The organism is Vibrio sp. 10N.261.45.E2 (genome assembly GCF_002875705.1).
In the GTDB taxonomy this organism is placed as follows: Bacteria; Pseudomonadota; Gammaproteobacteria; order Enterobacterales; family Vibrionaceae; genus Vibrio.
Genome location: NZ_MCZZ01000142.1, coordinates 1 through 57,671, shown reverse-complemented (window position 1 = coordinate 57,671; position 57,671 = coordinate 1). Strand labels below are relative to the sequence as shown.

The 57,671-nt window shown below is 42.6% G+C and carries 48 protein-coding genes, 3 tRNA genes and 3 pseudogenes (1 of these 54 running past the window's edge); 29 read left to right on the top strand and 25 right to left on the bottom strand.

Annotated elements, in window-relative coordinates:
* The 3 genes in view from BCT34_RS17370 to BCT34_RS17360 are tightly spaced (at most 46 nt apart) and all read left to right on the top strand, a layout consistent with a single transcriptional unit that may run on beyond the window.
* Positions 1-534: the 3' portion of an NAD-dependent epimerase/dehydratase family protein gene (locus tag BCT34_RS17370; protein WP_076657077.1), read on the top strand. It extends 387 nt beyond the left edge of the window; 534 of the gene's 921 nt are visible here — the last part of the coding sequence; the start codon falls outside the window, past its left edge; it ends in the stop codon at positions 532-534.
* A 15-nt stretch (positions 535-549) separates the two neighbouring features.
* Entirely contained in the window at positions 550-2,898 is a 2,349-nt protein-coding gene (locus tag BCT34_RS17365; RefSeq protein WP_076657076.1) for a rhamnan synthesis F family protein, read from the top strand.
* A gap of 46 nt (positions 2,899-2,944) precedes the next feature.
* Positions 2,945-4,864 carry a hypothetical protein gene (locus tag BCT34_RS17360; RefSeq protein WP_076657075.1) on the top strand — a complete coding sequence of 640 codons (1,920 nt, stop codon included), beginning with the start codon at positions 2,945-2,947 and terminating at the stop codon, positions 4,862-4,864.
* A gap of 300 nt (positions 4,865-5,164) precedes the next feature.
* On the opposite strand, the pseudogene BCT34_RS17355 reads toward BCT34_RS17360, so the two are convergent.
* A pseudogene (locus tag BCT34_RS17355) lies at positions 5,165-6,022 on the bottom strand (IS5 family transposase).
* Between the two features lie 128 nt (positions 6,023-6,150).
* Between BCT34_RS17355 and BCT34_RS17350 the strand changes: the two are divergent.
* Positions 6,151-6,692: pseudogene (locus BCT34_RS17350) on the top strand (ISAs1 family transposase); the annotation flags it as partial.
* Here BCT34_RS17350 and BCT34_RS24675 read toward each other — a convergent pair.
* The 5 genes from BCT34_RS24675 to BCT34_RS17325 all read right to left on the bottom strand — a co-directional run bounded on the left by BCT34_RS24675 (position 6,674) and on the right by BCT34_RS17325 (position 10,490).
* Positions 6,674-7,381: a transposase gene (locus tag BCT34_RS24675; protein ID WP_241902794.1), complete on the bottom strand. Its 708-nt coding sequence runs from the start codon at positions 7,379-7,381 to the stop codon at positions 6,674-6,676. The pseudogene BCT34_RS17350 and the gene BCT34_RS24675 sit on opposite strands and share 19 nt — an antisense overlap.
* 26 nt (positions 7,382-7,407) lie before the next feature.
* A complete protein-coding gene (locus BCT34_RS24670) occupies positions 7,408-7,644 on the bottom strand; it encodes a helix-turn-helix domain-containing protein (RefSeq protein WP_241902793.1) in 237 nt (78 codons plus the stop codon).
* A 630-nt stretch (positions 7,645-8,274) separates the two neighbouring features.
* Positions 8,275-9,192, bottom strand: coding sequence for a lysylphosphatidylglycerol synthase transmembrane domain-containing protein (locus BCT34_RS17335; RefSeq protein ID WP_076657074.1), 918 nt, complete (start codon positions 9,190-9,192; stop codon positions 8,275-8,277).
* A gap of 12 nt (positions 9,193-9,204) precedes the next feature.
* Positions 9,205-9,630 carry a divergent PAP2 family protein gene (locus BCT34_RS17330; RefSeq protein WP_076657073.1) on the bottom strand — a complete coding sequence of 142 codons (426 nt, stop codon included), beginning with the start codon at positions 9,628-9,630 and terminating at the stop codon, positions 9,205-9,207.
* 14 nt (positions 9,631-9,644) lie between these two features.
* Complete coding sequence (locus BCT34_RS17325; RefSeq protein ID WP_076657072.1) at positions 9,645-10,490, bottom strand: decaprenyl-phosphate phosphoribosyltransferase; 846 nt, start codon at positions 10,488-10,490, stop codon at positions 9,645-9,647.
* Positions 10,491-10,581: 91 nt separating this feature from the next.
* Between BCT34_RS17325 and BCT34_RS17320 the strand changes: the two genes are divergently transcribed.
* From BCT34_RS17320 to BCT34_RS17305, 4 genes are read left to right on the top strand one after another with little or no spacing between them, the layout of a single operon-like run.
* The gene (locus BCT34_RS17320) at positions 10,582-10,983 is read left to right on the top strand and encodes a GtrA family protein (RefSeq protein WP_076657071.1); all 402 of its coding nucleotides are present in this window, start codon (positions 10,582-10,584) and stop codon (positions 10,981-10,983) included.
* Between the two features lies 1 nt (position 10,984).
* Positions 10,985-12,274, top strand: coding sequence for an FAD-binding oxidoreductase (locus BCT34_RS17315; RefSeq protein ID WP_076657070.1), 1,290 nt, complete (start codon positions 10,985-10,987; stop codon positions 12,272-12,274).
* A 5-nt stretch (positions 12,275-12,279) separates the two neighbouring features.
* Complete coding sequence (locus BCT34_RS17310; RefSeq protein ID WP_076657069.1) at positions 12,280-13,017, top strand: SDR family oxidoreductase; 738 nt, start codon at positions 12,280-12,282, stop codon at positions 13,015-13,017.
* A 37-nt stretch (positions 13,018-13,054) separates the two neighbouring features.
* Positions 13,055-13,939, top strand: coding sequence for a glycosyltransferase (locus BCT34_RS17305; protein ID WP_076657068.1), 885 nt, complete (start codon positions 13,055-13,057; stop codon positions 13,937-13,939).
* Here the strand turns inward: BCT34_RS17305 and BCT34_RS17300 are convergent.
* Positions 13,928-14,680, bottom strand: a complete 753-nt coding sequence (locus tag BCT34_RS17300) for a glycosyltransferase family 2 protein (protein ID WP_076657067.1) — start codon at positions 14,678-14,680, stop codon at positions 13,928-13,930. The two genes, BCT34_RS17305 and BCT34_RS17300, sit on opposite strands and share 12 nt — an antisense overlap.
* Positions 14,681-16,555: a nucleoside-diphosphate sugar epimerase/dehydratase gene (locus BCT34_RS17295; protein ID WP_076657066.1), complete on the bottom strand. Its 1,875-nt coding sequence runs from the start codon at positions 16,553-16,555 to the stop codon at positions 14,681-14,683. It abuts the gene before it with no gap.
* Positions 16,556-16,729: 174 nt separating this feature from the next.
* Between BCT34_RS17295 and BCT34_RS17290 the strand changes: the two genes are divergently transcribed.
* From BCT34_RS17290 to BCT34_RS17245, 10 genes and pseudogenes are all read left to right on the top strand, one after another.
* Complete coding sequence (locus BCT34_RS17290) at positions 16,730-17,674, top strand: SDR family oxidoreductase (RefSeq protein ID WP_076657065.1); 945 nt, start codon at positions 16,730-16,732, stop codon at positions 17,672-17,674.
* Between the two features lie 114 nt (positions 17,675-17,788).
* Positions 17,789-18,337 (top strand): sugar transferase, encoded by a 549-nt coding sequence (locus tag BCT34_RS17285; RefSeq protein ID WP_102300666.1) that lies wholly within the window; start codon positions 17,789-17,791, stop codon positions 18,335-18,337.
* A gap of 330 nt (positions 18,338-18,667) precedes the next feature.
* Positions 18,668-20,392 carry an SLC13 family permease gene (locus BCT34_RS17280; RefSeq protein WP_076657093.1) on the top strand — a complete coding sequence of 575 codons (1,725 nt, stop codon included), beginning with the start codon at positions 18,668-18,670 and terminating at the stop codon, positions 20,390-20,392.
* Between the two features lie 17 nt (positions 20,393-20,409).
* Positions 20,410-21,324: a sulfate adenylyltransferase subunit CysD gene (gene cysD, locus BCT34_RS17275; protein ID WP_076657063.1), complete on the top strand. Its 915-nt coding sequence runs from the start codon at positions 20,410-20,412 to the stop codon at positions 21,322-21,324.
* Between the two features lie 6 nt (positions 21,325-21,330).
* Complete coding sequence (gene cysC, locus BCT34_RS17270; protein ID WP_076657062.1) at positions 21,331-21,978, top strand: adenylyl-sulfate kinase; 648 nt, start codon at positions 21,331-21,333, stop codon at positions 21,976-21,978.
* Positions 21,978-22,940 carry an acetyltransferase gene (locus tag BCT34_RS17265; protein WP_076657061.1) on the top strand — a complete coding sequence of 321 codons (963 nt, stop codon included), beginning with the start codon at positions 21,978-21,980 and terminating at the stop codon, positions 22,938-22,940. The genes cysC and BCT34_RS17265 overlap by 1 nt, the downstream gene beginning before the upstream one ends.
* 142 nt (positions 22,941-23,082) lie before the next feature.
* Positions 23,083-24,492 (top strand): sulfate adenylyltransferase subunit CysN, encoded by a 1,410-nt coding sequence (gene cysN, locus BCT34_RS17260; protein WP_076657060.1) that lies wholly within the window; start codon positions 23,083-23,085, stop codon positions 24,490-24,492.
* A 169-nt stretch (positions 24,493-24,661) separates the two neighbouring features.
* Positions 24,662-24,906 (top strand): annotated as a pseudogene (locus tag BCT34_RS24665) (NAD-dependent dehydratase); the annotation flags it as partial.
* Between the two features lie 110 nt (positions 24,907-25,016).
* Positions 25,017-25,565, top strand: a complete 549-nt coding sequence (locus BCT34_RS17250; protein WP_102300670.1) for a sugar transferase — start codon at positions 25,017-25,019, stop codon at positions 25,563-25,565.
* Positions 25,565-26,800 carry a hypothetical protein gene (locus BCT34_RS17245; protein WP_083702864.1) on the top strand — a complete coding sequence of 412 codons (1,236 nt, stop codon included), beginning with the start codon at positions 25,565-25,567 and terminating at the stop codon, positions 26,798-26,800. The genes BCT34_RS17250 and BCT34_RS17245 overlap by 1 nt, the downstream gene beginning before the upstream one ends.
* Here BCT34_RS17245 and BCT34_RS17240 read toward each other — a convergent pair.
* The 3 genes from BCT34_RS17240 to BCT34_RS17230 are packed head-to-tail and all read right to left on the bottom strand — an operon-like array spanning position 26,797 to position 29,732.
* Positions 26,797-27,510, bottom strand: coding sequence for a methyltransferase domain-containing protein (locus BCT34_RS17240; protein WP_076657058.1), 714 nt, complete (start codon positions 27,508-27,510; stop codon positions 26,797-26,799). The two genes, BCT34_RS17245 and BCT34_RS17240, sit on opposite strands and share 4 nt — an antisense overlap.
* A 12-nt stretch (positions 27,511-27,522) precedes the next feature.
* A complete protein-coding gene (locus tag BCT34_RS17235) occupies positions 27,523-28,632 on the bottom strand; it encodes a hypothetical protein (RefSeq protein ID WP_076657057.1) in 1,110 nt (369 codons plus the stop codon).
* Positions 28,632-29,732, bottom strand: a complete 1,101-nt coding sequence (locus BCT34_RS17230) for a sugar transferase (protein WP_157934858.1) — start codon at positions 29,730-29,732, stop codon at positions 28,632-28,634. The genes BCT34_RS17235 and BCT34_RS17230 overlap by 1 nt, the downstream gene beginning before the upstream one ends.
* 836 nt (positions 29,733-30,568) lie before the next feature.
* Here BCT34_RS17230 and gpmM point away from each other — a divergent pair.
* Complete coding sequence (gene gpmM / locus BCT34_RS17225; RefSeq protein ID WP_076657056.1) at positions 30,569-32,101, top strand: 2,3-bisphosphoglycerate-independent phosphoglycerate mutase; 1,533 nt, start codon at positions 30,569-30,571, stop codon at positions 32,099-32,101.
* 231 nt (positions 32,102-32,332) lie between these two features.
* On the opposite strand, the gene BCT34_RS17220 is transcribed toward gpmM, so the two are convergent.
* Positions 32,333-32,815 (bottom strand): methylated-DNA--[protein]-cysteine S-methyltransferase, encoded by a 483-nt coding sequence (locus BCT34_RS17220; protein WP_076657055.1) that lies wholly within the window; start codon positions 32,813-32,815, stop codon positions 32,333-32,335.
* 60 nt (positions 32,816-32,875) lie between these two features.
* Positions 32,876-34,213: an MATE family efflux transporter gene (locus BCT34_RS17215; RefSeq protein ID WP_076657054.1), complete on the bottom strand. Its 1,338-nt coding sequence runs from the start codon at positions 34,211-34,213 to the stop codon at positions 32,876-32,878.
* A 378-nt stretch (positions 34,214-34,591) separates the two neighbouring features.
* On the opposite strand from BCT34_RS17215, the gene BCT34_RS17210 reads away from it, so the two are divergent.
* Both BCT34_RS17210 and groL read left to right on the top strand, forming a co-directional pair.
* Entirely contained in the window at positions 34,592-34,882 is a 291-nt protein-coding gene (locus BCT34_RS17210) for a co-chaperone GroES (protein ID WP_004741353.1), read from the top strand.
* A gap of 51 nt (positions 34,883-34,933) precedes the next feature.
* Complete coding sequence (groL, locus tag BCT34_RS17205; RefSeq protein WP_076657053.1) at positions 34,934-36,580, top strand: chaperonin GroEL; 1,647 nt, start codon at positions 34,934-34,936, stop codon at positions 36,578-36,580.
* A gap of 168 nt (positions 36,581-36,748) precedes the next feature.
* Here groL and BCT34_RS17200 read toward each other — a convergent pair whose 3' ends face one another.
* Complete coding sequence (locus BCT34_RS17200) at positions 36,749-39,157, bottom strand: ATP-binding protein (RefSeq protein WP_076657052.1); 2,409 nt, start codon at positions 39,155-39,157, stop codon at positions 36,749-36,751.
* A 452-nt stretch (positions 39,158-39,609) separates the two neighbouring features.
* Between BCT34_RS17200 and BCT34_RS17190 the strand changes: the two genes are divergently transcribed.
* Together BCT34_RS17190 and BCT34_RS17185 are read left to right on the top strand one after the other, a co-directional pair.
* Entirely contained in the window at positions 39,610-40,167 is a 558-nt protein-coding gene (locus BCT34_RS17190; RefSeq protein WP_017068001.1) for a hypothetical protein, read from the top strand.
* Positions 40,168-40,424: 257 nt separating this feature from the next.
* A complete protein-coding gene (locus tag BCT34_RS17185) occupies positions 40,425-41,903 on the top strand; it encodes a diguanylate cyclase (protein ID WP_076657051.1) in 1,479 nt (492 codons plus the stop codon).
* Positions 41,904-41,968: 65 nt separating this feature from the next.
* Here BCT34_RS17185 and BCT34_RS17180 read toward each other — a convergent pair whose 3' ends face one another.
* Both BCT34_RS17180 and epmB read right to left on the bottom strand, forming a co-directional pair.
* Positions 41,969-42,457 (bottom strand): MgtC/SapB family protein, encoded by a 489-nt coding sequence (locus tag BCT34_RS17180; protein WP_076657050.1) that lies wholly within the window; start codon positions 42,455-42,457, stop codon positions 41,969-41,971.
* 203 nt (positions 42,458-42,660) lie between these two features.
* Positions 42,661-43,683 carry an EF-P beta-lysylation protein EpmB gene (gene epmB, locus BCT34_RS17170; RefSeq protein WP_076657049.1) on the bottom strand — a complete coding sequence of 341 codons (1,023 nt, stop codon included), beginning with the start codon at positions 43,681-43,683 and terminating at the stop codon, positions 42,661-42,663.
* A 33-nt stretch (positions 43,684-43,716) separates the two neighbouring features.
* Here epmB and efp point away from each other — a divergent pair, with 33 nt between their 5' ends.
* A complete protein-coding gene (efp, locus tag BCT34_RS17165; protein ID WP_076657048.1) occupies positions 43,717-44,283 on the top strand; it encodes an elongation factor P in 567 nt (188 codons plus the stop codon).
* A gap of 236 nt (positions 44,284-44,519) precedes the next feature.
* On the opposite strand, the gene frdD is transcribed toward efp, so the two are convergent.
* From frdD to frdA, 4 genes are read right to left on the bottom strand one after another with little or no spacing between them, the layout of a single operon-like run.
* The gene (frdD, locus tag BCT34_RS17160; protein ID WP_076657047.1) at positions 44,520-44,924 is read right to left on the bottom strand and encodes a fumarate reductase subunit FrdD; all 405 of its coding nucleotides are present in this window, start codon (positions 44,922-44,924) and stop codon (positions 44,520-44,522) included.
* Positions 44,925-44,936: 12 nt separating this feature from the next.
* The gene (gene frdC, locus BCT34_RS17155) at positions 44,937-45,320 is read right to left on the bottom strand and encodes a fumarate reductase subunit FrdC (RefSeq protein WP_004741336.1); all 384 of its coding nucleotides are present in this window, start codon (positions 45,318-45,320) and stop codon (positions 44,937-44,939) included.
* Between the two features lies 1 nt (position 45,321).
* A complete protein-coding gene (locus BCT34_RS17150) occupies positions 45,322-46,101 on the bottom strand; it encodes a succinate dehydrogenase/fumarate reductase iron-sulfur subunit (protein ID WP_076657046.1) in 780 nt (259 codons plus the stop codon).
* Positions 46,101-47,924: a fumarate reductase (quinol) flavoprotein subunit gene (gene frdA, locus BCT34_RS17145; RefSeq protein WP_076657045.1), complete on the bottom strand. Its 1,824-nt coding sequence runs from the start codon at positions 47,922-47,924 to the stop codon at positions 46,101-46,103. The genes BCT34_RS17150 and frdA overlap by 1 nt, the downstream gene beginning before the upstream one ends.
* A gap of 451 nt (positions 47,925-48,375) precedes the next feature.
* Between frdA and epmA the strand changes: the two genes are divergently transcribed.
* A complete protein-coding gene (gene epmA / locus BCT34_RS17135; protein ID WP_076657043.1) occupies positions 48,376-49,347 on the top strand; it encodes an elongation factor P--(R)-beta-lysine ligase in 972 nt (323 codons plus the stop codon).
* A gap of 58 nt (positions 49,348-49,405) precedes the next feature.
* Here the strand turns inward: epmA and BCT34_RS17130 are convergent, their stop codons facing one another.
* From BCT34_RS17130 to rsgA, 5 genes are all read right to left on the bottom strand, one after another.
* Positions 49,406-50,293 carry a DMT family transporter gene (locus tag BCT34_RS17130; protein WP_076657042.1) on the bottom strand — a complete coding sequence of 296 codons (888 nt, stop codon included), beginning with the start codon at positions 50,291-50,293 and terminating at the stop codon, positions 49,406-49,408.
* Positions 50,294-50,454: 161 nt separating this feature from the next.
* Positions 50,455-52,335, bottom strand: a complete 1,881-nt coding sequence (locus BCT34_RS17125; protein ID WP_076657041.1) for a methyl-accepting chemotaxis protein — start codon at positions 52,333-52,335, stop codon at positions 50,455-50,457.
* A gap of 295 nt (positions 52,336-52,630) precedes the next feature.
* Positions 52,631-54,046: an SLC13 family permease gene (locus BCT34_RS17120; RefSeq protein WP_076657040.1), complete on the bottom strand. Its 1,416-nt coding sequence runs from the start codon at positions 54,044-54,046 to the stop codon at positions 52,631-52,633.
* Between the two features lie 296 nt (positions 54,047-54,342).
* Complete coding sequence (asd, locus tag BCT34_RS17110) at positions 54,343-55,254, bottom strand: archaetidylserine decarboxylase (RefSeq protein ID WP_076657038.1); 912 nt, start codon at positions 55,252-55,254, stop codon at positions 54,343-54,345.
* 125 nt (positions 55,255-55,379) lie between these two features.
* Positions 55,380-56,435 (bottom strand): small ribosomal subunit biogenesis GTPase RsgA, encoded by a 1,056-nt coding sequence (gene rsgA, locus BCT34_RS17105; protein WP_076657037.1) that lies wholly within the window; start codon positions 56,433-56,435, stop codon positions 55,380-55,382.
* A gap of 150 nt (positions 56,436-56,585) precedes the next feature.
* Here rsgA and orn point away from each other — a divergent pair, with 150 nt between their 5' ends.
* The 4 genes from orn to BCT34_RS17085 all read left to right on the top strand — a co-directional run bounded on the left by orn (position 56,586) and on the right by BCT34_RS17085 (position 57,641).
* Complete coding sequence (gene orn / locus BCT34_RS17100) at positions 56,586-57,131, top strand: oligoribonuclease (protein ID WP_010434065.1); 546 nt, start codon at positions 56,586-56,588, stop codon at positions 57,129-57,131.
* 180 nt (positions 57,132-57,311) lie between these two features.
* Positions 57,312-57,387: transfer RNA gene (locus tag BCT34_RS17095), tRNA-Gly, on the top strand.
* A 53-nt stretch (positions 57,388-57,440) separates the two neighbouring features.
* Positions 57,441-57,516, top strand: a tRNA-Gly gene (locus BCT34_RS17090).
* Positions 57,517-57,564: 48 nt separating this feature from the next.
* Positions 57,565-57,641, top strand: a tRNA-Met gene (locus BCT34_RS17085).
* Positions 57,642-57,671 lie beyond the last annotated feature (30 nt).

The window sequence follows — 57,671 nt, the reverse complement described above, 5'->3', positions numbered from 1 at the left end:
ATTCCCGAAAGTACCCCTGAAAACCCTATATCTCCTTACGGGGTTAGTAAGTCTTCGATCGAAAAGTATATTAAGTTATATGAACATCTTTACGGGATAAAAGCTGTAATACTAAGACTGTCTAATCCATATGGCCCGTTCCAAACAGGAAGAAACCAACAAGGAGTGATTGGCACTTTTATTTCAAAAGCTCTATCAGGAGTTGGAGTAGAAATATGGGGTGATGGGGAGGTAGTAAGGGATTATATTTATATAGATGATGTAATTGAGGCGATTATGATGTCTGCCGAATATGAAGGGAGTCACAATACTTTCAATATTGGTAGTGGTAAGGGAGTATCGTTGTTAGAGATTATTCATGCTATTGAGAACGCTTTAGGGAAAAAAATAGAGGTCAGTTTTAAAACTAGTCGTAGCATCGATGTGCAAAAAAGTGAGCTAGACTGCAGTAGAGCAAAGTCTGAGTTTGGTTTTGAAGCTAGCATAGATATATCAGTAGGTGTCAAAAACACTATTCAATGGTTCAGAAAGTAATTAGGTTAATTATAAATGAGATATGTAATATTGCTGCGAAATATTTATCATTACATTCGTAGTGGTTACAAATTAGACCCAGAGTACTATTTAGATACTAACCCTGACCTAAAGGATGTTAAGTCTCCCTTACAGCATTATATTGTACATGGTAGACAGGAAGGAAGAACTTGCTGCGAAAGACAGTTGTACGATTACCATGTAAGATTAGGGGAAATAGAGTATGACAAAAATAAAGAAACAGTCATAATAGTTTCTCACGAATCTTCCGGTACTGGAGCTCCGCTTGTTGGACTTAACCTAGCGAAGGAGTGGTTAGAGAGATATAACGTTATTTCCGCAGTGCTTAGAAAATCAAATATACATGATGATTTTGTTAAAAATAGCTTTCTCGTATTAGAAAACTGCCAGGATAATTCCAAGTTATGTGAAGCTTTGCTATCAAATATACAATCAAAGTACAAGATCAAGGGGATTATTTGTAACTCAGTTGAAACGCTGCCAATGCTAATTGCTAGCCATACGTTAAATATTCCTTCAGTTTCATTAGTCCATGAGTTCAAGGATTACACTCGACCAGTTGGAAAGTTGGTTAATACAGTGTTGCTAGCAGATAATGTGGTTGTTCCTGCTAACATTATAAAAGAGTCTCTTCTCGAAGAGATTGAGTCAGTAATGGGAGCCAATAAGATTCCCAACAACATAAATATACTACCTCAAGGTAAATTGAAGTACCTGCCAACTTCTTATGGAGAAAACTTATCTCCCGAAAAAATCAGAAGCAAACTAGGGCTTAAAAAAGGCACTAAAATTGTCGTTGGTGCCGGGTATGTGCAACCAAGGAAAGGCGTTGACGTATTCATCGAGATAGCAAAGATAGTTAAGGATAAATATGCTGATGAGTTTGCCTTTATATGGATTGGAGGGGGGTATGACCCTGAGTTTGACCTTAGTTACTCAGTATGGTTAAAAAAACAGCTCGATGAATATCAACTATATAAAAACTTCTTCTTCTTAGAACATCAACAAAGTATAGATCCACTTTTGGAACTGGCAGATGTATTCCTTTTGACTTCTAGGCTAGATCCTTTCCCAAATGTGGTTATTGATGCGCTGAACAAGAATAAACACGTAGTTTGTTTTAATCACTCGACTGGATTTGCGGATTTCTTCCGTGAGAATGAGTGTGATGCTACGGTTGTTGACTACTTAGATGTTTCTAGCGCTTCTGATGTAATAGTTAGACAGTTTGAAATGGGGGCTAGATCTGATCTTAATAAGCGTCTGGTTGATGATGTTTTGGACTTTGCTGATTACAGTTATAAGTTAGAAGCCCTGCTAGGGGAGTCACATGATCTTGTTCGAGAACAAATCAGTATGTGTGACGAAATCAAACTATCGGGTATGTTCGACGTAGATTATTTTAATCCAAGTCAAAGCTTGGATGACGCCATAAAGTCATACGTAAACTACTCTAGAAAAGGACTACATGTTAGCTCGCCATTACCTGGATTTTCTAATTTGGAGTGGATTAGCAAGAATAAATCCTCGGTCTACTGCGTGCCATTGTATGAGCAATTAAAGCTTAATTCTAACGTCACTACCCACAACTGTCATATAGTCGACACCAACAAAGAGAATAGCTTCAGCGAAAATAATATTGCAGTTCACCTACACCTTTTTTATACCGAATTGGCAGGAGAGTTCGCGTCATACTTTGAGAATATTACGTCTAGTTTTGACCTGTATATAACTGTTTGCAAGGATGTTGACGAGGATGAAATGAGAAAGACTTTCTCTATCACAAAAGTTAATAATCTTGTAATTAAGAAAGTAGCAAACAAAGGTAGAGATATAGGTCCACTGTTTATAGATTTAAAGGATGAATTGTTTAATTCAAATTATGACATGATTGGACATTTTCATAGTAAAAAATCTTTCGATGTCGACGGTGACGGAGTTGGAGATCGTTGGAGGAAGTATTTAATGGGTAGTCTCGTTGGTAGTCCTGCTCATTTCGACCAGATTCAATCTATCATGGAAGATAAAAATGTAGGTTTAATTTTCTCTGAAGATGTTCATGAAGTTTGTGCCGGTAAAAATCAACTTTTTATTGATGCATTGTCTAAGGACCTCGGTATTCAAGAAGGCGTAACTAGTGTGTTTCCCGTTGGGACAATGTTTTGGGCAAAACCATGCGCATTGCTGCCCTTAGTTCACTCTGACTTTTCAATCTATATTCAACCAGAGCCGCTACCTTATGATGGCTCATATATGCATGCGATTGAGCGACTTCTACCAACGGTTGTTAAGAGCGCTGGTATGACATTTTCTACTGTTTATACTGAGAATACTCGCTGGTAAAAATAGCTAATTCTGTTCAATTTTATATAACTAAACGGATTCCCCAATGGTCAATAAGTATATCGATTACACTGTGTTGGTGTTGCTTTTTATATTTAGTGTGGTTTATTTTCTTCTAGGTACATTTGAAATAGGTGGTCTAGATGACGCCTATATTACCTATCAGTTTTCCAAAAATTTTGCTGAAACAGGACAGATTTTGTGGTCATTGCAGGATGCGAGCCCTGTATATGGTTCGACGACCTTTATCTATACTTCTATTTTGGCTTTCTGTAGTTTACTCGGTTTTGATATACCAACATCAAGTGTAATTTTAGGAGCTGTTTTTTGGGCTCTGTGTAATACTGTTATATATCTGATTCTTAGGAAAAATAATAGTATTTCTATATCTTCACTTGTTATTTGTATGCTGGCGCCCCTGTCTATACAGGTGTACCTATCTTATGGGATGGAGACCTCCCTTTATACATTTCTTTCACTGTTGTGCTTTTATTTCTATAGTTTAGATAGACTTAAACTACTTTCATTCTGCGCTGTATTACTGCTCTTTACTCGACTGGATGGTATACTTGTCCCATTTTTGATAACCTGTCATTACCTTTTTATTTGTCAGCAAAACAGTTTGAAGGAACGGTTTTGGAATATAGTAAATAGTACAAAGTATGCATTTGCTTTGTTTTTATTTGTTTGTATATTTTTGTATGCTCACTTCGACTCTTTATTGCCTAATAGTTTCTATGCGAAAAATTACTTTGGCTCTGAAGTCTCGGGATTATTTAATGTGACGCACTATTTGGAACTCATGAGGTTCCATGATCATCCAATTTTGAGTGGTACATTATTAATCTTGTTTCTTGTTGGATTTACTTTTAGTATATTTAATATCAAACAGCGAGGTTCGTTGGTTTTTCTCTGGAGCGTATTCTATGTTTTAATGTTTCAGTTTAAAGGTATGCCTCATTCGCCTTGGTATTATGCTCCAATAATACCGGTTTTCTATGCTTTAGTTTATTACACTAGCATTAAACTACTTAGTTTTTCCTTTGGTAAAATTGTTGCCAAGCAAAGTATGAAGAATAAATTATATTTTGCGTCTACTGTCGTTTTACTAGTGTGCTGTTTGTTCTCTGCATACATTGAGGTCAAGAATAACGTAAATCGATTTGAGTCTGACTTTTTGGGAGCAAACACATATTTAAACGAAGAGCGCCGAGTAATGTCGGATGTTATATTATCTGATATGAACGATTCTGGAATGACTGAGGCATCCGTTTATGCGTTTGAAGTCGGTTATCTCGGATACGAAATTCCAGGTAAGGTTTATGATATACTAGGTTTAGTTACACCCGAGGTCGTTGACAATGGAGGTTATAGGAATTACTCGGTTGAATTACTTGAAAAGTATAAACCTGATTACGTAGTAATAGTAGACACACCATATTATCTTCCAGTTACGAAAGTTCTTACAAGTAAAAGCTTTTTAATTGGTTATGAGCCTATATTCACATTGCCTCGTATTTTTGGTCACAATTATGTAGTGTATAAGAAATTAGAAAACCAAACTACTTTAGTTGAAGAAACCATCATCAATTTCGATTTAAGTAATATAGAAGTTAACTCGCAAGTTCAAGGTTTCAGTGCAGATGGCTCTAGTGTTATCGCTAAAACGAGTGGAGATGATCCTTTTTTCTACCTTCACAACCAGGACATTCAACTAAGTGGGAATATGTTGCTAAAGTTGAAAGTAAAAAGCTCTGAGAGTGGTTTATTTGAGATGATATTCGATGTCGGTTCCGGCTACGACTTCGAGAATAGTGTTAAGCTTCCAGTCAGTAAAGGACTAGAGTTTGTCGAGATGTATTGGCCTCTCAATTTGGAAGGAAATGTTCGGAATATAAGAGTAGACATTCTTGATAGAGAAGGAGAGATAGCTATTGAACAAATTTCACTTATAAACCTTCGATAGCCTTACTCGAACCAGCTCTGGGAGGCATTCATTTGATGTCTCCCAGAGTTTCAAAGACACCGAGTAAAGGTCGTTTACACATAGTGGCTCAGGAGGTGTTGCGAATTCGATACTAGTGCTTGGTTTGTCTTAGGTTTAAAATTCGACTACCTTAAGTTAAGACATATTGTAGATTATTAAATCGTCTCCTAGATAATACAGAAACCTGAGTATGAGTGATTCAAGCAACTCATTTATACTGTTCCGGGTTTTGTTCCGTGATTAAATTTAGAGATAGAGCCATCCCGCTTCGTGTGTTTCTTAGTCAATACTACAAGTTTCAGGCACGCCTAACCCAGTAAGCTGGTTCAATGCTTTTATCATTGCGTATGTTTCACCCACCTAAGCATTGTGATTTCTTAACTACAGTCGTCCTCCTAGCAACTGTTTAACTCGATACATCGCGGTTTCTGACAGTGATCGTCTGTGGTGTCCATAACGCTCTTTCCAATAATTATTTGAGCCGTATAACTTCTTGCAACCCATGGCTAGATTTCGAGGGTGACCACACTCTCAGAATGTTGCCCCTTCTCTTAGAGGAATAAGCGCATCGGTTCGCTTAACCTTAAAGCAGTGCGACAACGCTCTCGTTTCGTAAGCGCCTTCACCAGACGCCTCAAGGGTACACCCGCGTGTTTTTTTCAATAAGTTCGGAAGTACTTCCCCATCTGTAACCGTCGATTAACTTAGTTCGGCTGCAATAATTTCATGAGTGTTTATATCGACGACAATATGCAGCTTTCGCCATACTCTACGCTTGCCATCTGTCCCGTGTTTTTTGACTTTTCATTCAGCTTCGTCATAAGCCTTAAAGTCAGTCGCATCAATGGCTAGGTGCTGTATTACTCCTCTCCTTTTAGTGTTAAATGAGACCTTAGCTTTCTTGGATCTACGACTGATGCAAGTGAAATTCGGACAACTTAATGAAACATGGAGAAGTCTAAACATTGAGTCGATAAATCCTGGCAGGAATCTCCGTGGCATAGAAAAAACTCGTTTCACCATGAGCGCTGTTCTGATAACTGAATCGACGTGGCCTTCCGCGCTTATTCTGTTTGCTTTGCGCCCAACGTTTATCACCTCTTCATCGATCCAAAAGGTCTGAGAGTCACGATTAATGAGTGACTGCTTTTATTGCTCCCAGTTAGTTGTTTTGTAACAAAGTCTAGGCATAGGGCTACGAAATGTAGCTGATTAGGTCGTAGGTTCTTGATTTAGTCTCGCTGAATTACGCAACAAAGCCAGAATGGATGAAGGATTGCACTGAGCTTACTAAAGGTGAAGTGATTGCCATTGACGGTAAGCCGTTAGAAGCTCTTATGTTGAGTCTCGCGGTCTTGGTGCTATTCACATGGTAAACGCTTTAGCGACTGAAAATGGTGCTAGTATCGGATAACGTAAAGTTCACGAGAAACCGCATGAGATCACCGCTATCCCAGAGTTGCTCGAGCTGCTTGATATATCAGGTTGTTTGGTCACTATTGATGCAATGGGACGTCAAAAGAACATTGCTCAGAAAATACGTAATAAGAATGCTGATTACTTACTGGCGGTTAACGGTAATCAGGGGCGTTTAGATCAAACGTTTAATGGTTATGTTACAAAAACACGATCGTGATTCACATAGCACGCTAGAAAAATCTCGTGTTCACCAGGATACGAGACTGGCCTCAACGAATACTGATTTGATTGTTTTAGGTGATATTAGACTTGAATGGCCAGAGCTAAAAAAGGTTCATCGCAGCTTTCCGGTGAAAGCCGCTTTTATCTTCAAGAAGAAGTAAGCGTATCTCGATACCCACCCCCCATTCGCTTGATTAGCTTTATCTTGTTGTTTATCCCTTCCAGTGTGCTGGTATTTAGTGGATAACTTTCCGATGCGATAATACCGTGAAGATAAGGACCTAGTTTTCGTACGATCTCTTTCAATGGCTTAATCCCACTCCCTTTTACTTTTTCCCACCACGCCTTTCGGAGCCCTTTAGCATGTACTTCTGATTCACAATACCAAAGCTCTTTGAGTTGTGCACCGAGTATATAAGTGGTCATTAAGTCCTTATTGATATTCAATATTTCTGTAAGATAGCTGTCTTGATGTGCATTTAAGTTGCCTCTATTTTTCAGCAACACCCAGCGTGAGCGCTTGACCCATAGCCTCGCTTTTTTATCTTGCTTGAGTTTGTTGGCTTGGTCGACTCTGACTCTATCCATCACCTCTCGACCGAACTTGGCAACAACATGGAATAAGTCGTAAAAGATTTTTTCGTTCGAGCAATGAGCTTGGACTTCAAGGTCAAACGCCGTATTCATATCCATCGCGCCCGCTTCGGTATTGTAGCCATGTTTGTCTATCTGTTCGAAAAGCGGTCGTATGCCTTTGCGACTACGGCCTAGTCCTATCCAAATGACTTGGTGAGTCTTAGTGTAAGCAATAGCAGTTGCATACCTATGTTCCTTAAAGATAGCGAACTCCTCCATGACGAATTGCTTTAGCCCCTACCATTTCACTGGCTAAGTTGGCGTTTATATATTTCTTTAATGGTGTGCCAATGAATGCTCGTTAACTGGGAGATATGCTTAATGGGAAGAACAGGCAGTAGTTGTTCTATATAATTTCTTAGGCGCTTCGTTATACGCTCATAAGGCCCCAACCAAGATAGAGGCTCTGTTCTTATACCGCATTGACGACACTTAATTCTTTGTGTTTGAACAGAAAGTTCAGCAGGAACAACGAGCAACATGGCCTATTTTACATGACACCATTGATCCTATGGATAGCCTCGGCCTCTATACCACAAAAGCATTTAGCCTCAGAGTTAGGTTTAAGAGTCAGGGTAATAAGTGATGCTGTTTGATGAGATTTTGCTATTTGAAAGCCTTCCCAGAATGAAGATAGGAAAGTATGGACCTGCATGAAAACGGTAGTTTGTGTTTGGCGACTAAATCATATCACTTACTATCGTTTTTGTTTTTAGTTCCCACGAACCCGCGATGAACCAAAAAATGGATATCGTTGTTTCTTTATGGCAAAAAGAGAGGTCGCGAAAGAGTCAGAATTAACGGTGAGATACTACATTATCTCGAAGGAATTAAGTGCTAAAGAATTGTTAAATGCCACGCGTTCAAGCTGGTTGGTTGAGTCGATGCGCTGGTCGTTAGACACTGCGTCGAAAACGAGCAGAGGAAGGTGCAGAAAACTACGCAAGGTTCAAGCAGATGTGCTTAAACGTGTTGAAGAGTGAAACGACGCTAAAAGCGAACATCGAACACAAAAGAGCAATGTGTGCGATGAATTGTGGGTACCTTTAAAGGTTCTGGCAAGCTTTTATTGACGCAGATGTTCATGATTTTTCCGTGGTCTATGGGACTCGTTAAGTAGAAACAGCATCTTTTGGTTTTCTAAGGATAAAAGCGCAAACCAATCCAGTTAACATAGCAGGCCATAAAGTCAATATTCTAGTTACAACTGAACCAATAGTCGCTATTTCGATACTAACGCCAACCTGAGTCAAGAGCCAAATCATTCCAACCTCCGTTGCCCCGATACCGCCGGGTATTAATGATGCAGCACCTATCAACAAGCCTAGACAATAAATACTTACCGCCATTGCTATGTTGATCTTAACATCTAAGTTAGCCAATAATAGGTACAAGATTACTCCCTGAGCTGTCCATGCTAATAATGTAAGAAGCTGACTTTTGAACGCTATTGGCATTCTCCATAAATCAATAAGCATCGTTATTGACTCAAACCTTCGGTTAGTTGAAAGAGAATTCAGCAACACATTGAGAGCGGGGACAACAATGAAAGGCAAAAAAAAAGTAGCTAACGACGCTAAGCTAAGCGTACGATTGCAATGCTCGATAAGGAAATATGTGCCTAAGAGTGAAACGACCATAACATCAAGTAATCGTTCTGATATAAAGCTTACAAACGTGTAGCGAAAGGGTACCCCTAGATCATCTAGGTATGTTCCGCGCATTAGCTCCCCAGCTTTTCCCGGAGATGCAGTAAAAGCAAAACCTGAAAGGTATATGATGATATGCCGAGTTATCGAAGCCTTGCGTTCTGTACGGCGTATATACCCCAGCCAGCGGAGTGAACGGCACAAATAGCTCAACCCGGATAGGCATAAACACAGGCCCATGAGCGCTATAGAGAGCGAATGTGCTGACTTTAATGTAGTGGTTAATTCTGATGAATTGTTCCAGGCGATATAGATGACAAATCCTATAGCCAACCATAAATACAGACGTTTCAAGCCTTGTATATAGATGTTATTGCCCATTAGTTTTCTTGCTTAGTTTAGATAGTAGGTGAATGCATAATGCACACACCAAGCAGAAGCGATGCCAGTAACAACCCCAGCCAAAATCTCAACGCGAGTATGTCCCATTCGCTCCCTTAATGGCTTCCTTTCTTTGTTTTTGTTCAACAAATTTATAGCCTTAGCGTGCTTGCCTACTTGCTGGCGCAAACTGTTCGCATCAAGTATGACAATAAACGCTAAAGCTAATGCCACGACTAAAGCTGGCTCTTGAAGCCCTTCATTTAAAGCAATAATCGTTGCGGCACTACTCACGATACTACTATGGTTGCTTGGCATGCCGCCGTAGCCAATCAAATCAAAAGCTAAACGTTTTGCTTGAATAGTATTGAACGCAAACTTTGTACAGCCAGCCACTAACCACGCAAAAAAAGGTGTAATAAGGTAACTAAGATCCATAACGTTTTCCTTTTTTAAACGGTTAATGAGTAGATGCAGGCAGCAATCCATCCGAGAATAGTTAGCTGAAGCCAACGGTCGGCAAACAAGGCATCTGTTGGTGATTCACCTGAATCTTTCGACTCTACAATAAACCAGTAACGGTATAAGCCAAATAAAACGAATGGAATGGTATACACCATATCTGGCTTATCCGAAATAACAAATAAGCTATAAAATAAGATGGCACAAGTTGCTGACATTTCGGCATATTTATCAACAAGCTCTATCGTGTAAAACTGTAGTACATTTCGAGCTTTGTTACCGCTTTTCATGAGCTCTTGTCGTCTCTTAATTGAGGCAAGGAAAAGTGCTAGGGAAAGTGTGGTTATAAACATCCAAGAAGAAAGTGGCACATCTAAAGAAACCGCACCAGCATAGACGCGTAAAACAAAACCTGTCGCTATCGTAAAAATATCTAATACAGGTTGGTGCTTAAGGTAGAAAGTATACGCCACATTTAGTAGCAAGTACGCTGCAACTACCGCTACTACTTCAGGGTAAACCAAAGCTGATAGCGCTACGGCACCATACAAAACAACCATCAAAATGCGTGCTTGTGGTTTACTCACTTCACCTGATGCTAGCGGTCTGCTTTTAGATTTAACAGGATGCTTTCTGTCATTTTCGATGTCGTTATAGTCATTTAACACATAAGTTGCTGATGAAGCTAAACAAAAAATAACAAAGGCAGACAGCGAATGCTGGACTGACAGCATATCAGTGAATACTCCTGAGAAAAGCAAAGGCGCAAAAACAAAGGCGTTTTTGACCCACTGCTTTGGCCGCATAAGACGTATTACTGGAGGTAAATTGGACATTTTAATTCTTCTTAATAAAATCTAGGCAAAATCTAGGCAAAATTTAGGCAAAATGATATGCTGATGGTTTATAAAAATCAATGTATATATAATGACTAAGAGTATGCTTTATGTCGCTTTTGCTATCGTAGCGACCATTGTGAACCTTTTCACACAAGAAATAACATCAACCCTTTTTCACTATGAATATGAATATGAAATTGTTGTTAGTATGTTCACAGGCACGCTGACGGGATTGATTGTTAAGTACTTGCTAGATAAGAAGTTTATTTTTAGGTTTGAAACTAAAAGCCAGAAGCAAGATATCACAACCTTCTTTTTCTATAGCTTAATGGGTGTGATTACTACAGTCCTTTTTTGGGTTACGGAATATACCTTTGACCTTTGGTTTGAAACCAAAACAATGCGCTATGTGGGAGCAGTGATTGGGCTGAGTATTGGCTACGTCACTAAATACTACTTAGATAAAAAATATGTATTTATAGAGCGTTAGAATGAAAAAAATAACAAGCTGGGGTAAATACCCACTCATTGATGCAAATATCAACGTACCTTCGAGAAGTCAAAAGTTAGCGAATGAAACGCAAAGCGGAATAGCACGAGGCTTAGGTCGTAGCTATGGTGACAGCGCACTTTCAGAAAACATCGTAGTCAGTGAGCAGTTAAATCACTTTATCTCGTTTGATGAAAACACAGGGACGCTCCGCTGTGAAGCAGGTGTTTCACTTGATGAAATCTTAACAAGCTTTGTCCCAAAAGGCTGGTTCCTTTCCGTCACACCAGGAACAAAATTCGTGACTGTTGGAGGCGCTATTGCCAGTGATGTTCACGGGAAAAATCACCACCTTGAGGGCAGTTTTAGTGATCACGTTACTTCGTTAACCCTCATCACTAATGAGCAAGAAATCACTTGCTCAAGAGAAGATAATCCTGACTTATTCCACGCCACCTGTGGTGGAATGGGATTAACTGGCATTATCACGGAGGCAACATTCAAATTGAAACCGATAACTAGTGCTTACATTAATCAAAAAGTAGTTAAAGCTAAAAATTTAGAGATCGCTTTAGCACTGTTTGAGCAATATAAAGATGTGACCTATTCGGTTGCGTGGATTGATTGTCTGTCCACAGGCGATAACCTAGGTCGCTCATTACTAATGCTAGGAGAGCACGCTGACAAAGGTGAACTTACCACGCACAAAGGCGGTTTATTAAATATGCCGTGTGATATGCCTTCTTTTTTGTTGAACAAATACACCATACAGACATTTAATTCAGCCTATTATAACAAGCAACTGAAAGAAGAAGTAAACAATACTGTTCACTATGACCCATTCTTCTACCCACTTGATGGCATCAATAACTGGAATCGTATGTATGGCAGTAATGGCTTTACACAATACCAGTTTGTTATTCCTAAAGAAGCAGGGAAAGAAGGTCTGACCGAAATCCTTGAAGCGATAGCGGAATCAAAACAAGGTTCTTTTCTTGCAGTATTGAAGGTGTTTGGTGAAGGTAACAAAAATCTCTTATCGTTCCCAATGGAAGGTTATACCTTAGCGCTTGATTTCAAGCTAAACGAAAAGCTATTTACTTTACTCGATAGACTAGACATCATTGTTAGAAAATATGAAGGCCGTTTGTATCTCTCTAAAGACGTCAGGATGCCAGAAGAGATGTTTAAGGCGGGATACCCTCAATGGGAAGAGTTCCAAGCATTAAGAAAAGAATATGGCGTAGATGAACTGTATCACTCGTTCCAGTCTAAACGGATAGGATTATAAAGATCGTGCAAAACATTATTATTATTGGCGCAACATCAGCAATGGCAAAAGAAGTTGCCAAGCTATACGCCATAGAAAAAGCCAACCTCTATCTTATTGCTAGAGATACCTCAAAACTCGACACTATCAAGCAAGACTTGATGGTAAGAGGCGCAAACACCGTTCATACAGTACAGTTTGATGCGAATCAGTTTGACTCTCACCAAGTACTTATTGAGCAAGCGTTCGATGCACTCGGTCGTGTTGATGTATTGCTTGCTGCTCACGGAAGTCTACCCAATCAAGAGCTTTGCCAAACTGATTCAATTAAAGCCATTGAAGAGTTAAATACCAATGGAGTAAGTGTTATTTCGCTTCTCACTCACGTAGCCACGAAAATGGAGCAGCAAAAATCAGGAAACATAACCGTTATCACCAGCGTTGCAGGCGACAGAGGTCGTCAGTCAAATTACGTTTACGGCGCAGCAAAAGGCATGGTTTCCACTTTCTTGCAAGGACTGGCTCAGAAGCTCAGTAAATCAGGTGTTCACGTCCTCGATATCAAGCCAGGCTTTGTTGATACGCCAATGACCGCTGAGTTTGATAAAGGGGTGCTTTGGGTAAAGCCTGAGAAGGTGGCTGAAATAATTAAAAATAGAATTGAAAAGAGATCTAACTTTTCTTATGCGCCAGGTTTTTGGTCTTTGATTATGTTTGTGATTAAGGTGATACCAAAAATAGTGTTTAATAGAATAAAATTATGATCTTAAGTTGGTATGGTGAGAGCGGGTATTGGTTTTAATGAACATTGAACCTACTGAGGACGTGTCTGTTTTGATTTGCACATATCATCCAGATAAAAATCTTGTCGAGCAAGTTGAGTCTATCAATAGATCTGCTGGAAATAGCGGTAATGTGAGGTTGTTTGTATTTGATGATACTGATTCCTGCGATGATTTAGTCCGTCTAATTAACGAAAACGATCTTAATAATATAAAAATATCTGCAGGAGCAAAGCAAGGTAGTGCTTGCTCTAATTTTATTTTCGCGCTTGATAAAATTGACGCGGATTGGCTATTTTTATCTGACCAAGATGATATATGGGATGAGTGTAAAGTTGAAGAGTATTTTAAAATAGCAAGGGAGTTAGATAGCAATACTCCTCAAGTTATTTTTTCTGATGCATCATTAATTAATGAAGAAAGCTCTCTTCTATTTGATAGTTTCTTTCGATATCAAGGTTTATCCGTAAATGTGTTAAATAGTGATGATATTCTTTTTACAAATTGTGTCCAAGGAGCAACACTGTGTATCAACAGTAAAATGATAAATTTGATAAGAGAGTCTTTGGATGGCGAAGACAGTAACCGGATTGCAATGCATGATTGGTGGATTGCTATTCTTGCTCGTTACTATGGCAATTGGAGTTTTATAGATAGGCCTTTGATCGGATACCGACAACATGACCGGAATGTTGTTGGAGCTATAGAAGATGGTAATAGTTTAGTTAGATTTATAAAACACCCTGTTTTGTATTATAAAAATCTCAAGAAATTAAAATCTCAGTATGAATTTTGGTTAAAGGTTTCGAAGAGGTTAAAAGGAGGTTCAGCATTTGATTGTAAAAAGCTAAATATATCCTTTCTATCTCGGTGCAAATTGATACTTATTAATCTAATACCGTAACTTAGTAAAGTAGATTACTGTGCTTTTTAGGTAATGATAGAATGTTGTTGAAAAAATATTGCGATTAGAGTGTTGTGCTAAATGAATCGCATGAAACATAGGGTAATAAGTTACTGATACGTCGGTTTCTTTTGCTCTTCTACAGATATCTACATCTTCAAAGTACATAAAGTATTTTTCATCAAATCCATTTAGTCTTTTAAATATATCACATTGAAATAATAAAAATGAACCAGCAGCCCAGTCGATTACGATTGGTGATTTTATCTTACTTTTATCATAGTGATCAGTTCGATTCACCCCCAAGAGGCTCTTTATTGGGTTGAGAAGGTTAGGGAAGTGCCTAATTGAATTATCGTATTTTGTCATTTCTCGGTTCTTAAATAAGTTGATTGTCGATATAGGACTTTCTTCTGTAATTATCTGTTCCAGAAGTAAGTTGATTGTTGATGTTTTAATCTCTACATCGGGGTTAAGTACTAAAAAATGGTCGCTTAATGTCATATTAAGAGCTTGTTCAGCATATAGAAATACTTCATTGTTGTTGGAGCCAAATCCTCTTTTATTTTCGCCTTGAATAAGGTGTATGGAAGAGGATAAACAATAATCTTTCAATTTTTTGGAAGCCAACGTATTTGACTTAATAATCACTGTGTGCTCTGTTGCGAGCTTCATTAACGTTGGGTTAGCGCAGATCATATTATCATGGTTGTGATTGACTACTGAAATATAAAGGGCCATTTAGTAACTTTCCTGCGCATGTGTAAATCCGGTAGGTGCATCTAATAGAATCTTCATAATACATTCTTCATCAAAGTCATGGCAGCATACATCAAGTTGGCTCAACAAGGCTTGCATTTCGCTCCAACCTAGCATCTGTTCTTTGGCCATCATAATTTTTTGATGGCCGCTTCCTTCCACATTATCCCCAATCAAAAGCTCTTCATAGAGTTTCTCCCCTGGGCGTAATCCTGTAAACTTTATAGAAATATCGCCTTCTTGAGAGTCGCCTTCGACATTTTCTTGCATGCCCATCAAATGAATCATGCGTTTTGCTAGGTCGAGAATTTTGACTGGCTCTCCCATATCAAGCACGAATACTTGACCATTGTTCCCCATGGCTCCTGCTTGTATAACAAGTTGCGCCGCTTCTGGGATCAGCATGAAATAACGAATGATATCTGGGTGAGTTACGGTTACAGGGCCGCCACATTTGATTTGCTTTTTAAATAGTGGAACGACAGAGCCAGATGAGCCTAGAACATTCCCAAAGCGAACCATAGTAAAAGTGGTTGTATTTTGCTTGTGTGCTAATGCTTGAAGAACCAGTTCAGCCATACGTTTGGTCGCACCCATCACGTTAGTTGGTCTTACTGCTTTATCTGTTGAGATTAGGGTAAAATTCTTCACACCTGTTTGTATCGCAGCTTCAGCGCAAGCGAGTGTACCGAACACATTATTACGAACACCTTCAACAATATTATCTTCAACTAAAGGGACGTGTTTATAAGCTGCAGCATGATAAACGGTTTCAATCCCATGTGCTGTCATCAGTTTTTCTAAGCGGTTTTGCCTCTGAACTGAACCAAGAGCTGCGACGATTCGAGTCTCGCTTTTTAAGTTGATCTTTGTCGAATTTAGTTCTTGATCGATTTTGTAAAGGTTGTATTCATTTAGTTCGAACAGAACGAGTGTTTTGGGTTTTTGTGACATGATTTGGCGACATAACTCAGAGCCGATAGATCCACCGGCGCCAGTCACCATCACATTCTTATTAAAAATGTTTTGTGCTAAAAGTGCCTTGTCTGGATCAACGGCTGCTCTCCCAAGCAGATCGGCGACGTCAAGGTCTTTCACTTCGGTTGCTGTTGCTTTACCTGCAGCGATATCTTCCACTGATGGTACCGATTGCACTGCGATCGGCCAGTGTGATAATTTCTCCACTAGCCTTAGACGTTCGCCTTTATTGATCCCATTAATGGCTAAAAGTAGCTTCACGGGTTGATAAAGTGATTGGAGGTGTTCAAACTCACTCGGGTGATGGACCTTAAGCCCAAATAATATTTGCCCCGATTTTGTTGGATCATCATCAAGTAATACTACTGGGTTGTATTCGTCTCCCTGGATTAGGGCATATGTTAGATCGCGACCAGTAGCACCTGCGCCATAAACAAATACATTAGGTTTCTGGCGTTTAAACCAGTGATAATAAATTGAACGGATGAGGATTCTTGGGCCGCCTAAAGTCAGTGTCGCCAAACCTGCATAGATAAATGGGACACTTCTAGGGATGAATGAGTGGAAAAAAAAGCCACTCATAATTAAAGCTAAGGTGGAAATGATAACGCCAAGGAAGATGTTGCCAACTGCGGGCAACATCATATAGCGCAAGACTGCTCGGTACATCCCTAGCTTAACGAAGCTATAAATCGTGATTGAAACAGTAATGAAAAGAGTGATTAGTTCCTCTATCTCAACTTCAAAAAATGCATTTCCAAGCCTTAAGGTAATGGCTAGATAGAGTGAAATCACGATAGCGAAAATATCATAGCCAATACTGATGAAACGCTTGTTCTTTCGTTTGGCATTAAGCAATATGTGTATTGGTCTGATCATGGTGTTCCTTAGCGAGCCACTGAGTGTCTTAAGTTTGATAGTTATAGTTTTTTGAATGTATTTTAATGTTGTTGAGTGCGGTAAGCTAGTCGTAATTGACAGTTCTGTGTTGTTCAGTAATTTTGCTGTTAATGCTGCTTACTTTTTATTCAATATTTAGAGCTTTTTTGTATTATGAAATTATTGGTCACTGGTAGTACGGGCTTTGTCGGCTCTCGCTTTGCGAAGTTAGCACAAGAGTGTCAGTGGGAAGTTTTGCCCGTAGTGCGAAAAGCGGCACAAATACAGCCTAATAGCTTGGTTGTTTCTTCTATTGATTCGAGTACAGATTGGTCTGGTGCATTTGACGGTGTGGATTGTGTTGTTCACTGTGCTGCTCGAGTACATCAAATGAATGAAAGTGAGCAAGATGCTTTAGCCGCTTATCGAGAAGTTAATACTTTGGGGACGCTAACTCTAGCGAGACAAGCCGCTGATGCAGGCGTTAAGAGATTTGTCTTTGTTAGCTCGATTAAGGTGAACGGAGAATTGAGTGAATTAGACTCACCCTTTGATCCTGATTTAAGTCATACTCCACAAGCCCCTTATGGTTTGAGTAAATATGAAGCCGAGATTGAGTTAGCGCAACTTGCCAAAGATACAGGGTTAGACATCGTCATTATTAGACCGCCTTTGGTTTACGGACCTGGCGTAAAAGCGAATTTCTTATCTATGATGCGCTTGATTGATAAAGGCATTCCGTTACCGTTTGGTGCGATAAAAAACCAAAGAAGTTTGGTTTATTTGGATAATCTATGTGATTTGATACTGACGTGTTGCGAGCACCCTTCAGCTCCGGGGCGTACCTTCTTGGTATCGGATGATAATGATGTGTCGACAACTCAATTGATGCAGATCATCGCTCAAACTATGGGAAAATCATCGCGATTGATTCCAATCCCGATGTCTTGGATACAACTGGGTGCTTCAGTGTTGAAAAAACAGCAAGTTGCACAAAGAGTATGTGGCAATCTCCAAGTTGAAATTGGCTTGACGAAAGATATTCTGGGTTGGAAACCTCCTGTGACCTTCGAGCAAGGGATCAAAAGAACAGTCGAAGCATACTTTAAGTCGCATTGATGCGTTTTAGGTAGCTTATGGCTTTCTTGTTCATAAACTCTTCAGGTATTCTTTATTGATTAGTGGTGTTTATAGCGCCCCCAAAGTTTTCAATCCGAATTTGATAGGACACATATTTTGATCCGTTTGTTAGACTTCTTTTTTGCTTTCTTTGGCTTGTTGTTCCTTTGGCCTGTATTTGTTGTTATTTGTATCCTCGGCTATTTTGATACGGGTTCACCTGTCTTTTTTCAGATCCGAGTAGGGCGCAACAAAAAACCATTCACTTTAGTTAAATTCCGCACCATGCCAGTGGAAACAAAATCTGTTGCGACTCATTTAGTTGGTGCTAGTTCTGTCACCAAATTAGGGGGATTTCTACGTAAGACGAAACTAGATGAACTCCCTCAGCTATACAACGTTTTGAAAGGTGAAATGAGTTTAGTTGGCCCAAGACCATGTTTGTTCAACCAACAACAACTGATCGATGAGAGAGAATCAAGAGGCGTACTTGCGGTAAGACCGGGTGTGACGGGGTTAGCTCAAATCAATGATATCGATATGTCGACACCGGAAAAACTAGCGGAATGGGATCAACGCATGATTAACACATTGAATACTAAATTGTACTTCCAATACATCATTCAAACAGTATTAGGCAAAGGCTCGGGCGACCGCGTTTAATTTGCCTCTTGCTTTCTTGCCTGTCTTTGACGTTTTTTAGAATCAGTTTTGTATTTTGACGAGGCTTAGGCAGGGGCTATAACGTGTAGTGAGTGTGGCTGATTAGATCGTAGATTATTTAATTATAAACATAAGTTTACGTAACAAAGCCAATGTTCGTTAGCTAATTTCAGTGTTGACGAGAGCCGTGAGCTGACGCCTGTATTTCCCTGTTTTACAATGTCACTATACTTAACCCTAAACGTCACCATGATAGGTTGTTCTCTTTGGTGTTTGTATTCTCATACCTTAGTTTGTTTATTTGGAGCATAGGTTTTGCTTGATTGGTTCATGAATCCTGCTGTTCAGGTACTTAGCTTGTTTGTTGCAACAATCTGCGGCTTGATACGCTTTCAATCTCAGTCTGATAGAGTGTTTGGTGTATTGTTGTTAGTGCTTTTTACTAGCTCTCTGGTTACGACAGAACAGGTTATCCAAAGCTTTTCAAATATAGGTTTATTAACTTTGATACTGCTGATTATTTGCTCTGTAGCATTAGAGAAAACGAAGCTACTAAGAGTAATTACCAACTATGTTATTGGACCTAATTATCGCTCTACTTTACTCAGGTTATTGAGTTTAACTACTTTTTCTTCAGCTATATTGAACAATACTGCGGTAGTTTCCACTATGTTGGCACCGATCCGAAACAATCCGTACCACAAAGCCAGTAAACTACTTATCCCTCTTTCTTATGCTGCCATGCTGGGTGGAACCTTAACCTTAGTTGGAACGTCCACTAACTTAATCGTTAATAGTTTGGTTATCGACTCTGGTTTGCCCAGTTTGAAGTTTTTCGACTTTACCGTTGTGGGCTTATGTTTGGTCGTGGGTTGTGGGGCGCTTTTGCTTGCATTAAGCCCATTATTGCCAGAGTACGATAAGGGGCAAGTTCAGATTCGTGATTATATTATCGATACTGAAGTCGCTTCAGATTCAGAGCTAATCGGAAAGTCTGTAGAGCAAAATGGTCTTCGACATTTAGAGTCGTTATTTTTGGTTGAAATATTGAGAGAGGGGCGCTTGATATCGCCTGTGACTCCTCAGGAGGTTATTGCACCTAATGATCGCTTATTGTTTAGTGGGGACGTTAAGAAGATCACGATACTAAGGGAGTTCAATGGCCTTTCTTTGTTTGCGAGTAATAGTGGCTTACCTCTCGATAACCTCTCCGAAGTGGTTATTAAGCCGGAAAGTAACTTGGTCGGAAAAACACTTAAGCATTCAGGTTTTCGTGCTTTGTTTGATGCTGCTGTCGTTGCGATTAAACGTGATGGAGTGGCGTTGTCAGGCAAGCTTGGTGAGGTGACGCTTGAGGCCGGTGACTACTTAGTGCTTGCAGTGGGAAACGATCACTATTCAAGAAATAATATCCGTAAGAATTTTTATTTATTGAGCGAAGTTGAAACGGATCAGTGCTTAAGTGGTTGGAGAGAAAAGCTGACTGTTGTTGGGTTTCTCGGTTCTATCTTGTTGGCGGCGTTAGGTGTTGTGTCTCTTTTTAAAGTGATGTTGATATTATTAGGTGCACTTTTGTTGTCTGGGTGTTTAACGGCTAATGAGGCTCTACAGCGTTTGCCTAAAAATATTTGGTTAATTATATCCTCCGCCCTGCTCTTGTCTCAGGCTTTAACGAATAGTGGTGCTTTGGGTGGGTTAGAAACAATGGTTCATTCATATGATTATTTGTTTACTCCACTTACTGGCTTGATTGTTGTTTATTTGTTGGCGTGGTTAATGACAGAGTTGGTCACTAACAATGCGGCGGCTGCACTCGTACTTCCTATTGGAATCGAATTGGCTTCGAGTTTATCTGCAAACCCTCAAGCGTATATACTCGCAGTAGCGTTTGGTGCTAGCGCCAGTTTTATTAGCCCGTACGGTTACCAAACTAACTTGATGGTGTTTAATGCGGGGCAGTATAAGCTGCAAGATTTTGTGAAAGTAGGCGTACCGATGTGCCTGCTTTATGGCGTGATTGTGTTAACCGCAATACCTGCCTTTATTGGATTGTAATTAAGGACTTCTTTGAAATGAATATTTCTTCAGAGCGTATGACTCATCTAAAGCAATTAGAAGCTGAGTCTATTCATATTATGCGTGAGGTTGCCGCTGAGTTTGATAACCCGGTAATGCTATATTCTGTCGGTAAAGATTCTTCGGTGATGCTCCACCTAGCACAAAAAGCATTTGCGCCAGCTACGCCTCCGTTCCCATTAATGCACGTAGATACCACGTGGAAGTTTAAAGAAATGATTCAGTTTCGTGACTATATGGCGGAAAAAGTAAGTATGAAGTTGATTGTGTATCAAAACCCTGAAGGGGTAAAGATGGACATCAGCCCATTTGTCCATGGCAGCTCCGTACATACTGACATCATGAAAACTCAAGGCTTGAAGCAAGCTCTAGACAAGCATGGCTTTGATGCTGCATTTGGAGGCGCACGCCGTGATGAAGAAAAGTCTCGCGCCAAAGAGCGTGTCTATTCCTTCCGCGATGAGCATCATCGCTGGGATCCAAAGAACCAACGTCCTGAGCTATGGAATGTGTATAACGGCAAGGTAAATAAAGGCGAGAGCATTCGTGTGTTCCCTCTATCAAATTGGACTGAACTGGATATCTGGCAGTACATTTACCTAGAGAACATCGAAATTCCAGGGTTGTATTTAGCGGCTAAGCGTCCAGTGATTAAGCGTGACGGTATGCTCATAATGAAAGACGATGAGCGCATGGAGCTCAAAGAAGGCGAAGTGATTGAAGAGAAGATGGTTCGCTTCCGTACGCTTGGCTGCTACCCGTTGACGGGTGCGGTAGAGTCTGAAGCCGCGACGCTACCAGAAATTATCCAAGAGATGCTACTAACCACAACTTCTGAACGCCAGGGACGTGCCATTGATCATGATTCTTCTGGTTCAATGGAGAAGAAGAAACGCGAAGGGTATTTCTAAACTGTTATGACGACTCCATACCAACGTAAAAACAATGACTCCGTGAGTGATGATGTCGTGTGGCATAACTCAACGGTGACCCATCAAGACCGTGTGGCTCAAAAAGGGCAAAAGCCTGTCATACTTTGGTTCACTGGTTTAAGTGGCTCAGGCAAATCTACCGTCGCCAATGCAGTGGAAAGTAAACTGTTGCAAATAGGTAATCACAGTTACCTACTTGATGGTGATAATGTGCGCCATGGCCTTAATAAAGATTTAGGTTTTTCAGATACAGACCGCGTTGAAAACATCCGCCGTATCGGTGAGGTGGCGAAGCTGTTTGTTGATGCTGGTAATATTGTGTTAACCGCATTTATTTCTCCATTTCTCTCTGACCGCCAACAAGTGCGTGAATTAGTAACTGAAGGCGAATTTCTTGAAGTGTTTGTCGATACACCGCTAGATGTGTGTGAAGCTCGTGACCCTAAAGGGCTCTACAAGAAAGCACGTGCCGGTGAGATTAAACACTTCACAGGTATCGACTCAGAATACCAAGCACCGGTAAACCCTGAAATCCATCTGCATACGGCTGAGCTATCGATTGAAGCTTGCGCGGATTTTGTCGTAACTGAGCTTGAGAAGAGAGGCTATCTACAACTAGGGGAGCATGCTTAATGCATTATGACGTATTTAACGGTGATGCTGATGGCATCATTGCCTTGTTGCAACTTAGATTCGCAGAGCCCAAAGAGTCTACTTTGATTACCGGCGTGAAACGTGACATTCAACTGCTGAAGCAAGTGGATATCGACCAAGCTGAATCAGTGACGGCGCTGGATATATCCATGGAGAAAAACCTACCAGAACTGGAAGCTCTTTTGCAAAATAATGTGAAAGTGTTTTATTGCGACCATCACCGCAGTGGCGATATCCCACAGTCAGACAGCCTAGAGGTACTAATTACTTTGGATGCAGAAGTGTGCACCAGTTTACTGATTAATGATCGGCTAGGTGGACAGTGCGCTAAATGGGCTGTTGCGGCCGCGTTTGGTGACAACCTGTTTGCTTCAGCCTATAAGCTAGCACAAGAGATTAGCTTAACCGAATCCGAAACCGAGTTCTTAAAAGAGCTGGGCAATTTGATCAACTATAACGGTTATGGCGCAACGCTGAATGATTTGCACATTGACCCGGCAGACCTGTATCAACAATTGACAGCCTACGTTGACCCGTTATCGCTACTCGATGATGAGAGCTCGCCGTACCACACTCTGAAAAAAGGTTATGAGCTAGATCGTAACCAAGTGCTGAGCATCAAATCGGTTCACTCGGACACGCAATGTGAAGTGTTTGAATTACCGTGTGAAGCCTGGGCAAGGCGCATTAGTGGTGTGTTTGGCAACGAGCTTGCAAATCAAAGTCCTGATTTAGCGCATGCAGTATTAACGCTAAACGCGAGCAAGCAAGATTACACGGTGAGCGTGCGTGCACCATTGAACAACCGTGTGGGTGCGGATGACATCTGCTCATCGTTTCCAACCGGTGGCGGTCGTAAAGCAGCTGCAGGCATTAACGCGTTAACGTTAGATGACAAGCAGAAGTTCATCTACACGTTGTCAGCGTATTACGCTCATTAAATGAAATGTAATTGCGGAAGGTACACCGCTACTTTCTGCAATGTGGCGCTAAAGCTCCCATGCTCTAGAGTGCAAAGCATTCGAGTAGACAACCCAATTATACAGGGCATTGAAGCCTGAAAAAGAAGATTAGGAGAACGAAATGTCTCACAGCTCAGAGCTAATCGCAACGGACATCGAAGCGTATCTTAAAGTCCATGAAAACAAAGATTTATTACGTTTTTTGACTTGTGGTAACGTTGATGATGGTAAATCTACATTGATTGGTCGTTTGCTTTACGATTCAAAATTGATTTACGAAGATCAAATGGTGGCGATTGAGAAAGACTCTCAGAAGTTTAACACCACCGATGGCGATTTCGATTTGGCTCTTTTAGTTGATGGTCTGCAATCAGAGCGAGAGCAGGGCATTACTATCGATGTAGCATACCGTTATTTCTCAACGGATAAACGTAAGTTCATCATCGCTGATACTCCAGGACACGAGCAGTACACACGTAACATGGTGACAGGTGCTTCTACCTGTGATTTAGCGATTGTCATGGTGGATGCTCGTTACGGCATTCAAACGCAAACTCGTCGCCACAGTTACATTTGCAGTTTGCTGGGTATTAAACACATCATTGTAGCCATTAACAAGATGGACTTGATGGAATACAGTCAAGATGTGTATAAGAAGATTAAAGCCGATTACCGTGAAATGGCGAAGAACTTCAACATCGATGATATACGTTTTGTGCCGATTTCAGCCCTTAACGGCGACAACGTGGTGAAACCAAGTGAAGCGATGGATTGGTATCCAGGTGCAACGCTGATGAAGCTGCTTGAAACCGTTAAAATTGACCAAGATAAAGACCTTGACCACATGCGCTTTCCAGTGCAATACGTGAATCGCCCCAACCTAAACTTCCGTGGTTTCTGTGGCACGCTCACGTCTGGCCTGGTGCAAGTGGGCGATGAGGTGACAGCGCTGCCATCAGGCAAGAGCTCACGCGTAAAGTCTATTTATACCTTTGATGGTGAGCTAGGTACCGCTCATCCTGGTCAAGCGATCACGTTGATTCTGGAAGATGAAATTGATGTGTCACGTGGTGATATGCTAGTGCATAACGGTCACGAGCCTATAGTTACGAATAAAATAAATGCTAATGTAGTATGGATGGGTGAGAACCCAATGCGTACGCACAAAGAGTACATATTTAAATTTGCGACCAAATCGTGCTTAGGTAAAGTGACGGGCATCCCTCATAAGATCGATGTCAATACTCTTGAACAGCACGCTGAAGAGAGTGAGACACTTGATCTTAACGAGATTGCACTGTCTGAGATTACATTGACCGATAAGATCGCGGTGGATACTTACCAAACACTACCACAAACAGGCTCATTCATTGTAATTGACCGCCACAACAACGTGACTGTAGGTGCTGGTATGATTTTCTCCATATCCGGTGAGAAAACAGAAGAAAGTCGTGTGTACTCTCAATCTGAGAAAGATCTAAATGCTTATGTTCGCAAGCATTTTCCTGAGTGGGGCTGCGCAAAGGTGTAACTTCATAAGGTAGCAGTAGCACACTGAATTTGACCACTAGCCTTAGGTAAGGGGGCTTGTTTCCAAAAAGGTTATATCTCTTTTTAGCTAAGTATTTGCTCTTTGGCTATCATTATCTTTTAATCATCGTTGCTTTTACGTTATCCCCAAGAGAAAAGCTCTTTGTAGAGCTTCTCTTGGCTATACCTTCTTAGCTTCTGATGATCATGATGTGTCGACTACTCAGTTAATGCGGACTATTGCTCAATCAATGGGTAAGGCGCCGAGGCTTTTGCCTATTCCAATGTCTTGGATACAAGCTGGTTCATCAGTTTTAAATAAACAGCACATAGCTCAAAGAATCTGTGGCAACCTCCAGTGTCTTTCGAAGAGGGGATTAAAAGAACGGTAGAAGCATACTTGAAGTCACATTGATATGTTTTGAGTGACACGTGACGTTCTTTTGTACCAAGCTTTTAGCTACTCTATTAATACCAATTATCTCATACCCATATTCATCCAATCTGAATTTTAATAAGGCATACATTTTGATTCGTTTGTTAGATTTCTTTTTTGCTTTCTTTGGCCTACTGTTCCTTTGGCCAATATTTCTCGTCATTTGCATCATCGGATATTTTGATACCGGTTCTCCCGTCTTTTTTCAGACTCGGGTAGGGCGTAACAAAAAGCCATTTACTTTAGTGAAATTCCGCACTATGCCGGTAGAAACACAGTCAGTGGCAACTCACTTGGTGGGGGCTAGTTCAGTGACTAAATTGGGTGGTTTCTTACATAAGACTAAGCTGGATGAACTACCACAGTTATACAACGTTCTGAAAGGCGAAATGAGTCTGGTTGGCCCGCGACCATGCTTATTCAACCAGCAAGAACTCATCGATGAGAGAGAATCGAGAGGCGTGCTGGCGGTAAGGCCTGGTGTTACGGGGTTGGCTCAAATCAATGATATCGATATGTCTACACCGAAAAAGCTCGCGGAATGGGATCAAACAATGATTCAAACGCTCTCAGTAAAACTCTATTTTATTTATATTCTACAGACAGTTTCAGGTAAGGGTTCTGGAGATAGGGTTTAGTGAATAATGGTGTAAGTAAGCCGAGTGGATTGATTAAGCAGGGAATTCAACTTGGTTCCCTTAAGGTTACAGGTGCAATCGGGGCTTTATTGGTCAACCTATTACTGGTTCGCTTATATCAACCAGAGCTCATTGGACGATATTTTATCTCTCTCGGCATTCTTGTTTTTTTATCGCAAGTAGCGACATTGGGAGGGGGGCGATTACTCGTAAAGAATATTGCCGCCAGCGATGACTTAAAAGAAAAATACTGTTCCATTTCTGCTGTTTTTATACTTTCCTTATTGGGTTCGTTGCTCTGTTCTGGATTGTATTTTGGGGTGTTAGTTAGGCTGCTTGACTTTACTGTTAGATTGGGTTTATTTGAAATATACGCAATGTCGTTGTTTTATTTAACAATTGCTATATTTCAAGCTCACAATAAGGCCCCTTTAGGGGCGTTTTTTCAATTTGTGTTACAACCCTTTCTGTTTGTTGTATTAGTGCTGACTATACCTGCATATTCTCTTATTGAATTGTATCTTTTTAGTGTTGTAGTGACGCTAGTTATTGCATTAGGATATTTAATTAAAATAGGTGCTATAGGCTTTAGTCGAATGTCAGTTACGGAGTTAAATAAGACATTCAAAAGTACATTACCATACCTATCTATCATGTCTCTTGGTCTTGCGGTTACTCATCTGGCACTGCCTTTCTCTTCATTTTGGTTAGATGATAAGAGTATTGCAGTGATGGGAGTTATTGCTCGTTTAATGAATGTTTTTTTCTTTGTGGTTGTTGGTGCAAGAATATTACTATTACCTCGCTTTACCAAAGCGGTGAGCCTTAAAGATTCAAAAGCAGTATTGAAGTTATGTTATGCGGGTGCAGTTTTTCCTGCCGTTACCATGTTGTTTGGTGTCATGATTATCTTTATTTTCAGTGAAAAAATTATGACGTTATTTGGCGGTGAGTATGTTCCTTTTCATGAATTACTGGTTTATAGCTCATTGCTTCTGATTCCTGCGGCTTTTTGTGGTTGGACTGAGAGCTTTTTAATAGCCCAAAATAAATTAGGCTATATTACCATTTCGACAGTTATGTCCGCACTTTTCGTTTTTGTTTTACTCGCTGTGTTAACTATTAACTATGGAGTATGGGGGGCTGTGTTAGCCTCGATTGGAGGTAAAACCATTTATACTTTATTTACTGCTTATTTTGCATATAAGTTTCAGAGTGGCGTAAACAAAAGTTAATATTTATATTGAGCAACTAAAATAATATCACCACTGTGTTTGAATAACTTTGATTTTACTAGTGACCATAATGTTCCCAGTAAGCGGTGTTTTTTACCTGATTTCAGCCTTCTATCTTGATCAAAATAGAGTTCCTTTACTTCAAAATTCAATCCTTCGATAAGTTTTACAAAGGTGATTGGTGTAAAAGTGTAATAGTGGTCATTACTGACTTTTTCTCGTTGTAGTAATAGAGCGGGAAGCGCATGTTTTATATTGTATGCATTTGGTACTGCAAAGATAACTTTTTTGGTTTTTACAATGCTCATTGTTTTCTTTATGAAGCCTGTTAGATCAACCACATGCTCTATTACATGAGATAAAACGACATAATCATACTCTTCTTCTAGGTACTTGCTTTGATCATTGAATATATCGCAATAATCAACATGGTATCCTTTTTCTTGCAGTAATTTAATGCCCTTTTTATTGATATCAAGCCCAGCTGTATAGCTAGCCTTTTGGGATATATTGTGGAATTGATGCTCTCCTTGTTCTATGTACTTTTGCATAGAGAGCATATCAATCATATCTACACAGCCAATCACTAAAACTCGTTTATCTTTGCATAGTTCAGGGATTGAGTGTCGTCGGATATCTAGTAGCGCCACTTTTTTAAATGAAAGTTGAGCATTATCCCCAACTTTAGTGGATGTAGTTATTAAGTTCACTATTGTTTCCTTTTATGAGTTAGGAGAGTGTAATTCTTGAAGTAAATGTTGGTGATAAAGGACGACATCACTGGCTTTCCAACCTTGATAAAAACTGTTTCCATAAAGGGTTACTGGTTTTTCAAGGAGTAAAGAATGTAACCCTCCAGTGGAGTTTATTGTATATATATGCTCACTTTGAAGAACGCTTTCCAGTAAAGCTCCTTGGTTGTAAATGAGGATGCCTTCTTGTTTGCAAAAACGGATTTGTTCTTGTATTACGCAGAGTTGTTTTTCTCCTGGGTGAAGCCGTACGATAAGAGGAAGTCCTTTTGATTCTGAGTCTTGGTGTGCTTTTTTAATTGAATCAATAGCATTTGTATTGGATTGAAATAGGGTTTGCGAATCTTGTGCTACTTGTCCTATGAATAAATTGAAGTTACTTGGACGTTGTAAGTGCTTATGCTTATGAATAACCTTTCTAACTCGATGGATCTCAATAGCTTTTTGTAGTTGTTGCAATGGTGATGAATGGGGAGCTGTCGTTTTTAGGCAATGAAAGCCTATCAGGTTCACAAACTGTTCTAGAGCTTTACTTAGGATTGAGGAGTCAACGTGTGGCGGACGAAAAGTGAGTAGTTGTGTTTTTAGCAGTTCTATTTCTCTAGGCGTCACAGTATGAGTTGTTCGTAATTCTTCTATTTTATTATGATGATCTGCGTCCGCATTTACCCCTGTATAACTTGACTGGTATTTATTGGGGAAATTAGCTATTTCAAAGTAACGAATATTATGATGTGTAGTCTTTATTTCTAAAGCAACGTATTGAAATCCTGAGAATACCCATAGTTCATCACTTGATTCTACTAATTTTTTAAAGTTACTTATATTAATACCGTATTGATATTCTCTCTGTCCCTTAATCTCTTCTATGCTCGATTGTGCTGTGTTTTTCTTAACTTTACTTTGTCTAAGTAAAATATGGCTACCAGGATATTTTTTTGTTTTTGCTAGCACATAGGAATAGATATTCGAATGAAATACACAAGAGGGCGTAGTGTTTTCATTGTTAAGAACTCGTTGGAAAAAATCAAGTCGAGAGGCATTGTCAATGAGTATATGTACTATTTTTCTTTGTTTCATTACGCAGATCCATCTGTTGTTAGTAAGGTTCTAATCGTTTTTATTACGATAGTTAAATCTAACTCGAAGCTGTAATGCTTAATATAATAGAGATCATAACCTAGCTTTGTCTGCGTTGATTCTGAATTGTCGGTGTATCCTTGATTTATCTGTGCCCAACCGGTTATTCCTGGCTTTACCGTGTGGCGATAGTTGTAACATGGGATTTTCTGTTTGTAGGACTCAACAAATTCAGGCTGCTCAGGTCGAGGGCCAATTAGGGACATATCTCCCTTTAGTACATTATAAAACTGCGGTATTTCATCTAATCTAAATTTTCTTAACCAAGCGCCAATAAAATGAATTCGATGTTTTTCTTGAGTAGCAAATTGTGCACTTTTAATTGATGCTGAATTGTACATGGTTCTGAATTTATACAGAGTAAATTTTGTACCATTTTTTCCAATTCGAGCTTGGGTGTATATTAATTTTCCTGGGTCTTGAATATAAAGTAGGGCGGAAATGATAGAGCATAAAATAAGAGTTATAGGAAGAAGTAATAGGATAAGAGCCGCTTCTAATATGGGCTTTATTTTTAAGTATCTAGAGTTTGGGGTGAGAGACTGTAAGGTGGTTTCGGATAAATGAGTGGTTGATACTTGTTTATTTAAGCGCTCTGTAATCACTTCTGAATGATAAACGGGAATCTGAGCAAGAGCGCAATCGGCAAGGAATTTAGCTGTATCTCTTGAGTGTGTTTTATGAAGGTTAGTAATTAGTCCATCGGAGTTTTTTTTGATTTGAAGCAGTGATATTTCTTTTTGATACTGATATACGGTAATATTTTTATAACGTGAGTCAATATTATCTACTGAACCGGTAAGAGAATATAGTGTGATTTTTTGTTTTTTATGTAAACGATAATAGATGAGGACCCAAATAAAGGTTAAGGCAGCCCCTATAAGCAAAGCAGGACGAGAGTATTCTATTCGGAGGAGTGTAATAAATAGAGCTGAAACGCCATAACTACTTATAAGTGTAATAATGAACTCGTGCTGTTTACTTGAAAATAGTCTATTTTTTGACGGAAGAGTATAAGTAGTTAATAAAAATACAAGCATAACCAAAATCATAGAGTTAAGAACAGTGCTTGGTAAATGAGAGTATATGAATAGACACCAACTTGTAATGATTAATTGAATGCTAAGAAGTGCCAATGAATGTTGGATAGTATAAAGCTTCATAGTAATTCGTATGTTGTGTTTCTTGTGGTGGAGTGTATCAAAATTTAAGGTTAGCAGCGAGGTTATAAGGTGCAGGTTTTTCCTAAGTTTAGGGAGCTTAATCTCAATTTATGGCCTGTTCGACTAAGCTTTCATTCAAGATTTAGACTAATGACCAAGTCTTGTAGTAACACAATGACCTGGAAATAACATAACCAAGCTTAGTCAATCCTGAGTCACTGACGTTTGGATTGGTGAAGGAGCATGCGAACAATGACAACAACACAACTATTGCGGATCTAGTTTGACTCATACGAACCTGCTCATTAACCAAAGGTGCATTGCCACTAACTCTGGGAGTGGAGGCCGGCATTCTGGGTATTGGTTATGATAGAGAGCTAGGTTTTAGTTGTCAGAATTTATATGCTTCAAACTAGCATTGGTATAGGGGGCAATACTCAAGCTTGTGAGATTTATCCGATCATTAAAGCTCTAAGAAAACAGACTTGATGGAGTAGCCATCATCTAATACTTAGGCTCACAGGGATTATTTATATGAACTTTAGTTTGGAAACAAAGTATCGGTCACCATCAAATGACATTTATTTTCATATCCGATCCTCTTACCTGAGACGTTTCTTGATCTTCCACTACAGTTTTGACTGTAAACTGTAGTAAAATTACGCTAATTTGTTTTTATACCGATTTATTTTGAATTGAACGAGGTCAGTCCTATGTCAGCTAAGAAGCCAATGGCTCTAGTGATCCTTGACGGTTACGGTTACCGTGAAGACAACCAAGACAACGCTATCGCGAACGCTAATACACCAGTATTAGACGGTCTTATTGCTAACCAACCTAACACGCTAATCTCGGCTTCTGGCTTAGATGTAGGCCTACCTGATGGCCAAATGGGTAACTCTGAAGTGGGTCACACCAACATCGGTGCGGGTCGCGTGGTATACCAAGATCTTACTCGTATCACTAAGTCAATTTCAGATGGCGAATTCGGCCAAACTGAAACACTAGTGAATGCTATTGATAAAGCGGTGAAAGCTGAGAAAGCGGTTCACATCATGGGCCTTATGTCTCCAGGTGGCGTTCACTCTCATGAAGATCACATCTACGCAGCCGTTGAAATGGCAGCAGAGCGTGGCGCAGAGAAAATCTACCTACACGCTTTCCTAGACGGTCGTGATACGCCGCCACGTAGCGCACAAAACACACTTGCACGTTTCCAAGAACTGTTCGCTAAGCTAGGCAAAGGCCGTGTGGCTTCGCTTATTGGCCGTTACTACGCAATGGACCGTGATAACAACTGGGATCGCGTTCAAGAATCTTACGACCTACTGACTCAAGCAAAAGCTGAGTTCACATTCGACACTGCAGTAGCTGGCCTAGAAGCGGCTTATGCTCGTGACGAAAACGATGAGTTCGTTAAAGCGACTGAAATTAAAGCAGAAGGCGAAGAGTCTGCAGCTATCGTTGATGGCGATGCGGTTATCTTCATGAACTACCGTGCCGACCGTGCTCGTGAAATCACACGTGCATTCGTGCCTGATTTCGACGGTTTTGCTCGTAACGTATTCCCAGCGATCGATTTCGTGATGCTGACTCAATACGCAGCAGACATCCCACTGCTTTGTGCATTCCCACCGGCTTCTCTAGAGAACACCTACGGTGAGTGGTTATCTAAGCAAGGTAAAACGCAACTACGTATCTCTGAAACAGAGAAATACGCGCACGTGACGTTCTTCTTCAACGGCGGTATCGAAGACGAGTTCGAAGGCGAAGAGCGTCAACTTGTTGCTTCTCCAAAAGTAGCAACGTACGACCTACAGCCAGAAATGAGCGCACCAGAGCTGACTGAAAAGTTAGTTGCTGCAATCAAAGGCGGTAAATACGACGCTATCGTTTGTAACTTCCCTAACTGTGACATGGTTGGCCACACTGGCGTTTACGATGCAGCAGTTAAAGCCGTAGAGTCGCTAGACGAATGTCTTGGTAAAGTGGTTGAAGCAATCAAAGAAGCCGATGGCCAACTGCTTATCACTGCAGACCACGGTAACGCGGAAATGATGGTAAACCCTGAAACGGGCGGCATCCACACTGCGCACACTAACCTACCAGTGCCACTTATCTACGTTGGCAACAAAGACGTTGAGTTCAAAGAAGGCGGTAAGCTGTCTGACCTAGCACCAACAATGCTTTCTCTGTCTGGTATCGCAATCCCAGCTGAGATGTCAGGCGATGTGATCGTTAAGTAGTTAGTAGTTAAGTAATTGTTTGGCTCAGCGGTTCACGTTGAGCTTTAACGATTTTGAAAGCCCGCACTTCAAAGTGCGGGCTTTTTTATAGATGTGAGATACGAGTAAACGGGATTCGAAGAGCTTAAAAGGCAGATGAGAGATACGGGTAAACGAGTAGCGAAAAGCGATAAAGCCAAAAACAGAAAGAGATTCCTTCTTTGCATTTCATATCCCGAATCTCGTTTACTCTCATCTTGTTTTCAAAACTGAACGCTCAAAGTCCAACAACCACTCTTTGCGGTTCATGCCGCCGGTGTAGCCGGTTAATGTCCCATTGGCGCCGATGACTCTATGGCAAGGAACAACAATGCTGAATGGGTTCTTACCATTTGCACCACCGACGGCTCTTACGGCTTTTGGATTGTCCATTCTTTTCGCTTGCTCACCGTAACTGATGGTTTCGCCATAAGGAATTGAGGTAAGAGCCTGCCATGCTGCTTTTTGAAAGTCAGTGCCTTTTATCGCTCTTAATGGCAAATCGAATTCTGTTCGTTGACCTGCAAAGTACTCATCCAACTGTTTTGTCGCGAGTTGGCAAAGGTCATCTGGATTGCTAATCATTAGCTCTTCGTGATTTACATGGTCAATTTCAATAAGCGACACACCATTGCTAACAATGATCATCTTGCCAATCGGTGCGTCATAGAACATTTTGTAAGTGGTGTCTTCCATGTCATCTTCCTTTTTTAGTCTTTTTCTGCTCTCAAGCTCTTAAATCTTTTCGCATCCCGGTTACTCGCATCTCGTATCTTTTTTTATGCGAAGCGCAAACAAGTACCCTGAAATACCACCCATGATGTTCCCCAAGGCTAAGCCGATAAACAGCCCTTCGACGCCATCGATTTGGCTACCTACCCAAGCAAACGGCAAGGTAAAGACAAACAAACGCATGAAGCTCCATTGAAAGGCTTTGAGCGGTTGATGCATCGCATTCATGGCGCTGATCAGCATCATCACGATACCTTGGAAGCCATAGCTCAATGGGACGACTAACAAGTAGTGCCACAAGATACCTCGCACCGATTCCTCTTGAGAGAATAGGGCGGCTAATGGGATGCTTAGCGGTACCATCATTAAAAAGATCAAGCCTTGGAATAACACAGCAAAACGCATACTGATAAACAGAGCCTTAAAACTGCGTTGAGGGTTGTTTGCGCCAAAGTTCTGCGCCATGAAAGGCGTGAGGGCTGAGGTCAGAGACATCAATACAATGATCAGAATGGATTCAATTCGCTGAGCAGCACCATAAGCCGCGACGGCTTCGGTTCCTTGTTTGGCTAACATCATCATAATGATAGCGCCAGCAAGTGGGTTTAGGGCGTTGGAAAGAGCTGCGGGTGTGCCTATGGTTAAAATCTGTTTCCAGTCATTGATGATGGTTTTTAGCTTGGGTGGAGCAAGCAGTTTCTCTCGTATGGTTAACACATAAAGTGAACCACACAACGCGCCAAACCAACTGAATCCGCTCGCAATGGCGGCGCCTTGAATCCCCAGCTCAGGGAAAGGTCCGTAACCGAAGATCAGCAGCGGGTCGAGAATGCCGTTAATTAGGCCAGCCAGCATCATGATCTTGGCGGGTGTTTTGGTATCGCCACTCGCTCGTATCGCACTGTTGCCTGCCATCGGAATAACGAGCAGTGGAATGGCTAAATACCAAACTGACATGTATTCGGATATCAGTGGCAGTAACTCAGGCTCGGCTCCCAATAAGGTAAACATGGGCTCTAGGGTTACAAGCCCCAGTATTGACGTGAAACCAACAAGAAGTACCGCGAGTAATAAGCCGTGACAGGTAAAGCGAGCGGCATTTTGTGCGCAGCCTTGACCGAGTAAGCGCCCAATACACGTCGAAAGGCCAATGCCAATCCCCATGGTGATGCAGTTAATCGCAAAGGTGATAGGGAAGGTAAAGCTTACCGCCGCAAGGGCTTGTGTGCCAAGTAGTGAGATAAAGAAGGTATCGACGAGGTTAAACATCAAGATCGCCACCATACCGAATATGGTCGGTATGGTCATGGTACGTAATGTACTCTCAATAGGGGCGGTTAAGAGCCCGTGTTTATCTTGCATGTAAAGCGCCGATAGAAACCAAAAGCGTAGGATAAACAGATGTGGTCGGGAAGGGAAGAAAAGCAGATGCGAGTAAACGAGATTCGAGATGCGAAGACCTTGAAGAGCAGATACAAATAATTAGATGAGGGTAACGGGATGTGAGATACGAAAAGCAAAGCCAAAGAAGGTTCGCTACTCGTTTACTCGAATCCAGTAACTGCTCTTCTCTTTAAGCTCTTCGAATCTCGTTTACTCGCATCCCGAATCTGCTCTACCAAGATCACAATTTTTCCCTTTCCCCCCTTGGGATCTTTCACATCGCCCCAACATACTCTTTAACCCATGCCAATCGTGGCAACTATCATATTAAATGGAAATTATCAGGAGATACGACCGATGAATATCCGTCCTCTACACGACCGAGTTATCGTTGAGCGCCAAGAAGTTGAATCTAAATCTGCTGGTGGCATCGTTCTAACTGGTTCTGCCGCTGAAAAATCTACTCGCGGTGTCATTCTAGCTGTTGGCAAAGGCCGCATTCTAGAAAACGGTTCAGTACAACCATTGGACGTTAAAGTTGGCGACACTGTTATCTTTGCTGAAGGCTACGGCACTAAGTCTGAAAAAATCGACGGCAAAGAAGTTCTGATCATGTCTGAAAACGACATCATGGCGATCGTTGAGTAATCCGACCCATAACATTGAACTGATTGAACAAAGAATTTAAAGGAAATAAAGATGGCTGCTAAAGACGTTAAATTTGGTAACGACGCACGTATTAAAATGCTAGAAGGTGTAAACGTTCTGGCTGACGCTGTAAAAGTAACGCTAGGCCCTAAAGGCCGTAACGTTGTACTAGACAAATCATTTGGCGCACCAACGATCACTAAAGATGGTGTTTCTGTTGCACGTGAAATCGAACTTGAAGACAAGTTCCAAAACATGGGCGCGCAAATGGTTAAAGAAGTGGCTTCGCAAGCGAATGACGCAGCGGGCGACGGTACGACTACGGCAACTGTTCTTGCTCAAGCTATCATCACTGAAGGCCTAAAAGCCGTTGCTGCTGGCATGAACCCAATGGATCTTAAGCGCGGCATCGACAAAGCCGTTGTTGCAGCAGTTGAAGAGCTAAAAGGCCTTTCTGTTCCATGTGCAGATACCAAAGCTATCGCACAAGTAGGTACTATCTCTGCAAACTCTGACGCGACAGTAGGTAACATCATTGCTGAAGCGATGGAAAAAGTAGGCCGTGATGGTGTTATCACCGTTGAAGAAGGTCAGGCTCTACAAGACGAGCTAGACGTAGTTGAAGGTATGCAGTTTGACCGCGGTTACCTATCTCCTTACTTCATCAACAACCAAGAAGCAGGTTCTGTTGATCTAGAAAGCCCATTCATCCTTCTAATCGACAAGAAAGTTTCAAATATCCGTGAACTTCTTCCGACTCTAGAAGCGGTTGCTAAGGCATCTCGTCCACTTCTGATCATCGCTGAAGATGTAGAAGGCGAAGCGCTAGCAACTCTTGTTGTGAACAACATGCGTGGCATCGTGAAAGTGGCTGCTGTTAAAGCGCCTGGTTTCGGTGACCGTCGTAAAGCGATGCTTCAAGACATCGCTATCCTAACGGGTGGTACGGTTATCTCTGAAGAGATCGGCCTAGACCTTGAGAAAGTAACGCTAGAAGACCTAGGTCAAGCTAAGCGCGTAACGATCACTAAAGAAAACTCTACTATCATCGATGGTGCGGGTGAAGAGACAATGATCCAAGGTCGTGTTTCTCAAATCCGTCAACAAATCGAAGATGCAACGTCTGACTACGACAAAGAGAAACTTCAAGAGCGCGTAGCTAAGCTAGCTGGCGGTGTTGCAGTAATCAAAGTTGGCGCTGCGACTGAAGTTGAAATGAAAGAGAAGAAAGACCGCGTAGAAGACGCACTTCACGCAACTCGCGCTGCTGTTGAAGAAGGTGTGGTTGCTGGTGGTGGTGTTGCACTTATCCGCGCTGCATCTAAAGTTGCTGGCCTTGAAGGCGACAACGAAGAGCAAAACGTAGGTATCCGTGTTGCACTACGTGCAATGGAAGCACCTATCCGTCAAATCACTAAGAACGCGGGTGACGAAGAATCAGTAGTTGCTAACAATGTTCGTGCTGGCGAAGGTAACTACGGTTACAACGCGGCGACTGGCGAATACGGCGATATGATTGCTATGGGTATCCTAGATCCAACTAAGGTTACTCGTTCTGCGCTACAGTTCGCTGCATCAGTTGCTGGTCTTATGATCACAACAGAAGCGATGATCACAGACAAGCCTCAAGATGCGTCTGCTGCTATGCCTGATATGGGTGGCATGGGCGGTATGGGTGGCATGGGCGGTATGATGTAATCATCTCCCTTTCTCGTAACAGAGAGAGCCATACATAAGCTTTAGAAAACGGAAACCTCGGTCTCCGTTTTTTTTTGCTTTTCGCATCTCGTCACCCGTATCTCTCATCTGCTCTCAATCTTTTCGAATCTCGTTTACGCGAATCCCGCATCTGCTTTTAATCAGTGGTCACCCAGCCTCGTGTGTAAACTGTTGTGCGTCAATTTTTTGCAGCATCATGTCACGCTTAAATGGCTTTGGAAGATAATCATCCATGCCACATTCAAAGCAACGTTTAATATCATCATCGAGCACTGAAGCTGTTAAAGCAAGAATATGCGTTGCCTGAAGCTGCAGGCTTTCTTCATAGCGCCTGATTTGCTCCGTTGCTTCAAAGCCATCGACATTCGGCATCATGCAGTCCATCAAAACAAGGCCGATTTCTTGATGATGCTCTCGATATAAATCAATGGCTTGTTGTCCATCATTAGCAATCCAATACTCAATTCCTAGCTTATCTAAATTGATACATACCACCTTCTGGTTCACGCGGTTATCTTCAACCACGAGTACTTTTTGACGTCCGCTCCCTTCTACTGGTTTTGACTGAGGCGGCGGCACCCTTTCAAGTAATGAGTTCATCATGCTGCTTAAGCGGGAACCGAGCATAGGAAGAGTGACATAACCTGAGACAAAATCGCACTCCTTCACCGGCTCACTAAGGTTATTTTTCACCATGATGATTTTCACCTCTGGTGCTTGGTGGTGTAGTGCTTTAGCTTGATTAATATCTTCTGTAAAAGCGATATCTGGGATGCCACCTGACGCCAAATTTGCTTCAATTGATTTTAGTTTTGGTGAGTAACCAAAGCGGAACAAATCATCGAGTAAAAGCTTCGATGGGGCATCTGAATAATAGACAACGGTCTGTTTACGCTTTTTAGTTTCAGAATGTTCTGATTGCATCACCGTTAATTGGAAACGGAAGCAACTGCCTACGCCTTTCTCTGACTCAACATCTATCGAGCCTCCCATTATCTCCACCATACGTGACGAAATACTAAGTCCTAACCCCGTGCCCACAATATTAGAGGGGCTATTGGTGTATTCTTGGCAAAACTCTTTGAAAATGTGTTCTTGCTGATCTTTTGCAATACCAATACCAGTATCTCGAACGGAAAACTCGATCACATACTCTTTTTCTAATGATGCAAGCCGTTGAGCCGCGAATACGATTGAGCCTTGCTCTGTAAATTTGATCGCATTTGAAGCAAAGTTCATCAACACTTGGCGAACTTTATTCTCATCAACATGAATGTACTCTGGAAGCTCGTCATCAACCTCAACTTCCAGCTTAATCTGCTTTTGATAAGCTTTAGAGGAGATCAAAGTCGCGCTGTCAAATAGCAGCTCTCTTAAGTCTGTCGTATGTGGATTAATTTCCAGTTTGCCTGATTCTATTTTGGATAGGTCGAGAATATCGTTGATCAACATAAGTAAGGCTTGAGAAGAGGTGTTGATCGTTCCAAGGCAGTCTTTCTGTTCTGGCGATAACTTAGTTTCTGCCAGAATTTCTGACATACCAATAACACCATTAAGCGGTGTTCGTATCTCATGAGACATATTGGCAAGAAAGGCACTTTTGGCACGATTAGCCTGTCGCTCTTTCTCTTGTGAAACAATTAACTGAGTTTCGAGGTGACTGGCACGCCACACAACATAGAACAGCACCAGTAAAGTCACCCCTCCTAATGTGGCTGTTGATATATATCGGTACCACTTTACCTGTATCAGGTTCTCTGCGATTCGCTTAGGTGTTTCGGTGAACAGCAAGTTGAGTTCATCTTCAACATGATAAATGCTGCTCGTGAGCTCTCCTTTCAAACCGCTGTCAGAACTATACCCTACACTCTTTAACCCCCGCTGCAATCGCCAAAAATGGCGTTTAAAATTATTAAACGAAGCCAGTGCAGTAATCGTTCGGGTATTCTCTTCGACTTCATATTGGATTTTGAACAATGAATCGACAATCTGATCTAATGTTTTCTGCTCAAAGCCAGTGAAAAACTGATACATGAGATCTTGCGTATCTATAAACAGTTCTTCAAGCCGCTTGTTATTTGCTTTATGTACGAAGCGCTCAAGTGTCAACGCTGCGTTCTTAAGCTTCTCTATGAGCCCAATTTGGTCCCCCTGACCATGCATGCTGACTAACTCAAGGGCTAATAATGAAAAGGCTGTGTGGTACTCATCGAGATGCTCGATAACTTTGGCGTAATTAAAAGAAATATTTAGGTCGCTTCGTACGATTTTTCCATCGATCTCAGCCAGTTTTTCGATTAGCTGACTTCGCTTTCTATCGAGAAGCTCATGAGTTTCTGGTTGCCTTGTAGAAATAAATTGTTGTTCCTGCCGCCTGACAGAGAGCATAACGCTATAGGCTTGTGAAAGGCTAAGCTGGAGATCAATCATGTCCTGCTCTTTGTTCTTCAGGACATAACTAGCATAGAGATAAAGGCACAGAAACAGCACTATAGCTAAAGAGCCACGCGAAATAATTGCTTTTATGGTCTGTTTATTCGCAGTTTCCTTAATCACTATACTTACCATGCTCTATGCGTTTCATATGTTTGTGTCCCTGTCATTAAAACTTAGTTTATTTTGAGGATTTAACGAACATTAGTTTTTGAATAACAGAGGTCTGTTGAGCTTTCGTCATTAAATTTTTTAGGATGACATCGCTTTAGATGCAGCAATGAGTGTGTGGGCTACAAGCTTGTGAAGCATGTTAATTTTCTTGCCTAGATTCTTATTTGGAATAACAAGCGCTAGAGCGGAGGTTTCGGTCTCCGTTTTTTTTTGCTTTTCGTATCTCGTTCACTCGAATCCCGCATCTGCTTTTTACCATTGCTCTTTATGATTTAGCGGCTTATATTCAACAGTACAGTTATGACATTGGTCTAACATGGATAGCTGTTGAATAAAGGATAATAAATGCTTGATTGAAAATGGATTAATCAAGTCAACAATAAGTCAGTGGAGACTCCCCAATGAAAAAACTACTTTCAGTACTTGCTGTGTCGGCAGCAGTAATGGCACCAGCGGCATTCGCTTCTTCGCCTGTTATGTTTTCAACGATCAACGGCTTCAACGCACCTGATTCAGATGCGGTTGGCGGTGTACGTTTAGCTCTGCTTCACGGACAAGTAAACGACCTTAAAGGTGTTGATCTTGCGGTTGTTGGTATGTCTGAGACGCAAACAACAACAGGTGTGAACCTGGGTATCTTCGGTGCATCAAAAGTGAACCAAGAAATGACCGGCGCATCTCTAGGTTTCTTCAACTGGAACACAGGTAAAACAACGGGTGTTAACCTTGGTGCAGTGAACATTACCAATGATGTAAAAGGCGCGAACGTGAGTTTCGTCAACTACTCAGAAGGTAACACTATGGTTGATGTTGGCGCTGCGAACCTTTCAGAAGTGTCGACGGTTCAGGTTGGTATCTTCAACAAAACCAACAAAATTGAAGGTGTACAAGTTGGCCTGATCAACTGTGCTGATAACGGTTTCTTCCCGTGCTTCCCGATTGTAAACTTCGCTAAATAAAGCGGTCGTTTAGCCTTTGCTTCTGCGATTGGCGAGCAATTTTTCGTTAGCGCATTCGCTTTTAGTTAAGCATTAGAATTTAAAGGCTAAGCCTATCAACGCCTAAACTCTTTGTTTAGGCGTCATTACGTTCAATTCCATTTCTGACCCACACTCCCCCAAATTGCTTGATAAGCATGTTGTTTTATATTTATTGTTGCGATGTTCTAATTTATAGGTACAATGTGCGATAAATTCTCAATGATGATTTATATGCTTTGATTAACCACCATACCATCGATTTTAAAAAGGCTTTTTTAAGTCTGACCGCCAGTTTTTTAGTAGTTTTGAGCTTGTTGCTCGTTGATTCAGCGGAAGAATCAGATAAACAGTATGGAATCGAAAACCAAGGCGTGACACGCTCTTTAGCGGAGCTCACACAGATCATAAATGCGCTTGAGTACAACATCACTGCGCTTTATCCACTACATGGGGATACCTACGTATTCTCGCATGACAAAAAGATTGAAGGTGAGACGTGCTACTTCACTAGTGAGGAGCAGCATGCCCCTCGTTTTGATTTTATGTTCTCTGGCCCTCGCGAGATGTGTAACCCGAAATCGGACCTTTATACTGAAGCGGGTAAGCGTTTGTTTATTGCGCCTACCATGGCCTATTTCGCCAATACCATTGATACCATCTCAGCGATCTACTTCATCTCGAAAGAGAAGTTTATTATCTCTTCCCCCTCTGATATTGCCCAATATATGAAAGGTGATACGTTCGACTCTGTCGTAAATAGCCGACCATATTGGATCAATACGGTTCGCTTTGGCCTATCGCAAGGCAAAGACCAAGTGGTGTATACCGGCCAATACGATGATTATCTGACAGGTCAAAAAGTGGTGACCTTAACCAAAGGGATTTACGTTAATGGTGAGTTTAAAGGGGTATTGGGTGTCGATGGCTATGTCTCTAACCTAGTATCAAACCCTACCCATGGCTATAAAGTCACAAGTACGCGAGGCGCAAACAAATACGGCTTTATGGACTTTACCTATTCTAAGCCTCTGTATGTTGATGGCATAAACACCCAGTTATACCTGAGTATTGAAGAAGATAAGAGCGAGCACTTTCTACATGTATTGGAGATGGAGAAGATTCAGCTTTCGATACTGTTGGTTTTGTATCTGCTTTCGGTTTTATGGCTATGGCGCTTTTACACAAAACAAGAACACCAGCGTTTGAATAACCTAGCAATGCGCGACCCATTAACGGGCTTACTGAATCGCCGAGGCTTTGAAGCTAAATTGTTAGCACAAGAAGAAGCACCGATTATTGGCTTCGGTGTGTTTGATATTGACGACTTTAAAGAGGTGAATGACCGCTATGGGCACAAGATCGGAGACGAAGTGATCTGTCATGTTGCTCAACTGATGATGAACAGCGTTAGACAGCAAGATATCGTCGCGAGATTTGGTGGCGAGGAGTTTGTTGTCGCGATTACGGGGGAATCGTCTGAGTTGCTTTCATCAATCTTTGAGCGAATTCAAAACGACATTAGTCTGCAAAGCTATCGGTGTCCCACAGGAGACAAGGTTAGGATTTCTGTGTCTGGTGGCGCGACACTTTACTCCCTGTACAAGTTCGACAGTGTAGGGCACTTATGGGAAAACCAGAGTATTCGTTCGTCGGATGAGCAGCTTTATAAGGCAAAGGCTGCGGGTAAGAATCAAGTGTGTATTCGTGTTTATTAATTAGTCGGATACACAAAGGCCTAGTCGTGTGACTAGGCCTTTTTAATGTCTGTCTCAGGTTGACGTCACTTCTTCACGCGACCTTTTCGCATCCATTTTTGGTGCACACCGCGGCGTAGGCTTTGGAAGCTGTTTTCTACTTTATCGACACCAAGCAGAATCACTAGTGCCAACAGCGTGATAATCACGGACTGTGAAAGGTGACCAAGGGCGATCATCATACCTAATGCAGCGAGCACCCAGATAATTGCGGCCGAGGTTACACCGTGAATCTTGCCGTCGAGAGTCATCATGACACCCGCACCAAGGAAACCCACCCCAGTAATGATCTGGCCAAGCACACGAGCTTGATCGAGCGTGTTAGGGGAAAGGCTAATCGCCATAGTAAGGAAGAAATAGGTACCGCTGATGATCAGAATTGATGTCCTGATCCCGACCGGTTTGCCGCGTGTTTGCCTTTCGATGCCGATTAACGAACCACACAGCATGCATACTGCAAGGCCTGCCCAGCTAAAGGGGGCAAGGTTGAGAGTTTGTTCTATAAATTGTGTCATATCACCCCTCCTAAAAATTTAGAATAGAGCCGAGTATGCTAATAATAGACCGGACGATCGAACAAAAACTTTTTGTCTTAACGATTGATAAAGGTGGCTTAAAGTCTAGCAGCCATCTGTTGTTAAGGTGAAGACCGGTGTCGTGGTCTCAGTCGCTTCTTGATACTCAAGACGATAAGAAGCGACCATTGTTCGAGATAGAGTTATTCAATGTGCAGATCGAGTGGCGTCTTGCTGCTGCGTCCACCAATCTCACGAGTTAGCTTAGGCACCAAGTAGCCAGAAACCTCAGAGATTAACCCCTTAAAATGATGCTTCGCTTCTTCATCAGAAATATAGAAATGAGCAGCGCCCTGAACTTTATCAAGTACATGCATATAGTAAGGTAAAACACCCGCATCGAATAGCCTTTCACTTAAATTTTTCAATGAGTTAGCGCTGTTATTAACCCCTTTAAGCATCACACCTTGGTTTAGCAGGGTCACGCCACTTTGCTTCAACTTATGGAAGGCTTGCTTAAGTTCTAAGTTGATTTCATTGGCATGATTAATATGGCTCACCATCACCACGTTGAGACGAGTCTGAGCTAACAACTGGCACAGTTCATCTGTCACTCGAGCAGGGATTACAACTGGTAATCGGCTATGGATTCGAACGGTTTTTATATGAGGGATTTGTTCGATGGCGTGAATCAACCATTCGAGTTCGTTGTCTTTGGCCATCAAAGGATCACCACCGGACAAGATGACCTCGTTGATCTCTGGGTGCGCAGACACATAGTCGAGGCTAGTTTGCCAAACAGACTTTGAGCCTTTGTTATCTTGGTACGGAAAGTGACGGCGGAAGCAGTAGCGGCAGTTAATCGCACAGCCACCTTTCACAATCATCAATGCACGGTTTTTGTATTTGTGTAGCAACCCAGGAATCGCGTTTTCTTGCTCTTCCAGTGGATCGGCTGAATAACCTGGATGAACCTCAAACTCTTCGCTGAGCGGTAAAACCTGTCGCAGCAAAGGGTCGTGTGGGTTGCCTTTTTCCATTCGGTCGACAAAGCTAAGAGGAACCCGCAGCGCAAATAACTCACGTGCAGCAAAGCCTGCTTGCCACGGTGTTGGGTCTATTTCCAATGCCTCAAGCAATTTTGTCGGGTCAGAGATCGCATTCGATAGTTGTTTGAGCCAGTTTTGCTCAACAGATTCGACTTTTCGGGTTATGATATGCGGCATTGAAATTAACTCAAAGATGTGGAAGAGAAAATCATGGCGTCAGTAAGCACCAATGAATTCAAAGGCGGTTTAAAATTCATGATGGATAACGAGCCTTGCTCAATTATCGAAAATGAATACGTTAAGCCAGGTAAAGGCCAAGCGTTTAACCGTGTTAAACTTCGTAAACTGCTGTCAGGCAAAGTGTTAGAGAAAACATTTAAGTCAGGCGATACAGTAGAACTAGCGGACGTTGTAGACGTTGAACTAGGCTACCTATACAGCGATGGCGAATTCTACCACTTCATGAACAATGAAACATTCGAGCAAATCGCTGCTGAAGTAAAAGCAGTTGGCGATACAGCGAAATGGTTAGTTGAAAACGACGTATGTACTCTAACGTTGTGGAATGATAACCCTATCACAGTAACTCCACCAAACTTTGTTGAGATCGCAGTAACAGAAACCGATCCTGGCCTGAAAGGCGACACGCAAGGTACTGGCGGTAAGCCTGCAACTCTAGCAACAGGCGCGGTAGTTCGCGTTCCTCTATTCATCGCTATCGGTGAAGTTGTTAAAGTTGATACTCGTACTGGCGAATACGTTGGTCGTGTGAAGTAATTTACTTCAAGTATCTGAAAAAGGTCGCTTAGGCGGCCTTTTTTTGTATATCAAGATCAGGAAAGAGCAGATAAGAGTAAACGAGATACGGGATGCGAAGACCTGGAAGAGCAAGAGCGGGTGATATTCGACAAGCAACAAAAAAGCAGAACAAGATAACTTGTTCTGCTTTTAGTCTTTTCGCTCTTAAGCTTTTCGAATCTCGATTACTCGAATCCCGAATCTGCTCTTAGTTGTTAGATCATAAAGATGAAAATAACAGATAGCGCGCTGATTAGGCCTGCGAAGAAGTAGCAGCCCACTTTACCTGCAACACCGACGTGGAACTTAAGGTCGTGCATGCCGTGGTGAAGACGGTGCATAGCGTGCCACATTGGCAGTGCCAGTGTACCGATGATGAATAGCGCACCGATAATGCTGGTTGCGAACTCAGACACACGCTCGTAGCTCATTGCGTCCGCATCGATAATGCCCATTGGCACTAAGATACCTAACACTAAAATCGTGATCGGAGTGATCATCGCGAACCAAGTACCGCCAGCGCCGAATAGGCCCCACCAGATTGGCTCATCAGAGCGTTTAGGGTTTTGATTGACAGACTTAAGGTGGTTAACAGGTTTTACTTTGTAATTTGTGTTCATAACGAAAGCTCCTTACACCACAACAAGAACGATTAAAGAAATAAAAGCCACCGCTGCCCACTGGGTCAGTACGATGATTCTCTTATCGACCAATTTGCCTTTAAGGCGAATTGGCATTACTTGAGGCATCATGCTGAAGAAGGTTTGAGCGTGCATTAAGCTACCTAGCAGTGCCACGATATTAATACCGACAACGATAGGGTTAGCCATAAAGCTCAACCAACCAGCCCACGCTTCAGGGCCTTTCACAAGCGCACCCAAACCGAAGGTTAGGAACACAGTGAACAGAATCAAAGGCAGTACAGTCGCTTCACGTAGCATGTAGAAGCGGTAGAACGGATGGTTGCTCCACCACGTTCTCTTCATCTCACGAACATAAGGCTTACGATTGCTCATCTTATGCCTCCTCTGTAGTTTTTACTTGGTTCTTGCTAACTGATGTACCATCTGGTTTGAACATCGAGATAACGAAGTCCATTGAAGACTCAACTTTGCCTTGGTTTACCGCAGCCGCTGGGTCTACTTTCTTCGGACATACTTCAGAACAGTAACCAACGAACGTACAGCCCCAAGCGCCGTTTTCACCATTGATAAGCTTCATGCGCTCATCTTTACCGTTGTCACGGCTATCTAGGTTGTAACGGTGAGCAAGAGTCAGTGCCGCAGGGCCGATGAACTCAGGGTTTAGACCGAATTGAGGACATGCTGCGTAGCACAGACCACAGTTGATGCAGCCAGCGAACTGTTTGTATTTCGCCATTTGCTCTGGAGTCTGGATGTTAGTGCCGTCTTCAGGTTTACGATCGTTACCAATGATGTATGGTTTGATCGCTTCAAGGCGCTCGATGAACGGCGTCATATCGACAATCAAATCTTTCTCGATTGGGAAGTTAGCTAATGGCTCGATAGTCAGGCCGTTCGGGTAGTCACGTAAGAAGCTCTTACACGCTAGCTTTGGCACGCCATCAACCATGATGCCGCAAGAGCCACAGATCGCCATACGACAAGACCAACGGTAAGACAGGTCTTTATCTTGGTAGTCTTTGATGTAGCCAATCGCGTCAAGTACTGACATGGTTTCATCGAATGGGACTTCGAAAGTCTGCATGTAAGGTTCTGCATCTTTCTCTGGGTCGTAGCGCAGAATGTCTACTTTTTGGATACGGTTCGCTGACATTATGCTTGCTCCTCTTCGCTCTTCTTCGCATTCTCTTCTGCTGCTTTTTCAGCGGCAGCGGCTTTCTCTGCTGCTTCACCGTATAGGCGAGCTTTAGGTTGAGATTTCGTAATCTTAACGCCGCTGTAGTCGATGGTTGGTGCTGCATCTTCGTTGTAGAACGATAGAGAGTGTTTCAGGAAGTTCACGTCATCACGTTCTGTGCAGTTGTCGTCTAGACGTTGGTGTGCACCGCGAGACTCTTTACGAAGAATCGCTGAGTGAACCATCGCTTCGGCAACTTCTAGGCCGTAACCCACTTCGATAGCGTAAAGTAGGTCGGTGTTGAACACTTTACCTTTGTCTTTAATGCTGATCTTCTTGTAACGAGCTTTCAGTTCAGTGATTTTGTCGATGGTTTCTTGCATCAAGTCTTCTTGACGGTAGATACCACAACCCGCTTCCATGGTGTGACCCATTTCAGTACGGATATCAGCCCAGTTCTCGTCGCCTTCTTGAGCCAAGATGCCAGCGATGCGATCTTCAACCGCTTTCACTTGCTTAGCGATAGACTCTTCGTTCCAGCCTTTGAATTCAGCAGCGCGTTTCACTGCTTCTTCACCAGCTACGCGGCCAAATACTACGAACTCAGCCAGAGAGTTAGAACCTAGGCGGTTTGCACCGTGCAGACCAACTGAAGCACATTCACCAACAGCGAATAGACCTTTAATGCGAGTTTCACAGGTACCGTTAGTTTCAATACCACCCATGGTGTAGTGAACGGTCGGGCGAATTGGGATTGGCTCTTTTGCTGGGTCGACGTTTACGTACGCTTTTGCTAGCTCACAGATAAACGGTAGACGCTCTTGCAGGTACTCTTCACCAAGGTGGCGAAGGTCAAGGTGTACGACATCACCAAGAGGGTGCTTGATGGTGTTGCCTTTTTGCTGCTCGTGCCAGAATGCTTGAGAAACTTTGTCACGAGGACCCAGTTCCATGTATTTGTTCTTCGGCTCGCCCACTGGAGTTTCAGGGCCCATGCCGTAATCTTGTAGGTAACGGTAGCCGTTCTTGTTAACGATAATACCGCCTTCACCACGACAACCTTCAGTCATCAAGATGCCAGTACCTGGTAGACCTGTTGGGTGGTATTGAACGAACTCCATATCACGCAGTGGTACACCGTGGCGATAAGCCATTGCCATACCGTCGCCCGTTACGATGCCGCCGTTGGTATTACAGTGGTACACACGACCTGCGCCACCTGTTGCTAGAACAACAGACTTCGCTTTGATGGTAACAAGCTCACCTTCAGACATGTGAATCGCGATTAGGCCTTGAATTTCGCCTTCCTCAACGAGCAAATCCACCACAAAGTACTCATCAAATCGTTTGATTTGGTCGTACTTCATCGAAGTCTGGAACAGAGTATGAAGCATGTGGAAGCCGGTTTTATCCGCAGCGAACCACGTTCTTTCTACCTTCATACCGCCGAATCGGCGTACGTTTACTTCACCGTTTTCTTTACGACTCCATGGGCAGCCCCATTGTTCCATTTGGATCATTTCGCGAGTCGCGTTTTCAACAAAGTATTCAACAACATCCTGTTCACATAGCCAGTCGCCGCCGCCAACAGTATCGTTGAAGTGGTTATCTAAGCTATCTTCGTCTTTGATTACCGCTGCTGAACCGCCCTCTGCCGCTACCGTGTGCGAACGCATTGGGTAAACTTTAGAAATCAGTGCTACTTCCAGTTCAGGATTAGCTTCAGCTGCTGCAATTGCTGTACGAAGACCAGCGCCGCCTGCGCCGATGACTGCGATATCTGTGGTAATTGTCTTCACAGTTATTCTCCAGTGTGATGCGGAGTATTCCGCTTGTTATTATAAAAAGCCTATTTAGGAGGTTCTAAATCGTAGGAATCGTTTATCACCCCTAAGCCTTAAGTGGTAGGTTCAGTGTAAGAGAGGAAGGTATTCGAAAAGTTGATGCATTTGGGTTTTTAGGTCGGTAATGCATATGGAGGCATAGAAATTATAGGTTATGTGACTGCAATCACGGCAATGAATTGTTGATAACGATTCACCCACAAGGCTTGTGTTAACGGCTTGTTGAGTATGATTTTTGTTATCAATATTGAGGGCGGTGAAATATGAGTAATTGTATTGTAGAACGTGATTTTCTGGCTTCATGCAAACAGCACGCTGGTTTAATTAATCCAAAGATAGAAGCTTACAAAAGCAGCGAAAAGTGATAATTTCCGTCGCCTAGAATTCAGTAATATGGAACATAGTAATGCACTCTACATGGCAACCGGCCGCAACCATTCAACAGTTAAAGCAACGTGCTGATATCCTTAATCAAATTCGTCAGTTCTTCGCTGATCGAAACGTGATGGAAGTGGACACGCCTGCGATGAGCCACGCGACGGTAACGGACGTGCATTTACATACTTTCAAAACTGAATTCGTAGGGCCGGGTTATGCGCACGGTCAGCCTCTATTCTTTATGACTAGCCCTGAGTTTCATATGAAACGTCTATTGGCAGCGGGCAGTGGCTGTATTTATCAAATTTGTAAGTCGTTTCGTAATGAAGAGAACGGTCGTTACCACAACCCAGAGTTCACTATGCTGGAGTGGTATCGCGTTGGTTTTGATCACCATGACTTGATGGATGAGATGGATCGGCTGTTACAGCAAATCCTTAAGTCGGGCCCAGCACAAAGAATGACTTACCAACAAGCCTTTGTTGATGTGTTGGGTGTGTGTCCATTGGAAGATTCTATGGATACGTTAAAGCAAGCGGCGGCAAAGCTTGGACTCAGCGACATTGCTGACCCTGAACAAGATCGCGATACCTTACTTCAACTGCTGTTCAGTGTAGGTGTTGAAGAAAAGATTGGTCAAACAGTACCAGCGTTTGTTTATGATTTCCCTGCTTCACAAGCGGCATTAGCTAAGATTAACCCCGAGGATTCACGCGTAGCCGATCGCTTTGAGGTGTATTTCAAAGGCATCGAGCTGGCAAACGGCTTCCATGAGCTGGATAAGCCACAAGAGCAGCTCAAACGCTTTGAAGACGACAATGCCAAACGTATTGAGATGGGCTTATCACCTCAACCGATTGACCATCACTTGATTGAGGCATTAAAAGCGGGCTTACCAGATTGTGCGGGTGTTGCTTTAGGTATTGATCGCCTGATCATGCTGGCTTTGGGTTACGATCACATCGATGACGTGACGGCTTTTCCGTTCCCACGTTCTTAGCTCACGACTCAGTTAGCCTTACTTACTGTTTGGCTAACTGACCAGAATACCAGTGCCGCTATTTGACTAGAATACCAGTCCCAATGACGGCAACAATGGCACCGATCCAAGCATAGGCATTCGGTCTTTGCTTGGTGTACAGCCATAGGATTGGTAACAGCATGATAGGTGTGGTTGAAGATAACAGAGCAACCATGCCGACATTGCCTTCTTGCAATGCATACAAGATCAGCGTCATTCCCACCGCCATCGCTAAAAAGCCGTTCACTGCGGTAATCGTAAATATCTGACCATTCATCGGGTTGATTGCGCGAGAGAGCTTGGCGCCGGTTAAACGAAATGCGGAGTGGGCGACAAAGGCGGAGATCATTCGAATCGCAGAAGCGGCAACTGGGTCGATACTGGTTTGCATCACGGGTTTGGCGATAATGCCGCCTAAGGCTTGACAGATAGCTGCTGTGATCCCGAGGGCAACACCAATCCACACGGTGCCCTTGATGGTTTCGAGTTGGTTGTTGGCTTGGCCTCGACGACCAAAGAATATCGCGGTTAATACACCACTAAACACCAACGCCGAGCCAATCAGCTCAACAGACGTCATGCTTTCGCTAAACAGGAAGTAACCGAGAATCGCTGAGAACACGGCGTGACAAGAGAACAGCAAACCTGCTTGGCGCGGTCCCATTCGATTCAAACAAGCAAATAGGGCGGTATCACCAATGAAGATGCCAATCAGCCCAGATAGCATCATCGGTGTGACTAGGCTAGCTTCGACCGTTGACCAACCACCGGTAAACCAAGCCATACTCGATAAGATGATCGCGGTGCAACCCATACGCCAGCGGCTATAGGCGAAGGAACCCAAGTGCTGAGCAGGCTTTACGGACATTAGGCTCGCAATCGCCCAAAGAAAGGCAGCGGCAAGAGCCAACCATTCGAATCCCATCTGAATAACATCCTTGTGTCTGGGATAAATTAGCTCATTAATATGCATTAAACCAAACTGAGAACAAAGTGATTCTTAATAAAAGAACCGCTTTATTCTCAGCTGTTGGTTTACTCCCGTTTTCCTTTTGTCGTTGATTAGCCTTCGCGACTAGGAGTGCCTTATACCTTGAACCGTTCTACGTCTCGGCGCATCGACTCAGCAGCGTGACTCATTTCATTTGAACTATTACGGCTGCTTTCAGCTTGTTGTGCAAGATCGTCAGAGGCATCTTTGATCCCTTGCGTATTACGACTGATATCTTCGCTTACCGCGCGTTGCTCTTCTGCAGCACTCGCTATTTGCAACGCCATATCGTTGATTTCAGTGATTGCTTGAGTGATTTTAGTCAGGCTGCCGTGAGCTTGTTCTGCGAAGCCAACACTGTTCTCTGCCAGTTGAGTGCTGGTGGTCATGCTTTCAACGGCATGTTCGGTATTCTTCTGCAGCGTATCAATCATCACGCGGATTTCTTCCGTTGAGCCATGCGTTCTTTGGCTTAGCACTCGAACCTCGTCTGCAACAACCGCAAATCCACGGCCTTGTTCTCCCGCACGCGCCGCTTCAATCGCGGCATTCAATGCCAACAGGTTGGTTTGTTCTGCGATGCCTTGAATGGTGGATAGGATCTTGTTGATGCTTTGAGCATTACTTTCTAATTCACGAATAACATTGGCTGCGTCTTCAACTTGAGTCGCGAGGCCAGTAATCGCATCGCGGTTTTGTTGAATAACCTCTTGGCCTTCGTTACAAGCGGTCGCCGAAGCTTGAGAAGCGGAAGCAGTGAGTTCTGCATGGCTCGCCACTTCTGCTGCTGTGGCGGACATCTCATGAATCGCGGTGGCAATTTGGTTGATATCGTTTTGTTGATTCTCAACTCGAATGGAGGATTGGGTCGCCAGTTGATTGGCTTTTTCAGCATGATTGTTTAAATCGTGGCTATGCTCTATGACGCCCTTCAACATGCTTTGCATCTGGCTTAAGAACTGGTTCACAAGCTCGGCCAGTTTGCCTATCTCATCCATACGCGTGATATCAATACGTTGAGTGAGGTCACCTCTACCTTGAGCAAGCTGAGTCAACGCTTCAGACAAGGTTTGTAGTGGAGAAAGCAGTCGGTTGATCACCATTGTGCTCGCAATCGAAATGACGATGTATAAAACCAAAGAGGTTAGGGATATGAATTGAATCGCGTCAGAGACCGCAGAGAAAGCCATTTTCTTATCGATAACAATACCTAACGACCAATCAGTATTCGGGACATTGGCGATGTAGACCAGTTTATCCCCTTGGCCTGGCCAAGTTAGTGTGGTGATCATCTGGTCTTGGATAAGTTGCGACACTTTATTGGTCGTTAGCTCTGGGTTCAAACTTGTCAGTGGCTTTTGGCTGAGTTCTTCATCACTGTAGGCAACGATATTGTTGTTACCATCCACTAAAAATGCAAAGCCATCGTTATCCAGTTTCACATTGAGGACGGTATCGATAATGCTAGTTACGGTTAAATCTGCCGCGAGAACACCTTGCCTTTTACCGTTGAATGCTCTCGCAAAGCTGATAACAATGCTGCCATCGAAATCTTGATACGGTTCGGTAATGATAAGATCGGATGTTGCGTTGGCATCTTTATACCAAGGGCGAGTGCGTGGGTCGTAGCCTGCTGGCCAATCTTCACTTTTGTCGCCATAAGCGATAGTGCCGTCGCTGAATCCTGCATAAACAGACAAGAACTGCCCGGCTTGCTTGGTGATTAATAACTCGCGGTCTGAATTACTGTTGCTTGAAATGGTTGGCTCATTGGCCAGCATCATGTTACTGCGAGTCGACAGCCAATCGGCAATGTAATTGGTTGTTCCTGCACTGACATTCTTCACTTCTTGGTTGATCGCGACTTCAGTTTCTTGAGTCAGTTGATTAACCGATATCCAGGCTTGAGCGCCACTCACGACGGCGATAATGACCGCAATGGCGATCTGAATTTTAAATTTAATAGTATGTCTCAAGGTCTATTCCTCTCTATTAGACAAAAACCTAACTACGGTGACGTACTTGATGGTGAATTGATGTGTCTCTGATGCGTGTATAGTGCCGCTGTCTTAGGCAGAATGAATGTGTTTGAAATCATAAATTCTAAATATATTTACTCTGCTTTTTGTAAAACAGTGAAGTAAAATCACAGTTATTAATTGATTAAAAATCAATTGTTTGTTCTGGTAATCATCCGTGATACAGCGCGAATAGGCGCTAAATTTACATTTAGCGCCTTAGTCTGGAGTAAGGGTGATCGTTGAACGTCTATTAGGTGATGATAAACAACGCGAGGTAAACCATTAGCAAACCGACAATACCTAAGATGATGCCCATCTTCGCCATGTCTTTACTTTCGATAAGTCCAGTCGAGTACGCCAGTGAGTTTGGCGGTGTCGATACTGGCAAAATCATACCAAGTGACGCTGAGAAGGCGACCACAACTAGTAAGCCTTGCAGGCCACCAATTGCAACTAGGCTTTCCATGGATGCGCCAATCGCAGCGGCTATTGGCATCAACAAGTTGGCCGTCGCGGTGTTCGACATGAAGTTCGCCATTAACCAACACACAATGGATAACGTCAGTACCACAGCTGCTGGTGACAGTGACTCATAATCAATCGCGTGTGCAAGTGCCGCAGCTAAACCTGTTTTATCAAGGCCGATACCAATCGCAATACCACCCGCAACTAGCCATAACACATCCCAGTTAATCAGCTTGATTTCTTCTTTGCCCATGATGCCAGTCAAAGTGAAAACAGCCAGTGGAATGATAGAGACCACATAGGTGTTCATGCCGTGCAGTTTGGTGGTCATCCACAATAAGATTGTTGCCGCGAAGGTGATGTAAACCACAATCGCTCGCCAGCTCTTTCTGAATTGCCCGTCGAGCTTGAGCACCATGTTCTTCTGCTTGGAAGGGAAGATTTTCTGAAGAAGGAACCAAGCAATGGTGAGTTGGATGATCACAAAGGGTAAGCCCATCATCATCCAACTGAGGAAGTCGATGGTGTTTTCACCCGTTAGGTATTGCAGCGCGATGGCATTGGGTGGTGTACCGATGGGTGTTGCGATACCACCGGTATTAGCAGCAATTGGAATACATAATACGAGCGCTTTAATCCCCATATCACCTTTTGGTGCAGAAGCTACGATAGGACCGAGCAACGCAAGCATCATGACTGTGGTAGCGGTATTAGACATGAACATCGAGAACACTGCGGTGATCAGCATTAAGCCCAACATAATAAAGCGCGGCTCTGTGCCAAAGGGTTTGAGTAGCACTCGCGCTAAATTGTTGTCGAGTTCGTATTTAGATGCCGATATCGCAAGAGCAAAACCACCCATGAATAGAATGATGATTGGTGATGAAAATGCACCGAAGATGTCGGTATAGTTAATTAACTCACCGAGATCGTGTCCCGCTGGTGGATTTCTAAATAAGTGGAGGCCTTTGTCGGAAATCATCACCAATTCAAGCGCAATGATCAAAATGGAAGTCGCGAATACCGGAACAGGCTCAAGCACCCACAGCAGAGCGGCCAACAAGAATATTGCCAATAAGCGGTGTTGAATCAGCGTAAGATCATCGATTGGTATTGAATCTATCGGCATGAATAGCACGCCTAAGGGAATCGCAAAACAAATCAACAGCTTGACCAGAACGCCAACATTGAGTTTAGGCATGTACAAAGACCCTATGAATAAAATATCTTCAAATAGAGTAAGTTATCTGGATTTTTTGTACTTGGAGACGGGTTGTAAAATCGAAAAGTTGTTTAAGGTTTCGACAGTTGTTTTGTTTTTGGTCAATATTTTTTCTGGGCAATTCGACGTCCGGCTCGTAGGGAACAAGGTTGTCGGTAGTTAGATTGGTTGAAATCTTGAGGAGAAGAGCCTCGAACTAGATAAGAAAAAGGCGCGTTCTTCTCTGAAATAGAAAAAGCAACGCGCCTTTAAAACTGAATGAATTAACTCAATCGTTAAGCTTGGTCAGTACTCTTTGCTGAATCAACAGCTTCAGCCTCAACTTCTTTAGCCGCAATGTGCGCATAAGGAGTACCAAGAACGGTTTTCTCACCATTTAGCATAGTGTCGTCGAACTTGATTGCATCTTTAGCGAACAGGTTGATAACGGTTGAACCAAGCTTAAAGCGACCCATCTCTTCACCTTTCTTCAAGATGATTGCTTTGTCACCTTGTGCTGGGTAATCCCACTTGTAAACCGAGTTACCGCGAGGTGGAGTGATGGTGCCAGCCCATACTTGCTCGATGCTACCTACGATAGTTGCGCCAACCAGCACTTGTGCCATTGGGCCAAATTCCGTATCGAAGATACAAACGACACGCTCGTTACGTGCGAATAGGTTTGGAACGTTCTCAGCCGTTAACGGGTTAACAGAGAAAAGGTCACCCGGAACGTAGATCATCTGACGCAGCGTGCCGTCGCATGGCATGTGCACGCGGTGGTAGTCGCTTGGAGACAGGTAAAGCGTTGCGAACTCACCGTCTTTAAACTCATCCGCTAGCGCAGCATCACCACCCAATAGCTCACGAGCTGAGTAGTTATGGCCTTTCGCTTGAATCAGTTGACCATCAGTAATTGGGCCAAATTGGCTTACACGTGCATCTGCAGGGTGAACAATAACAGAATCACCCTCAGCGATAGGGCGCATGCCTTCTTTCAATTCACGCACGAAGAATTCATTGAATGTTTTAAAGTGTTTTGGGTCGCTATGCAGAGCTTCATCCATGTTCACTTTGTATTGCTTGATGAACCAGTTGATGATCGCTGTCGTTAAGCCGCCCGCTTTAGCAGACGCAAGTTTGCCGACTAGACGAGTCAGTCCATGTTGTGGAATCCAGTACTGCAATCCAACTTTAATCTTATCCATTGTATTAATTTTCCAATGCTAATTGTGTTTCAATTAAATCTGTCGATGACGGTTTAGGGCGCGAGATGTTACTTAAATTCGCGCCAATTGTCAGTAAATGCACACATTTGTTCACAAAAACGCGATTAAAGATCGGCTTTTTTGTTGCGTGAATACTGACGGTTATCTTTGTTGCTCGCCATGCTTTCAATGATGCGGTGGTAGTTGTCGAAACGTAATCGACTGATTTTCCCATTCTCTACCGCTTCGCGCAGGATACAGCCTGGGTCATCGTTGTGTTTACAGTCGCGGAATTTACAACCGCCAAGGTAAGGCTTGAACTCGATGAAGGCTTCCGTGATTTCGTCGGCTTCTAGGTGCCATAGGCCGAATTCACGAACTCCTGGAGAATCAATAAGATCACCGCCAGAAGGGAAGTGGTATAAACGAGCTGCCGTGGTGGTATGCTGGCCAAGACCTGAGTTCTCAGAGACTTCACCTTCTTCAATGTCGAGCGTTGGCATCAATGCGTTCACTAGGCTTGATTTACCCACGCCCGATTGACCAACAAAGATGTTGATACGATCTTTGAGTTCAGCTTCCAGTTCTTTGATGCCGTAGCCAGACTCTTTACTCACGAACATCACTTTGTAGCCGATCTTCTCGTACTCTTTAAGTGTTTCACGGTATTCAGCAACCTGCTCATCAGTCAGCAGGTCGACCTTATTCAGCACAACAAGCGGCGCGATGTTCACTGTTTCTGAAGCGATTAAATAGCGGTCGATAATATTAAGTGATAGCTCTGGTAACACAGCCGATACGATAACCATTTGGTCAACGTTCGCAGCAACCGGCTTTAGGCCATCGTAGTAATCAGGGCGAGTCAGCATTGAAGTTCTCGGTTCAACCGCTTCCACAACGCCAGAAATGCCGGCCATGGATTCTAAGCCTGCGCGCCAAGTCACTCGGTCACCAGAAACTAAAGTCTCGATACTACGGCGTAAGTTACAACGATGAACTTCGTTAGTTTCAAGATCTTCGATATCGGCATGTTGGCCAAAGCGCGTAATTACGAGTCCGCTTTTGGTTCCACCAAGCATGTTCTCATCCCACTGGATAGAATCTTCTTTCTTGAGTCGCTTGTTCTGGTTGCTACGTACTCGACGTACTTGACCTTTGGTTAACTTCTTTTTTTTAGCCACAATTTTTCACTTAACACATCTAACTTGATGATTGGGGACTCAAACTGGATGTTGCTGGTACCACATGATTTCGATGGCCCTAAAGCTAGTTTGAGTATAGTTATTTGGGTATAGTACCTCTTTTACACATAAACAAATAGGCGACGCCTTATGTCCTTTAGCGATCAGAACCTTATTTGGGTTGATCTAGAGATGACAGGACTTGATCCTGAAACTCATAAAATCATTGAAATTGCGACTATCGTTACTGATAGTGAGCTTAACATCCTGGCTGAAGGACCTGTTTTGGCTATTCACCAACCTCAGAGTGAATTGGACAAAATGGATGAGTGGTGCACAACGACGCACACTGGCAGCGGCCTAGTGAAGCGAATTCAAGAGAGCACGGTTTCAGAGCAAGATGCCATCCAACAAACGATTGAGTTTCTTGAAAAATGGGTACCAAAAGGTAAGTCACCGATTTGTGGCAACAGCATTGGTCAAGACCGCCGTTTCCTATACAAACACATGCCTGAGTTGGAAGAGTACTTCCACTACCGTTATGTTGACGTAAGTACTCTGAAAGAGCTGACTCGCCGTTGGAAACCTGAAGTGTTAGATGGTTTTTCTAAGTCGGGAAGTCACCTTGCGTTAGATGATATTCGAGAGTCGATCGCTGAGCTGCAGTACTACCGAAAAACGATTATTAACATCTAGTCAGATAAAATGATCACGTTTGTCTAACTTTTCAGGGACATAAGAGCCAATTTTTTTGCAAATCTGTGTGCTTTTACAGCAGTTGAATAAAAAGTTTCGTAATTTTGCATTAAGGACTTGCATCACAAAAAAATGCTCTTATAATTCGCAGCCCTGAACGGCGAAAGACGTTTTCAGATTGCGATACTAGCTCAGTTGGTAGAGCGCAACCTTGCCAAGGTTGAGGTCATCGGTTCGAACCCGATGTATCGCTCCAATTTGTAGGTTATGGCGAAAGCGGTAATCGAAAGGTGAAACACCTTTTATAATGCGATACTAGCTCAGTTGGTAGAGCGCAACCTTGCCAAGGTTGAGGTCATCGGTTCGAACCCGATGTATCGCTCCAAATTAGCCTTTTAAGGCAAGATTCATCAACTTAATTGATGCATCCGGACGCGGGATGGAGCAGTTTGGTAGCTCGTCGGGCTCATAACCCGAAGGTCGTCGGTTCAAATCCGGCTCCCGCAACCACATTACAGTTAAGCGCTATCTGTTGCCCAA

What these genes read in the sequence shown, in the direction of transcription:
- BCT34_RS17365 (WP_076657076.1), top strand. Translation starts at nt 550, where the DNA reads ATGAGATATGTAATATTGCTGCGAAATATTTATCATTACATTCGTAGT.
- BCT34_RS17360 (WP_076657075.1), top strand. Translation starts at nt 2,945, where the DNA reads ATGGTCAATAAGTATATCGATTACACTGTGTTGGTGTTGCTTTTTATA.
- BCT34_RS24675 (WP_241902794.1), bottom strand. Translation starts at nt 7,381, where the DNA reads ATGGAGGAGTTCGCTATCTTTAAGGAACATAGGTATGCAACTGCTATT.
- BCT34_RS24670 (WP_241902793.1), bottom strand. Translation starts at nt 7,644, where the DNA reads ATGTTGCTCGTTGTTCCTGCTGAACTTTCTGTTCAAACACAAAGAATT.
- BCT34_RS17335 (WP_076657074.1), bottom strand. Translation starts at nt 9,192, where the DNA reads ATGGGCAATAACATCTATATACAAGGCTTGAAACGTCTGTATTTATGG.
- BCT34_RS17330 (WP_076657073.1), bottom strand. Translation starts at nt 9,630, where the DNA reads ATGGATCTTAGTTACCTTATTACACCTTTTTTTGCGTGGTTAGTGGCT.
- BCT34_RS17325 (WP_076657072.1), bottom strand. Translation starts at nt 10,490, where the DNA reads ATGTCCAATTTACCTCCAGTAATACGTCTTATGCGGCCAAAGCAGTGG.
- BCT34_RS17320 (WP_076657071.1), top strand. Translation starts at nt 10,582, where the DNA reads ATGACTAAGAGTATGCTTTATGTCGCTTTTGCTATCGTAGCGACCATT.
- BCT34_RS17315 (WP_076657070.1), top strand. Translation starts at nt 10,985, where the DNA reads ATGAAAAAAATAACAAGCTGGGGTAAATACCCACTCATTGATGCAAAT.
- BCT34_RS17305 (WP_076657068.1), top strand. Translation starts at nt 13,055, where the DNA reads ATGAACATTGAACCTACTGAGGACGTGTCTGTTTTGATTTGCACATAT.
- BCT34_RS17300 (WP_076657067.1), bottom strand. Translation starts at nt 14,680, where the DNA reads ATGGCCCTTTATATTTCAGTAGTCAATCACAACCATGATAATATGATC.
- BCT34_RS17295 (WP_076657066.1), bottom strand. Translation starts at nt 16,555, where the DNA reads ATGATCAGACCAATACACATATTGCTTAATGCCAAACGAAAGAACAAG.
- BCT34_RS17290 (WP_076657065.1), top strand. Translation starts at nt 16,730, where the DNA reads ATGAAATTATTGGTCACTGGTAGTACGGGCTTTGTCGGCTCTCGCTTT.
- BCT34_RS17280 (WP_076657093.1), top strand. Translation starts at nt 18,668, where the DNA reads ATGAATCCTGCTGTTCAGGTACTTAGCTTGTTTGTTGCAACAATCTGC.
- cysD (WP_076657063.1), top strand. Translation starts at nt 20,410, where the DNA reads ATGAATATTTCTTCAGAGCGTATGACTCATCTAAAGCAATTAGAAGCT.
- cysC (WP_076657062.1), top strand. Translation starts at nt 21,331, where the DNA reads ATGACGACTCCATACCAACGTAAAAACAATGACTCCGTGAGTGATGAT.
- BCT34_RS17265 (WP_076657061.1), top strand. Translation starts at nt 21,978, where the DNA reads ATGCATTATGACGTATTTAACGGTGATGCTGATGGCATCATTGCCTTG.
- cysN (WP_076657060.1), top strand. Translation starts at nt 23,083, where the DNA reads ATGTCTCACAGCTCAGAGCTAATCGCAACGGACATCGAAGCGTATCTT.
- BCT34_RS17235 (WP_076657057.1), bottom strand. Translation starts at nt 28,632, where the DNA reads ATGAAACAAAGAAAAATAGTACATATACTCATTGACAATGCCTCTCGA.
- BCT34_RS17230 (WP_157934858.1), bottom strand. Translation starts at nt 29,732, where the DNA reads ATGCTTGTATTTTTATTAACTACTTATACTCTTCCGTCAAAAAATAGA.
- gpmM (WP_076657056.1), top strand. Translation starts at nt 30,569, where the DNA reads ATGTCAGCTAAGAAGCCAATGGCTCTAGTGATCCTTGACGGTTACGGT.
- BCT34_RS17220 (WP_076657055.1), bottom strand. Translation starts at nt 32,815, where the DNA reads ATGGAAGACACCACTTACAAAATGTTCTATGACGCACCGATTGGCAAG.
- BCT34_RS17215 (WP_076657054.1), bottom strand. Translation starts at nt 34,213, where the DNA reads ATGCAAGATAAACACGGGCTCTTAACCGCCCCTATTGAGAGTACATTA.
- BCT34_RS17210 (WP_004741353.1), top strand. Translation starts at nt 34,592, where the DNA reads ATGAATATCCGTCCTCTACACGACCGAGTTATCGTTGAGCGCCAAGAA.
- groL (WP_076657053.1), top strand. Translation starts at nt 34,934, where the DNA reads ATGGCTGCTAAAGACGTTAAATTTGGTAACGACGCACGTATTAAAATG.
- BCT34_RS17190 (WP_017068001.1), top strand. Translation starts at nt 39,610, where the DNA reads ATGAAAAAACTACTTTCAGTACTTGCTGTGTCGGCAGCAGTAATGGCA.
- BCT34_RS17180 (WP_076657050.1), bottom strand. Translation starts at nt 42,457, where the DNA reads ATGACACAATTTATAGAACAAACTCTCAACCTTGCCCCCTTTAGCTGG.
- epmB (WP_076657049.1), bottom strand. Translation starts at nt 43,683, where the DNA reads ATGCCGCATATCATAACCCGAAAAGTCGAATCTGTTGAGCAAAACTGG.
- efp (WP_076657048.1), top strand. Translation starts at nt 43,717, where the DNA reads ATGGCGTCAGTAAGCACCAATGAATTCAAAGGCGGTTTAAAATTCATG.
- frdD (WP_076657047.1), bottom strand. Translation starts at nt 44,924, where the DNA reads ATGAACACAAATTACAAAGTAAAACCTGTTAACCACCTTAAGTCTGTC.
- frdC (WP_004741336.1), bottom strand. Translation starts at nt 45,320, where the DNA reads ATGAGCAATCGTAAGCCTTATGTTCGTGAGATGAAGAGAACGTGGTGG.
- BCT34_RS17150 (WP_076657046.1), bottom strand. Translation starts at nt 46,101, where the DNA reads ATGTCAGCGAACCGTATCCAAAAAGTAGACATTCTGCGCTACGACCCA.
- epmA (WP_076657043.1), top strand. Translation starts at nt 48,376, where the DNA reads ATGCACTCTACATGGCAACCGGCCGCAACCATTCAACAGTTAAAGCAA.
- BCT34_RS17130 (WP_076657042.1), bottom strand. Translation starts at nt 50,293, where the DNA reads ATGGGATTCGAATGGTTGGCTCTTGCCGCTGCCTTTCTTTGGGCGATT.
- BCT34_RS17120 (WP_076657040.1), bottom strand. Translation starts at nt 54,046, where the DNA reads ATGCCTAAACTCAATGTTGGCGTTCTGGTCAAGCTGTTGATTTGTTTT.
- asd (WP_076657038.1), bottom strand. Translation starts at nt 55,254, where the DNA reads ATGGATAAGATTAAAGTTGGATTGCAGTACTGGATTCCACAACATGGA.
- orn (WP_010434065.1), top strand. Translation starts at nt 56,586, where the DNA reads ATGTCCTTTAGCGATCAGAACCTTATTTGGGTTGATCTAGAGATGACA.